The organism is Streptomyces sp. NPDC008121 (genome assembly GCF_042957155.1).
Lineage (GTDB): Bacteria > Actinomycetota > Actinomycetes > Streptomycetales > Streptomycetaceae > Streptomyces.
In genome coordinates this window covers 278,907-335,123 of the sequence record NZ_JBIBHT010000004.1, presented here as the reverse complement: position 1 = coordinate 335,123, position 56,217 = coordinate 278,907, and the positions used below count along the sequence as shown (strand labels likewise).

Sequence of the window (56,217 nt, the reverse complement as noted above, 5' to 3'; positions counted from 1 at the left end):
CATGATGAACGGGTCGAGGTACTGGTAGTTGATCCCGGCGAAGGCGCGGCGCACGGGAAATCCTTCGCCCTCGAAGCCCGAGGGCGCCGTGGTCACGGCGAGCACGGGGCGGGGGGTGGCGTCGGCCGGGGCGGCGACGCGCGGCAGGGTGAGCGGGTTCTCGACAGTCACGGCGGGCATGGCGGGACCTCCTTGTGCGACCAGTTTAGTTGAACAATGAACTTCCTGCCACCCGGAACGCGGAACGCCCGGGAGGAATTCCTCCCGGGCGCACCCGTAGCTCGCGGTCGTGTCAGCCGTACATCCGCCGCATGGCGAAGTCGACCATCTGCTCCACGGCCTTCGCGTCGAAGACCATCCGGTGGTCGCCCTCCATGTCGAGGACGAAGCCGTAGCCGGTCGGCAGCAGGTCGATCACCTCGGCGCCGGTGATCACGAAGTACTTCGACTCCTTGCCCGCATACCGCCTCAGCTCCTTGAGCGAGGTGAACATCGGGATGACCGGCTGCTGCGTGTTGTGCAGCGCCAGGAAGCCGGGGTTGTCGCCCCGGGGGCAGTAGACCTTCGAGGTCGCGAAGATCTGCTGGAAGTCCTCGGCGGCCAGGGATCCGGTCGTGAAGGCCCGTACGGCGTCGGCGAGGGAGGGCGGCGACGGCTCGGGGTACAGCGGAGCCTGCTGGCCGTACCCGCCCTGCATGCCGGCCTGCATCCCACCCTGCATTCCGCCCTGCATCGGCTGCTGCGGAGGCGGGGCGTACTGCTGCTGTCCGCCCGGATTCTGGTCGTAGCCGTACATGGGCCACGAGCCTACTGCGTCACAGATGTACCGAGAGGGGTTGCTCTTATTACCGACGGGTAGCATCATCGGAGTCAGCGTTTTGCTACTCGCTGGTACGTGTACGAGGAACCTGCCTCCCCGATCCTTACGGAGCCGTCGCCATGGGGCACTACAAGTCGAATCTCCGCGACATCGAGTTCAACCTCTTCGAGGTCCTCGGGCGCGACAAGGTGTACGGCACCGGTCCGTTCGAGGAGATGGACGTCGAGACCGCCAAGAGCGTGCTGGAGGAGCTGACCCGCCTCTCGGAGAACGAGCTGGCCGAGTCCTTCACCGACGCCGACCGCAACCCCCCGGTCTTCGACCCCGAGACCAACACCGCCCCGGTCCCGGCGAGCTTCAAGAAGTCGTACAAGGCCTTCATGGACTCCGAGTACTGGCGTCTGGGCCTCCCCGAGGAGATCGGCGGCACCACCGCCCCGCGCTCCCTGATCTGGGCCTACGCGGAGCTGGTCCTCGGCGCGAACCCGGCCGTGTGGATGTACTCCTCCGGCCCCGCCTTCGCCGGCATCCTCTTCAACGAGGGCAACGAGGCGCAGAAGAAGGTCGCGCAGATCGCCGTCGAGCGCCAGTGGGGCTCCACCATGGTCCTCACCGAGCCCGACGCGGGCTCGGACGTCGGCGCCGGCCGCACGAAGGCGGTCCAGCAGGAGGACGGCTCCTGGCACATCGAGGGCGTGAAGCGCTTCATCACCTCCGGTGAGCACGACATGGAGGAGAACATCCTCCACTACGTCCTCGCCCGCCCCGAGGGCGCCGGCCCCGGCACCAAGGGCCTCTCACTCTTCCTCGTGCCGAAGTTCCACTTCGACTGGGAGACCGGCGAGCTGGGCGAGCGCAACGGCGTCTACGCCACCAACGTCGAGCACAAGATGGGCCTCAAGGCCTCCAACACCTGCGAGATGACCTTCGGCGACCGTCACCCTGCCAAGGGCTGGCTGATCGGCGACAAGCACGACGGCATCCGCCAGATGTTCCTCATCATCGAGTTCGCCCGCATGATGGTCGGCACGAAGGCGATCTCCACCCTCTCGACGGGCTACCTCAACGCCCTCGAGTACGCCAAGGAGCGCGTCCAGGGCACCGACCTGGCGAACTTCATGGACAAGGCCGCGCCCAAGGTCACCATCACGCACCACCCCGACGTCCGCCGCTCGCTGATGACGCAGAAGGCGTACGCCGAGGGCATGCGCTCCCTCGTCCTCTACACCGCGGCCGTGCAGGACGCCATCCAGCTCAAGGAGGCGGCGGGCGAGGACGCGAAGGCCCTCAACGGCCTGAACGACCTGCTGCTCCCGATCGTCAAGGGCTACGGCTCCGAGAAGGGCTACGAGCAGCTCGCGCAGTCGCTCCAGACCTTCGGCGGCTCCGGCTTCCTGCAGGAGTACCCGATCGAGCAGTACATCCGGGACGCCAAGATCGACACCCTCTACGAGGGCACCACGGCCATCCAGGGCCAGGACTTCTTCTTCCGCAAGATCGTCCGCGACCAGGGCGCGTCCCTGAACACGCTGGCCGAGGAGATCAAGAAGTTCCTCGCGGTCGGCCCCGGCGGCGAGGACCTGGCGCCCGCCCGCGACGCCCTCGCCAAGGCCGCCGTGGACCTGGAGGGCATCGTCGGCGCGATGCTCACCGACCTCACCGCGACCGGCGAGGACGTGAAGAACATCTACAAGGTGGGGCTCAACACCACCCGCCTGCTGATGGCCTCCGGCGACGTCGTCGTCGGCTACCTCCTGCTGAAGGGCGCGGCCGTCGCCGCCGAGAAGCTGGCCTCCGGCGCCTCCGCCAAGGACCAGGCGTTCTACGCCGGCAAGATCGCGGCCGCGAAGTTCTTCGCCGCCAACGTCCTGCCCGGCGTCGGCACCGAGCGCGCCCTCGCCGAGGCCGTCGACGGCTCGCTGATGGACCTGGACGAGGCCGCGTTCTAGTAGCGCGCCACGTCCATCGCGGAACGGCTCGTCCCCGGGGAGGGGGGCGGGCCGTTCCGGCTTGGGGGGCGTGGGTGGCCCGAACCAGGGCCGCGGCGGTCCGCCTTTCGGGGCCCCGGCGCCGCATTCCGGGGCGTGCGTATGGTGAACCCATGACGAGCACCGCCCGCTTCGACCGCGGCCACACCGACGACCTGATGACCTTCCTGGCGGCTTCCCCGTCGCCCTACCACGCCGTGGCCAACGCCGCCTCACGCCTTGAGAAGGCCGGCTTCCGACAGGTCGAGGAGACCGCCGCCTGGGACGGGACGACCGGCGGGCAGTACGTCATCCGCGGCGGCGCGCTCATCGCCTGGTACGTACCGGAGGGCGCCACGCCCCACACCCCGTACCGCATCGTCGGCGCCCACACCGACTCCCCCAACCTGCGCGTGAAGCCCGAGCCCGACATGGGCGCGCAGGGCTGGCGCCAGGTCGCCGTCGAGGTCTACGGCGGGACGCTCCTCAACACCTGGCTCGACCGCGACCTCGGCCTCGCGGGCCGCCTCACCCTCCGGGACGGCAGCCACCACCTGGTCAACGTCGACCGCGCCGTGCTCCGCGTGCCGCAGCTCGCCATCCACCTCGACCGCCAGGCCAACGACGGCCTCAAGCTCGACCGCCAGCGCCACATGCAGCCCATCTGGGGCCTCGGCCAGGTCCACGAGGGCGACCTGATCCGCTTCGTCGCCGAAGAGGCGGGCGTCGACGCCGAGGACGTCAGCGGCTGGGACCTGATGGTCCACGCCATCGAAGCCCCCTCCTACCTCGGCCGCGACCGCGAACTCGTCGCCGGACCGCGCATGGACAACCTGATCTCCGTCCACGCCGGCGTCGCCGCGCTGGCCGCCGTCGCCGGCCGCGAGGACCTCGCGTACATCCCGGTGCTCGCCGCCTTCGACCACGAGGAGAACGGCTCCGAGGCCGACACCGGCGCCCAGGGCCCGCTCCTCGGCAACGTCCTGGAGCGTTCCGTCTACGCCCGCGGCGGCGCCTACGAGGACCGCGCCCGCGCCTTCGCCGGCTCCGTCTGCCTCTCCTCCGACGTCGGCCACGCGGTCCACCCCAACTACGCGGAGCGCCACGACCCGACGCACCACCCGCGCCCCAACGGCGGCCCGATCCTCAAGGTGAACGTCAACCAGCGGTACGCCACCGACGGCAGCGGCCGGGCGGTGTTCGCCGCGGCCTGCGAGAAGGCGGGCGTGCCGTGGCAGTCCTTCGTCTCCAACAACGACATGCCCTGCGGCACGACGATCGGCCCGATCACGGCGGCCCGCCACGGCATCCGCACGGTCGACATCGGCGTCGCCTGCCTGTCGATGCACAGCGCCCGCGAACTCTGCGGCGCGGACGACCCGTTCCTGCTCGCCAACGCGCTGGTGGCGTTCCTGGAGGGATAGCGGCCGACAACCGGGGTAACCGATCCCAACTACCTCAGGAGGAGGCGGGATTCATGGGCCTCGGTGGCTGCATCATCCTCATCGCCGTGGGAGCGATTCTCACGTTCGCGACGGACTGGGAGGTCCAAGGGGTCAACCTCGACCTCGTGGGACTGATCCTCATGGCGGTCGGCCTCATCGGCGTCGCGACCTTCACCAGCATCGCGCGGCGCCGGCGGGCGATCGTACCGCCGGTGGCGCCCACCGTCGTGGACGACGACCCCACTCGGCGCGGCTACTGACACCGGACCGACACGCTCTGTGCCGGTCCGCGTGAACCGGGAGACGCGGACCGACACCGCTGTGTGCCGGTCCGCGTGTACCGGGAGACGCGAAACATCCGGGAAAGGCCCCACGCGACACGATCCGGCTCATGGATCGTCACGAGGGCCCGCCCCGGGGAAAGTTCTTCACCGGCGCCGCGACCGCCGTGCTGCTCGGCACGGCGGTCGCGGCGTTCGGCATCGCCGAGTTCGACGAACGCCCGCCCTGGGGCACGGACATCGCCTACGAGGGCGGCTACCTCCAGGCCGTCCGCATCCGGAAGAACGACATGACCGGGGAGCGGACGCGCGCCCTGCTGGCCGGGGAGTGCGCGGCCATGGAGCGGCGGGGCATGGGCGGGGACCGTTCGGCCCACGACCCGGCCGCCTGGGTGGCCGGCTGCCTGGACGGCGCGGCGGACCGCCCGTCCAGGAACCAGGGCATCCTGCCCTGAGGCCACCGTTCGGAGCCCCGGGCGCCGGCGGCCACCCGCACCCGTCAGGCGTCCATACCGGCCAGGATCAGCGGGAGCCGGGCGGCGCCGTCCGCCGTGACCTTCACCGGAACACCCCAGTCCTGCTGGTGGACATGGCAGGCCGGGTACTCGTTCGCCGGGTCGTCGTCGCAGGACGCCGCCATCGCCGAGACGTGCAGCACGCCCTCGGTGACCTCCGGGTTGAGGTCCAGCTCGCGGAAGAGGTCCGTGCCCGTCCCCTCGCCGCCCAGCAGCAGCTCGGGCGGGGTCGAGGAGACCAGGAGCCGGGTGGAGGGACCGTACCGCTCGTCCAGCTTCTGCCCCGTCGGCGCCTGGAAGACGACGTCGAGGCGGAGCCGCCCGGGGGCGACGTCGGTCGCCTCGCGGCGGGTGCGGTGGGCCACCGACTCGACCCGTACGGCCTCCTCCGGCAGCCGCAGCCGCGTCAGCCGGTGCCGGGCGGACTCGACGACGACGATGTCGTCACCGACCAGGACGGCGTCGGCCGGCTCGCGCAGATCGGTGGCGAGGGTGGTGACCTCGCCGGTGGCCGGGTCGAAACGGCGCAGGGCGTGGTTGTACGTGTCGCTCACGGCGACCGAACCGTCGGGCAGGGCGGTGACCCCCAGCGGGTGCTGGAGCAGCGCCTGGCCGGCGGCGCCGTCGCGGTGGCCGAAGTCGAAGAGGCCGGTGCCGACGGCGGTGTGCACGACGTCCGCGGTGTCGACCCAGCGCAGGGCGCTGGTCTCGGAGTCGGCGACCCAGAGCCGGTCATCGGTGGCGGCGAGCCCGGAGGGCTGGGCGAACCAGGCCTCGGCGGCCGGGCCGTCGACGAGGCCCTCGTTGGTGGTGCCGGCGGCGACCCGCACGGTCCCGGTCTCCGGGTCGTACGTCCACAGCTGGTGGACACCGGCCATGGCGATCCACACCTTGCCCCGCCACCAGGCCACGTCCCACGGCGAGGACAGGTCGACCTCCAGGGCGGGTCCGGAGGTCGGGGAGCCCTGCCACCACTGCCGTCCGGTCCCGGCGATCAGTTCGATCGCGCCGGTGGCCGGGTCGAAGGTGCGCAGCGCGTGGTGGACGGTGTCGGCGACGACGACCTTGCCGTCGGGGAGCACGGCGAGACCCTGGGGCTCGCGGAACTCGCCCTCGCCGATGCGCCGTACGACGGTCTCGCCGTCCGGCTCCAGCTCGACGAGCTGGTGACGGGTGGAGTCGGAGACGAGCAGCCGGCCGGAGGGCAGCACGACCGCCTTCCCGGGGAACCGCAGATCCCCGGCGACCGGCTCCGGCGGCACGTACGGCCCGTCCCCGCGCCGCAGCGTCCCCTTGGCCTCGTGCTCGGCCTCCAGCTCCTCGACGAGGGTCCGCAGCGCGTTGGCGTGCCCCTCACCGGCGTGCTGGGCGACGACGTACCCCTCGGGGTCGACGACGACGAGCGTCGGCCAGGCCCGTACGGCGTACTGCTTCCAGGTCACCAGCTCGGGATCGTCGAGCACCGGGTGGTGCACCTCGTACCGCTCGACGGCGTCGACGACGGCCTGGTGCTCGGCCTCGTGCACGAACTTCGGCGAGTGGACCCCGACGATCACGAGGGTGTCGCGGTGCCGCTCCTCCAGCTCACGCAGCTCGTCCAGGACATGCAGACAATTGATGCAACAGAAGGTCCAAAAATCGACCAGAACGATCTTTCCGCGCAGATCGGCGAGGGTCAGCTCGGCTCCTCCGGTGTTCAGCCAGCCCCCCTTCCCGACCAGCTCGGGGGCGCGGACACGGGCACGGCGGGCAGCGGCAGGCGCGGGGGTGGGCGCCGGGGCGGCATCGTTCATGGTTCAAGCTTGCCATCCGGCCGCGCGGCCGGTCGGGCCCCCACCCGGGGCGGGCGTGAGGCGCCGTCCTCCGGGGAAGGGCTCAGGGCATGAAATACCTCGTACGGGACAAAATCTTCGCCATCGGCGACGACTACTGGATCGAGGACGAGAACGGCCGCCCCGCCTTCCTCGTCGACGGCAAGGCCCTGCGGCTGCGCGACACCCTGGAGCTGAAGGACCCGGACGGGCGGGTGCTCGTCACGCTGCGGCAGAAGATGTTCAGCCTGCGCGACGCGATGACGATCGAGCGGGACGACGAGCCGCTCGCCACCCTCCGCCGGAAGCGGCTCTCGCTGCTGCGCAACCACTACCGCGTCGCGCTCGTCGAGGGCACGGAGCTGGACGTCAGCGGTCGCATCCTGGACCGGGAGTTCATCGTCGAGTACGAGGGCGAACTCCTCGCCCACATCTCCCGCCGCTGGTTCCGCGTCCGGGAGACGTACGCGGTGAACGTCGTACGGGAGGACGTCGACGCGGCGCTGCTGATCGCCGTGGCGGTGTGCGTGATCCGCATGGCCGAGCGGGAGCGGGGCGACTGACGCGAGCGGGCGGACGGCCGGGGCCGTTCCGGCGGCCCGGCGACCCCGGCGCCCCCGCCCCCCAAAAAAGCCCCGTTCCCTCAAGCCCGGCAGCCCCGTTCCCTGAAGCCCCGGAAGCCTCGGCCCCAGCAGACCCGCCCCCGCGCCGGCTCAGGCCCGGCGCGGTGCCGCCACTCCCAGGACCCGGTCCTTGAGCGCCGGGAACTGCTCCCTCGTCGTCGTCACCTTCTCCGGGTCGAGGGTCACCCGCAGGGTCTCCTCGCCCGGTCCCGCCTCGGCGAGCACCTCGCCCCACGGGTCGACCACGATCGAGTGGCCGGCCTGTTCGACGCCCGCGTGGGTGCCGGCCGTGCCGCAGGCCAGCACGTAGGCCTGGTTCTCCACGGCCCGCGCCCGGGCCAGCAGCGTCCAGTGCGCGCGGCGGCGGGCGGGCCAGCCGGCCGGGACGACGAACGCCTGGGCGCCCGCGTCCACCAGCCCCCGGAACAGCTCGGGGAAGCGCAGGTCGTAGCAGGTGGCGACGCCGACGGTCAGTGCGGGCAGCGCGACCGTCACCGGCTCCTCGCCCGCCGCCATCATCACGGCCTCGCCCTTGTCGAAGCCGAAGCGGTGGATCTTGCGGTAGCGGGCGGCGAGGGCGCCTTCGGGGGTGAAGACGAGCGAGGTGTTGTACAGCGCGCCGCCGGCCGCCTCGACGACGGACCCGGCGTGCAGCCAGACCCCCGCGTCCCGCGCGGCCGCCGCCATCGCCTCGTAGGTCGGCCCGTACGCCGGGCCGTCCAGCGGCTCGGATTCGGCGGCGAAGGACTCGTACGCGAACGCCCCCATGGGCCACAGCTCCGGCAGGACGACGAGGTCGGCGGCGCCGCGTTCCTCCCGTACCAGGCCGGCCACGCGCGCGCGGCGGGCGTCCACCGGTTCGTCCGGGTCTACTGCGATCTGGATCAGCGAGGCGCGCACACTACCACCGTCCTGGCATTCGAGCCGTCAACACGGGCCTACGATCGTCACACGAAAGCACTGCCGGGGTGCCTTCGGGCAGCGTAACTTAGCGTCCGAGCCTCCCAAGCAGTCTTGTTTTCAGCCCGCGCACCGCAGAACCGCCGAGGGGTCCCGTGACCGTCCATCCCAGCCTTCAGACCTACGCCGACGCCTGGACCCACTCCATCGAAGCGATATCCGAGCTGGTGCAGCCGCTCGTGGAAGGCGAATGGAACCGCGCCACCCCGTGCCCGGGCTGGTCGGTGCGCGACATCGTGTCCCATGTGATCGGCATGGAGTGCGAGATGCTCGGCGACCCTCGCCCCATCCACTCCCTGCCCCGCGATCTCTACCACGTGCGCAGCGAGTTCGCCCGCTACATGGAGATGCAGGTCGACGTGCGGCGGCACCACACCGGCCCGGAGATGACCTCGGAGCTGGAGTACGTCCTGATCCGCCGCGCCCGGCAGCTGCGCAACGAGAACCGGCAGCCCGACCACCTGATCCGCGCCCCGCTCGGCGCCGAGCAGACCCTGGAACTGGCGTACCGCATGCGCGCCTTCGACGTCTGGGTCCACGAGCAGGACCTGCGGACCGCGCTGCGGCAGCCGGGGAACCTCGACTCCCCCGCCGCGCTGATCGTCCGCGACGTGCTCCTCGAAGCGCTGCCGAAGGTCGTCGCCAAGGACGCGGGCGCGCCGGCGAACTCGGCGGTCGTCGTCGACGTGCACGGGCCCGTCGAGTTCCTGCGGACCGTCAGGGTGGACGCCGAGGGGCGCGGTTCGGTCGACGGCGCGCCGTCGCTGGGGCCCGCGGTGACGCTGGCGACGGACTGGGAGACGTACGTACGGCTCGCCTGCGGGCGGGTCCGGCCGGCCGACGTCGCCGACCGCGTCAAGAGCGAGGGCGACCCGGAGCTGGCGCGGGCGATCCTCGACAACTTCGCGGTGACGCCGCGGTAGCAGGCCTTCCGGCGTCTTCGGTGCCGGCTCACACCGGCACGTGCACGGCCTCCACCCGGCTGGCGACCAGCCGCTCCCGTTCCCGCTTCGCGGTGCGCGCCTTCAGGCGCAGGATCTGCGCGAGGCCCAGCGCCTCGAGGACGAAGACGGAGGAGAAGGCGATCCGGTAGTTGTCGCCGGTGGCGTCGAGGAGGACGCCGACGGCGAGCAGGGTCGTCATCGACGCCACGAAACCACCCATGTTGACGATTCCCGAGGCGGTGCCCTGACGCTCCGGCGGGTTCGCCGGGCGGGCGAAGTCGAAGCCGATCATCGAGGCGGGTCCGCAGGCGCCGAGGACCGTGCAGAGGGTGATCAGCAGCCACATCGGCGCGTGGTCGCCGGGATAGGCGAGGGTCGTCCCCCAGAGCAGCGCGGTCGCCGCGACCGTGCCGAGGGCCAGCGGGGCGCGCGCCGCGTGGTGCCGGGCGATGATCTGGCCGTAGGCGAGCCCGACGGCCATGTTGGAGAGCACCACCAGGGTCAGCAGCTCGCCGGCGACCCCGCGGGAGAGCCCCTGGGCCTCGACCAGGAACGGCATGCCCCACAGCAGCAGGAACACCATGGCGGGGAACTGGGTGGTGAAGTGCACCCACATGCCGAGCCGGGTGCCGGGCTCGCGCCAGGACTCGGCGATCTGCCGGCGGACGAAAGCGGATCCGGCGTGCCGGACCGGGGCGGGCGCGTATCCCTCCGGGTGGTCCTTGAGGAAGAGCAGCAGCAGGACCAGCACCACGACGCCCGCGACGGAGCTGCCGACGAAGGTGGCCGTCCAGCCCATGCCGTGCAGCGCCCGCGCGATGACGATGGTCGAGACGAGGTTGCCGGCCATGCCGAACAGGGCGGCGACCTGGCCGATCAGCGGCCCGCGGCGGGCCGGGAACCAGCGGCTGCCGAGCCGCAGCACGCTGATGAAGGTCATCGCGTCGCCGCAGCCGAGCAGCGCGCGGGAGGCGAGCGCCATGCCGTACGAGGGGGAGAGCGCGAAGCCCAGCTGCCCGACCGTGAAGAGGACGACCCCGAGGGTCAGCACCTTCTTGGTGCCGAGCCGGTCGACCATCAGGCCGACGGGTATCTGCATTCCGGCGTAGACGAGGAGCTGGAGGATGGAGAAGGTGGAGAGGGCGGAGGCGTTGACGTCGAAGCGGTCGGCGGCGTCGAGGCCGGCGACGCCCAGGGACGTGCGGAAGATGACGGCGACGAAGTAGACGGCGACGCCGACGCCCCAGACGAGGGCGGCGCGGCGGCCGCCGGGCGGGTCGCCGGGGAGGGTGCCGGCGGGCCCGTGTCCGTCGCGGCTCACCGGGCGTCACCCCGGACCAGGACCTTGACCCAGCTCAGGTGCTCCCGGACGCAGGCGGCGGCGCCTTCGACGTCGCCCTCCCGTATCCGTTCCAGGATCTCGGCGTGCTCGGCGATGTTCTTGGCGACGCGGTCCGGGTGGGACTGCATCACGGCGACGCCCATCCGCAGCTGCCGGTCCCGCATCTGGTCGTAGAGGCGGGCGAGGATCTGGTTGCCGGCGTACTGCACGATCTCGGCGTGGAAGCAGCGGTCGGTGACGGCGACCTCGGCGAGGTCGCCGGACTCGGCGCGGCGCTTCTGCTCCTCCAGGAGCTCTTCGAGGCGGGTGATGAGCGTGGCGGAGGCGGGAACGGCCCGGCGCACGGCGAACTCCTCGACGAGCAGCCGGGTCTCGACCACGTCGGCGATCTCCTGCGCGGAGACGGCGAGGACGAGGGCGCCCTTCTTCGGATAGAGCTTGAGCAGCCCTTCCATCTCCAGCTTCAGCAGCGCCTCCCGCACGGGGGTCCGGGAGACCCCGACGGCCTGGGCGAGCTCGCCCTCGGTGAGCAGGGTCCCGCCCTCGTAACGGCGGTCGAGGACGGCCTGCTTGACGTGCGTGTAGACGCGGTCGGCTGCGGGCGGCGCGGAAGGCATGCGCACAGCATAGATACAACAGGGGTGCAACAGGCAGGTCCGTCCGCGATGCGGACGCATGGGCGGTGCGAGGCCGGGCACGCGAACGGGGTACCCGCAGAGAAGGAGATTTCCCGTGCTCATCGTCGGCATAGTGGCCGTGTGCGTCGTCCTCGCCGTACTGGCGTTCCTCCTGCCCCGGCTCTCCCACCACCCTCAGCGCGGCACCCAGCGCACCCTCGGCCTCGGCTCCCGCGCGGGCGGCAAGGCGCCCGGCGTCCTGGGCCGTCTGTTCAGCAAGCCCTTCAACAGCAGCCAGAAGGCGGTCGGCAAGAGCGGCTCCGCGGGCCGCAAGGCGCGGGGCAAGATGCCGTTCTGAGCCGCGGGGGCCCGATGCGGTTCCACCTCGCTCGCCCGCTCCGCCCGTCGGCCACTGGGTCGTTAGGCCCCTCTATGCTGCTGGGCGGGCGGGCGCGAAGCCGCCCGCCGGCGGGAGGGGCACGGGGGCATGGGCGACGGTCAACCGCCCGCACCGGACACGGGTGCGGGCGGAAGCGCGGACGGTACGACCACGAGCACGGGCGGCGCGATCGCGGGCACGAGCGTGAATGGCGGGCCCGCGAGCACGAACGGTGCGACCGCGGACACGAGCACAAGCGGTCCGAACACAAGCGGTGCAAGCACAAGCGGTGCAAGCACAAGCGATGAGCCCGCGAGCACGAACGGCGCGACCACGAACGGCCCGAGCCCTTCTCCCGACCCCGCACGCGTCTCCGCGGTCCGGCGCGCACTGCGCGCGGTGCGGACCCGGCACGCGCGGGCGAGTCTCACGGACCGGCTGGCCCTGTACGCCCTGGTGATCGGCGCGCTGACGTTCCTCGCGCCCCTCGCGCAGTCCTTGTACGGCAAGGTCTTCCCGGAGCAGACCCTCGTCCTGCTGACCGACGTGGAGAGGAACCCCTGCGAGGCGGGCTGGATCCTCACGCCGGGCAACGAGTTCATCAAGCCGAAGCTCTGGGCCTCCTCCGAGGGTCAGTTCGCCCGTTGGCAGAAGGAGGGCCGCATCGTCCACGCCGATGCCGTCGTGGCCGGGGTGACCGTCCGCGGCGCCATCGCCGAGGCGGTGGCGATCCGGGACATCTCCATCACCGTGACCGGTCGGGGGGCGCCCGTGCGCGGTGTGGCCACCCAGGGCGGTGGCTGCGGGGCCGAGGACGCTCCGGAGTATCTGGTGGTCGATCTCGACGGGCTCCCCCTGAACCAGCCGGTGCCGGTCTCCTACCTCCAGCGCAGCCCGCAGCAAAAGGCGGCGCGTGAGGCGGCGGCGCTTCTGGGTGACCCCGTCACGCTGCCACGTCAGGTCACCCGAGACAGCATTTACGCCTTCTTCCTGACCGGACGTACCGCTCGCCATGACACGAGCTGGGTCGCCACCATCACGTGGTGGGACGGCGAGAGGGAGCACACCCAGCGGATCGACGATGAGGGGCGCCCGCTGCGGGTGTCCGCGGTGGTCCGATGAGTGCGCCCGCGCGCGCGGGCATCCTGTCGTGGCTGCCGGCTCGGCGGGGCCGGTTCGTACGTGCGGGACTGTACGGGGTGCTGCTGGCCGCGGGTCTGAGCGCGCTGCCGGCGCAGATCGACTGGGCGGACCGGGCCGGGCGCATGGAGTGGGACGGAAACTGGGACGCGGGAGCCAGGTTCCGCTCGCTGACCGTCTCCCCGACGATGCTGCACGGAGGGCGGACAGGCTGGGAAGCCGTCCTGCATGAGGCGCTGTGGGCGCTCGTGTTCGCGGGCGCGCTGGTGTGGGGCGCCCGGTGGCTGACTGTGCGGGCCGCTCGGCCGCCCGCACGAGCGGTGTTGTTCTGCGCGGCCCTGACCGTGCTCGCCCCGTTCGCGAACATGGTGACGCTTTACGCTCTGGGTCTGCCGGATCTGCTGGCACAGCCGGCGCTGCGGCACGAGAGGCTGGTGGAACTGCTGTGGGACGCCCAGCGGGGATCGGCCCACGCCATGCTTCTGGGGGCGTCCGGCAGTGCGGCTGCCTATCTGGCCTGGAAGCCGGAGACGAACGGCCTGTCGGACATGGGTTCCGGTCATCCGGTGACGGTTCTGCTGCGGCTGCTGCGAGGGCCGCTCCCCACGGTTTGGCGGAGGATAGGGCTCAGCGCGGCGATGGCCTGCGGGGCTGTTGTGCTGCTCTTCCTGCTGTCGTCCGAGACCGCGCGGCGACTGCTCTCGGTGTCCACCGGCCTGCTGTGCCCTCCCGGCGCGGGAAGATCGTGCGCGGACGGCCTTGCCGGGTCGGCGCTCCCGAGGCTTCCGGACAACAGCCTTCCGAGGGTGTCGCCGGTCCTCTTCTCGTACATCCGGCTCTACGCCGTGCAGTGCTTCCTTCTCACGTTCGCCTCGTCCGTCTTCTTCCTGCGCTCGTTCGAGAGCGTCCGCAACGGTCCGGCGGCGACTCTGTTGACCGGTTGGATCGCCTACGTGGTGGGGGCCTTCGCCTACGCCGCCACGGCGGAGGTCGGGCTGCGGGCGGGCGAGGGGCTGCCCGTGACGCTTGGCGACGTCCACGAGCTGCTCCTGCCACCGGGGTCCTTGCCCCATACCCTGCTCGCCGCTCCCTTGGTAGGGGGTGCGCTGGCGCTGTGCTCGACGGTGGCCGGTCGGATCAGGAGGCGCCGCGTCGCGCCGGTGTGAGGAGAAGAGCGCCCCTTACCGCTCAGCCACCACGCCGGCAGGAGGACATTCCGACGGAGGCGGAAGAGCCGAGGACGCGGGAACGCCCGGCCGGTGCCAGTGGCACCGGTCGGGCGTTTCACGTGAAACAGCGGAACTCAGACGTACGGGCGTATCACGCCCAGGTGATCAGCCGCTTCGGCTGCTCCAGGATCGCGGCGACGTCCGCGAGGAACTTGGAGCCCAGCTCGCCGTCGACCAGGCGGTGGTCGAAGGAGAGCGCCAGCGTGGTGACCTGACGCGGCTTCACCTTGCCCTTGTGGACCCAGGGCTGAAGCTTGATCGCTCCGACCGCGAGGATCGCGGACTCGCCCGGGTTCAGGATGGGCGTGCCGGTGTCGACGCCGAAGACGCCGACGTTGGTGATGGTGAAGGTGCCGCCCTGCATCGCCCCGGGAGTCGTCTTCCCGTCGCGGGCGGTGGCGACCAGCTCGCTCAGGGAGCGGGACAGCTCCGGCAGGGTCTGGGCGTGCGCGTCCTTGATGTTCGGCACGATCAGACCGCGCGGGGTGGCCGCGGCGATGCCCAGGTTGACGTAGTGCTTGAGCACGATCTCCTGGTTCGCCTCGTCCCAGGCCGCGTTGATCTCCGGGTTGCGCTTGGCGGCGACCAGGACGGCCTTGGCGATGAGGAGGAGCGGGTTGACCCGCAGGCCCGCCATGTCCTTGTCGGACTTGAGCTCCTCGACCAGCTTCATCGTGCGCGTGATGTCGAAGGTCACGAACTCGGTGACGTGCGGCGCGGTGAAGGCCGAGCCGACCATCGCGGCCGCCGTGGCCTTGCGCACCCCCTTGATGGGGATACGGGTCTCCCGCCCGTCCGTCGACACGGCCGGCGCGGACGCGGCCGGGGCGGCGGAGGCGGCGGGTGCCGGGGTGGCCGCGGGCGCGGCCACCGGTGCCGGGGCCTCGGCGGGTGCAGGGGCGGCCGCCGCGTGGACGTCCTCGCGGGTGATGATCCCGTCCGGCCCGGTGGGCGTGACGGTCGCCAGGTCCACCCCGAGGTCCTTGGCCAGCTTGCGCACCGGCGGCTTGGCCAGCGGGCGGCCGGCCACCGGGCCGTGCCCGTTGAGCTGTTCCGGCACGGAGACGGGTGCGGCGGAGACCGGCGCGGCCGTCGTCTGAACGGCGGCCTGGGCCGCGGACGCCGGGGCGGCCTTGCGGGCCCGGCGCTTGGTGGAGGTCGCGGCGACGCCATAGCCGACGAGGACCGGCTGGCGCCCCTCCGGCTCGGCGGCCTCCTCCACGGCGGCCGGGACCGCCGCGGCAGGCGTCTCGACCGGCGCCTGGGCCGGCGCTTCGGCCTCCGGGGCCGCGCCGCCGACGTTCACCGAGATGATCACCTCGCCGACGTCGACCGTCGTCCCCTCGGGGAAGCGCAGCTCGTGCACCACGCCGTCGAAGGGGGACGGCAGTTCGACCGCCGCCTTCGCCGTCTCGACCTCGCAGACGACCTGCCCGTCGGTGACCGTGTCACCCGGCTGGACGTACCACTTGAGGATCTCGGCCTCGGTGAGGCCCTCGCCCACGTCGGGCATCTTGAATTCGCGGATCGTCACGGTGCTCTCCTCAGTACGCCAGCGAGCGGTCGACGGCGTCGAGCACGCGGTCCAGGCCCGGCAGGTACTCCTCCTCCAGGCGCGCCGCCGGATACGGCGCGTGGTAGCCGCCGACCCGCAGGACGGGGGCTTCCAGGTGGTAGAAGCAGCGCTCGGTGATCCGGGCGGCGATCTCCGCGCCGGATCCGAAGAAGACCGGCGCCTCGTGGACGACGACCAGGCGGCGGGTCTTCTCGACCGAGGCCTGGACGGTGTCGAAGTCGATCGGGGAGATCGAGCGCAGGTCCACGACCTCGATCGACCTTCCCTCTTCGGAGGCGGCCGCGGCCGCCTCCAGACAGGTCTTCACCATCGGGCCGTAGGCGACGAGGGTGAGGTCCGTGCCCTCGCGGGCGACCCGGGCCTTGTGCAGCTCGCCGGGGATGGCGTCGGTGTCGACCTCGCCCTTGTCCCAGTAGCGGCGCTTGGGCTCGAAGAAGATGACCGGGTCGTCGCTCTGGATCGCCTGCTGGAGCATCCAGTAGGCGTCGGAGGGCGTCGCGGGGGTGACGACCTTGAGGCCCGCGACGTGCGCGAAGAGCGACTCGGGGGACTCGGAGTGGTGCTCGACGGCACCGATGCCACCGCCGTACGGGATGCGGATGACGACCGGTACCTTCACCGCGCCGAGCGAACGGGCCCGCATCTTCGCGAGCTGCGTGACGATCTGGTCGTACGCCGGGAAGACGAAGCCGTCGAACTGGATCTCCACGACCGGCCGGTAGCCGCGCAGGGCGAGGCCGATCGCGGTGCCCACGATGCCGGACTCGGCGAGCGGGGTGTCGACGACCCGGTCCTCGCCGAAGTCCTTCTGCAGGCCGTCGGTGACCCGGAAGACACCGCCGAGCTTGCCGACGTCCAGGCCCATGACGACGACCTTGGGGTCGTTCTCCAGGGCCGTGCGCAGGGACTCGTTGAGCGCCTTCGCGAGGGGAAGCTTCTGAACAGCCATGATTACTCGGCCTCTCCGTTCGCGAAGGACGCCTGGTAGGCGGCGAACTGCGCGCGCTCCTCGTCGACGAGCGCGTGCCCGTCCGCGTAGACGTTGTCGAACATCGCCATGTGCTCGGGGACGGGCATGGCGCGGACGACCTCGCGGACGCGCTTGCCGAGCGTCTCGCTCTCCTTCTCCAGCTCCTCGAAGAAGGCCGCGTCGGCGTGGCCCTCGTTCTCCAGGTAGGCCTTGAGGCGCAGGATCGGGTCCTTGGCCTCCCACGCCTCGCGCTCCGTGTCGCGGCGGTAGCGGGTCGGGTCGTCGGAGGTGGTGTGGGCGGCCATGCGGTAGGTGAACGCCTCGATCAGCGTCGGACCCTCGCCGCGGCGGGCGCGCTCCAGGGCCGAGCGGGTGACGGCGAGGCAGGCCAGGACGTCGTTGCCGTCGACGCGGACGCCGGGGAAGCCGAAGCCGCGGGCGCGCTGGTACAGCGGGACGCGGGTCTGCTTCTCGATGGGCTCGGAGATGGCCCACTGGTTGTTCTGGCAGAAGAACACGACCGGGGCGTTGTAGACCGCGGAGAACACGAACGACTCGTTGACGTCGCCCTGGCTGGAGGCGCCGTCACCGAAGTACGCGATCACGGCGGAGTCCGCGCCGTCCTTGGCGATGCCCATGGCGTAGCCGGTGGCGTGCAGGGTCTGCGAGCCGAGGACGATCGTGTACAGGTGGAAATTGTTGGTGTTGGGATCCCAGCCGCCGTGGTTCACACCGCGGAACATGCCCAGCAGATTGGTCGGGTCGACACCGCGGCACCAGGCGACACCGTGCTCACGGTAGGTCGGGAAGACGTAGTCGTCGTCGCGCAGCGCCCGGCCGGAGCCGATCTGCGCGGCCTCCTGGCCGAGCAGCGACGCCCACAGGCCCAGCTCGCCCTGGCGCTGCAGGGCCGTGGCCTCGGCGTCGAAACGACGGGTGAGGACCATGTCGCGGTAGAGGCCGCGCAGCTCGTCGGCGCTGAGGTCGATGTCGTAGTCGGGGTGCTGGACGCGTTCCCCTTCGGGCGTCAGCAGCTGAACGAGCTCGGGCTCGGCGCCCTGCCCCTTCTTGACGCTCGCGCTGGCAGTGCGCTTGGTGCCGCTGCTGCGTCGCGTCGTCTTGCGCGCGGCAGTGCTGTCCACGGTCACGTGCGTGCTCCTCCGTCGGTCCGGCCACCGGGTTCGCCGGGTGGGCCTGGGGTCCCCCCTACCGGAGGTAAGGGGAGGCTCCGCCTTTTCCGACCCGCGCACGGGGTGGGTGCGACGCAGCCGGGGACAGGCGTGACAGGTGCCCCGGCGAGCGCCCTGTCATAGGCACGTTACCCAGTGCGCCGCATTCCTGCGAAACCCCGTTTGACCTGCGATTTTGCTTGGATTTCCAAGTAAATCGAGAATGACGGGAACAGAGCTGGTCAGCGCGGTGCAACGGCCGTGCGGCCGCCGGAACACGGGCACGGTATCCCGGCACCCCCGGGCACGGGAAGAGCCAATATGTGAGACTGGCCCCGTGCGCGAAGATGGAAAAATCCGGGTATTTCTGTTGGACGACCACGAAGTCGTCCGGCGCGGCGTCCACGAGCTGCTCTCCGTGGAGGACGACATCGAGGTGGTCGGAGAGGCCGGTACGGCCGCGGACGCGCTGGTCAGGATCCCCGCGACCCGTCCCGACGTGGCCGTGCTCGACGTGCGACTGCCGGACGGCAGCGGCGTCGAGGTGTGCCGCGAGGTCCGCTCGGGAGACGACGCCATCAAGTGCCTGATGCTCACCTCGTACGCCGACGACGAAGCGCTCTTCGACGCGATCATGGCCGGGGCCTCGGGGTATGTCCTCAAGGCCATCCGGGGGAACGAGCTCCTTTCGGCGGTACGGGACGTGGCGGCCGGCAAGTCCCTCCTCGACCCGGTGGCGACCGCGCGCGTCCTGGAGCGGCTGCGCGACGGGAACAACCCGAAGGGTGACGACCGGCTCGCCCATCTGACGGAACAGGAACGCCGGATCCTGGACCTGATCGGGGAGGGCCTGACCAACCGGGCCATCGGCGAGCGGCTGCACCTCGCCGAGAAGACCATCAAGAACTACGTCTCCAGCCTGCTGTCCAAGCTGGGCATGGAACGCCGCTCCCAGGCCGCCGCGTACGTGGCCCGGATGCAGGCCGAACGCCACTGACCGACCGGGCCCGACCCGCGAGGGCCCGCCCGCCAGGGCCCGCCCGCCAGGGCCCGACCCGCGAGGGCCCCGCTCCGTGCGTGACCGGACGAGATCCGGTGCGCACGCCCGGCGCACGCCCCGAGCCGCTCCGCGCCCCCGGTTCGGGACTTACGTCCCGGGCCCGGCGGGGCCGTGGCCCCTTTCCGCACCCCGCCCGGTGACGGAGAGTGGAGGCCATGTCCACCGAGGAGATCCGCGCCATCGAGCTGCTGCACCGCGTGTCGTACGGGCGGGTGGCGACGAGCATGCGGGCCATGCCCTTCGTCGCCCCGGCCCGGCACATCGTGGCCGACGGCCGGGTGCTGCTCCGGATGCACCGCGGGCTCGGCTACCACCGGGCCTGCAACGGCAGCGTCGTCGCCTACGGCGCGGACAACCTCACCGGCGCGGACGACCTCACCTCCGGCTCCGACCGCCTCTGGTCCGTGCAGTTCACCGGCACCGCCCGGATCTTCGAGCCCACCGACGACCAGGCGGCCGCCTTCGGCCCCGCCCCCCGCTCCGTGGACGGAACGCCCTTCGAAGCGGTCTACATGAGCCTCGAGCCCCACTTCGTCACCGTGCACACCCTCGACCACGCACCCCGGTCCGCCGCCCCCGCGCGCCCCGAGCACTCCGAGCGCCCCGGCGGCCGCCCTCGCGCGCCCCGCCCCGAGCCCACCGGCCTCCACGACGGCCCGCGACGGATCCACCACGTAGCGTGATCTACCATCTGGTGAGTGCCGCGCTCATCTGAAACGCTCGCTCCGCCTCTCGGCGCCCTGATGCGCCGCTACCGCCACGCCGGCGAGCCGCTCTCCTGCGTACCCGTCACCCAGGGCCTCCTCAACCGCGGCTACCGCCTCGCCACCACGCGGGGCGCCTACTTCCTCAAGCAGCACCTGGACGCCCCGACCGCCGACCGGGACACCATCAGCCGCCAGCACCGGGCCACCGAACGCCTGCACGCCCTCGGCCTGCCCGTCGCCCCGCCGCTCGCCGACTCCGCGGGCCGCACCGTCGCCGTGATCGGCGGCCGCTGCTACGCCCTCCACCCCTGGGTCGACGGCCGCCACCGCGACGGCGCCCAGCTCTGCGCCGCCGGATCCCGACGCCTGGGCACCCTCCTCGGCCACGTCCACACCTGCCTGGAGCAGGTGATGGGGTCACCGCCGCCCGGCGGACAGCCCGCGGCGGGAGCGGCGTACGCGAGCGCCCGCCCCGAGGACACCGGCCGGATCATCGACGACCTGCTCCGCCTCGCCCGCGCCCGGCGCCCCCGCGACGGCTTCGACGAACTCGCCGAACACCGCCTCCTGGAACGACGGTTACTGCTCGCCGAACACGCCCACCGCCGCCCCCCGCCCGCCGCCGCGGCCGGCTGGGTGCACGGCGACTTCCACCCCCTGAACCTGCTCTACCGGGGCGCGGAGCCGGCCGCGATCGTCGACTGGGACCGCCTCGGCGTCCAGCCGAGGGCCGAGGAGGCGGTCAGGGCCGCCGCCATCTTCTTCGTACGGCCGGCGGGCGAACTGGCCCTGCGGAAGGTACGGGCGTACGCGCGGGCCTACCGGCGCGCGGCGGGCGCGGACGGGGCCGAACTGGCGGCCGCCGTGCACCGCGTGTGGTGGGAGCGGCTGAACGACTTCTGGATACTGCGCTGGCGCTATCAGCTCCACGACCGAAGGGCCGACCCGCAGTTCCCCGCGGCGTCGGCCCTGGTGGTGTGGTGGACCCGCGAATACGAGGCGGTACGCGACGCGTTCACGGAATGAGGCCCGGCGGGGACGGATCCGCCGCCGGCGCCGTGACGGCCGGTCAGGGGGTGGTGCCGCCGCCGGTGGGCTCACCGCTGGTGCCGACCGAGCTGCCCGTCGAGGTCCCCTGGTTGGTGGTGCCCGACGTCGTCCCCTGGTTGGTGGTGCCCGACGTCGTGCCCTGGTTGGTGGTGCCCGAGGTCGTGCCCTCGGTCGTGTTGCCCTCCGTGGTGCCCTCCGTGGTGCCCTCGGTGGTGTTGCCCTCGGTCGTGCCCCCGTCGTCCGTGCCGCCGTCCGTCGACGGGGTCGACGGATCGCCCGACGGCGTGCTCGGCGTCGTCGGCCGGTACGACGGCCGGTACGACGGCGTCCAGGTGTTCTGGTTGCCGCCCGTGGAGGTGTCCGGCTCCTGCGTCTCCGGAGTCGTCTCCTCCGACGGGGTCGGCGACTCGGATGTCGTGGAGGGCGAGGTGCTGACCGACGGCTTGTTCGTCGTACCGCCGCCGTTCCCGCCCGCCTTGTCCACGGCGTAGGCGACACCGGCGACGATCGCGATCAGCGCCAGCGCGACGAACAGCAGCATCTTGCCGCGGCCGCCCGAACGGCCGTTGCCGTACGCCCCGCCGCGGCCGGTGTCGTACCCGCCGACTCCGCCGTCGTCGGGGTTCATCGGCGGCAGGATCGGACCCTGCGAGGTCTCGTGGTGCATCGGGTGCCCGAGCGCGGTCGTCGCGGTGACCCCGCCGACCGGCGTGTGGCCGCCCTCGTGCACCTCCACCGGGCCGGTGTTCCAGGTGCCCGTGTGGCCGCCCTGCTGCTGGAGCATCTGCAGGCCGTACTGGATCAGGCCACGCATCTCCTCGGCGCTCTGGAACCGGTCGTCCGGATCCTTCGCCAGCGAGCGCATGACGAGACCGTCCAGCTCCGGCGGCGACGCCTGCGCCACGTCGGACGGCGGGACCGGCATGTCCTGGACGTGCTGGTACACCACCGACAGGGGCGTCTCACCCGTGAAGGGCGGGCGCAGCGCCAGCAGTTCGTAGAGCAGACAGCCCGTGGCGTACAGGTCGGAACGGTGGTCGACGGCCTTGCCGAGGGCCTGCTCGGGGGAGAGGTACTGCGGCGTGCCCATGACCATGCCGGTCTGCGTCATCGTCGACTGCGCGCCGTGCAGGGCGCGCGCGATGCCGAAGTCCATGACCTTGACCGCGCCGCCGTGCGTGATGATGACGTTCGCGGGCTTGATGTCCCGGTGCACGATGCCGTGCTGGTGGGAGTAGGCGAGCGCCTCCAGGACGCCCGAGACGATGATGAGGGCCTGCTCGGGGCCCGGGGCCTCGGCGCTGATCAGCAGATCGCGGATGGTGCGGCCCTCGACCAGCTCCATCACGATGTAGGGGACGGACTGGGCGCCGACGACGTCCTCGCCGGAGTCGTAGACCGCCACGATGGCGTGGTGGTTGAGGCCGGCGACCGACTGCGCCTCACGGGTGAACCGGGCCTTGGAGACCGGGTCCTCCGCGAGGTCGGCGCGCAGCAGCTTCACGGCCACGGTCCGGCCCAGGCGCACGTCCTCGGCGGCGAACACCTCGGCCATGCCACCGCGCCCGAGACGGTGGGTCAGGCGGTAGCGCCCGTCACCGACCACGCCGCCGATTCCCCAGGACTCCGCCCCGGCATCCGGCACACCGCCGCCACCTGCTTCGGATTCGGGTGCCATCAGTCCTCGCCGTCATATGTCTGCCGTGCCTTGCCGTCACGTCTATCCCGTCACGCTACAGGCTTCGTCCGACAGCACGGTCCGAGATGGACCGGCCATCCAACCCCTTCCGCGTACACCTGTGCAAATTCCAGGCGGTTCCTGTAACGCTTCCGAGACGCTTCTTGTGCTGAGGGTCACGGAACGGGCACCCGGCTTGACGTGTCGTTGCCCTGGGGCAGACTTGGCCAGGAAAATCCGGTGGAGCGCCGCCACGCGCGCGTAGGGGGAAGCACGAATGAGCCACGACGGCGCACAGGGCCGCTATGCGGGCGGTTCGGTCGCGAACGGCCGCTATCAGCTGCGCGACCTGCTCGGCGAGGGTGGCATGGCGTCGGTCTACCTGGCCTACGACAGCGCGCTCGACCGACAGGTCGCCATCAAGACCCTGCACACGGAGCTCGGCCGGGAACAGTCGTTCCGCGAGCGCTTCCGGCGTGAGGCACAGGCCGTCGCGAAGCTGTCGCACACCAACATCGTCTCCGTCTTCGACACCGGCGAGGACACCCTCGACGGCGCCGTCATGCCGTACATCGTCATGGAGTACGTCGAGGGCCAGCCGCTCGGCTCCGCCCTCGCCTCCGACGTGCGGCAGTACGGCGCGATGCCGGCCGACAAGGCGCTGAAGGTGACCGCCGACGTGCTGGCCGCGCTGGAGACCAGCCACGAAATGGGCCTGGTCCACCGTGACATCAAGCCCGGCAACGTGATGATGACCAAGCGCGGTGTCGTCAAGGTCATGGACTTCGGCATCGCCCGCGCCATGCAGTCCGGCGTCACCTCCATGACCCAGACCGGCATGGTCGTCGGCACCCCGCAGTACCTCTCCCCCGAACAGGCCCTCGGCCGCGCCGTGGACGCGCGCTCCGACCTGTACTCGGTCGGCATCATGCTCTTCCAGCTGCTCACCGGCCGTCTTCCCTTCGACGCCGACTCGCCGCTCGCCATCGCGTACGCGCACGTCCAGGAGGAGCCGGTCGCCCCCTCCTCCATCAACCGTTCGGTGACGCCGGCGATGGACGCGCTCGTCGCCCGCGCGCTGAAGAAGAACCCGAACGAGCGCTTCCCCAGCGCCGCCGCCATGCAGGACGAATGCCTGCGGGTGCTGTCGGCCGGCCAGACCGGCGCACCGGCGATCGTCGCGGGCGGACCGGTCAGCAGCGGCGCGGGCGTCGGCTCGGCCGTCTTCCCGCCCGTCGGCCAGACCCCGCCGCCGTCCACGCACGGGGTGCAGCACCCCTACCAGGCCCCGACCCCGCAGCCCGGACCGTACGGCGCTCCCACACCGGCCCCCTCGTACGGCTACCCCCAGCAGGCCCCGGCGTACCAGACGCCCGCCCCCGGCCCGTACACCATGTCGCCGCAGCACTCGACGGCCGCTTCGCCGTCCCCGATGGGCGGCTCCGGCGGCTCGGGCGGGTCCGGGGGCTCCGGCCGGAACATGCCGTTGCTCGTCGGCGCCATCGTCGTGGCGCTGATCGCGATCGGCGGGGTCATCACGGCGGTCTCCCTCAACAAGGACGACCCGAACACCGACGCGAAGAACGACCCCACCCAGTCGGTGGCGCCCGGACACAAGGGCCCGGACCTGACGAAGACGATCGACCCGAAGAAGTGCACGGATCCGGCCGAGTCGAGCGACGACCCGGCGAAGTTCGAGATCCCGAACCTCACCTACAAGAACATCCAGTCCGTGAAGGCGTGCATCCAGGCCGCCGGCTGGAAGATCACCAAGCAGGTGCCCGTCGACGAGGCCACCTACGGCGAGGGCACCGTCCTCGAGCAGTACCCGCCGGCGGGCGTGGACGAGACGAAGGAAGGCGCCGACTTCACCCTGTCGGTCTCGACCGGCAACCCGCCGCAGTAAGCGCGGAGCGACCCGGTTCGGGGCAGCCGACCCCGGCCGGGGCGCGAAGGCCGCCACGAGGCGCCGCGCCGGACCGGGTGCGCGAGAGCCGGCCTGGTCTCGTGCGGGGCCGCCCGGGCCGGGCAGGCGACCCGGAGGGGCCGCTCCCTCGCCCGCCGTTCCCCCGCCCGCCGCACCCGCCCGTCATCCGGTGACATCACCCGGGATGCCGGATGTGTCCCGTCATGTGACGCTGAGTTGAATCCTCGGCGGCTCGGTACGGGAGGGGGTCACACGGTGACTCCAGTACTCCGCGGGGCACGGAGACGGGCTCTCGGCCCGGTCTTCGTGTGCTCGCTGATGGTGGGTGGCGTGCCTCTCTCCTCCGCGGCCCAGACCGCGACCGCCTGGGCGGCGGGCGGGTCGATGAGCCGACCGGCGGGCGGGGCCGAGGGACCGCCGGCGAGCCGGGCGCCAGGTTGGGTCGCGGGTTCGACAGCGAGCCCAGCGGCGGGTGAGGTCGTGAGCCGGGCGCCGGGCGGGACCATGGGTTCGACGGCGAGCCGGGCAGCAGGCGAGGTCGTGAGCCGGGCGCCGGGCGGGAGCATGGGTCCGACAGCGAGCCCAGCGGCGGGTGAGGCGGCGACTTCCTCCGCGGGGCGGCAGGCGTCCCCCGGTGCGAGGGCGGTGCCCCTGACCCCCTCCACCGTCTCGAAGCCCTCTCGGGCCACCCCCGCACCCCCCTCCTCGTCCTCCCGCCCCTCCACCCCCTCCGCTCCGACCGCCTCCTCGGCCGCCGGCCCGGGACAGGGGCACGGCGGCAAGGGACCGGGTGCCCCCGGAAGAGGCCCCGGCAAGGGGCACACCAGACCCGCCGGCACGGCCGCCCCCTCCCGCCCCGCCGCGGGAGCCGCCACCTCGCCCGGCGCTTCCGGAGCCCCCGCCCCGCCCGCCGCGACGCCCGGACCCTCCGAACCCCAGGCCCCCAGCCGGTCCGCCTCGCTCGCCGGCCGCCCGGCCGGACAAGGGCGCGAACGGCCCGGCCGCCCCGCCGCCTCCCCCGTACCGGTGCCGCTGACCCCCGGCGAGTCCGCCGACCCCTCCCGTACCAAAACCGCAACAGCCGACGGGGTCCCGCCGCTCACGGAGGACGAGGCGCAGGACCGCGAAGGGGTACCTCCGACGGACGGGGCGCCCCCGTCCGGCGCCGAGGAGAGCCTGCCCGCGGCGGCCCGGCGGCTGGGCGCGGAGACCACCTCCACCACCGTTGACCGGCAGATTCCCGTCCTCACCATGGGCGCCGGCCTCGCCCTGATGGGGCTCGGGATCGGCTTCCTCGGCATCCGGATGCGGCGCCGCTGACCCTCCGGGTCCCCCTTGAGACGGACGCCGTGAATCCGCCCGAGGTCGCTTGTCGGCGAGGGCATACTCGGTATACATACTGAGTATGTCGATCCGCCACGGGCTTCTCGCCCTCCTCGAACAGGGCCCTCGGTACGGCTCACAGCTCCGCACGGAGTTCGAGTCCCGCACCGGCTCCACTTGGCCGCTCAACGTGGGCCAGGTGTACACGACCCTCAACCGTCTCGAACGCGACGGCATGGTCACCCAGGACGGCGAGGACGAGGCCGGCCACGCGCTCTACCGGATCACCGACGGCGGACGAGCCGAACTCAGGACCTGGTTCGAGAAGCCCGTCGACCGGACCAGCCCGGCCCGTGACGAGCTGGCCATCAAGCTCGCGATGGCCGTCGGGGCGCCCGGGGTCGACATCCGCGCCGTCATCCAGTCCCAGCGCCACCACACCGTGAAGGCGATGCAGGACTACACCCGGCTCAAGGCCCAGGCCCTGCACGCGCTCGAGAGCGGGGAGAGCCGGGAGCGGGACGACGTGGCCTGGCTGCTCGTCCTGGAACAGCTGATCTTCCAGACGGAGGCCGAGGCCCGCTGGCTCGACCATTGCGAGGCCCGGCTGATCCGCCTCTCCGCGACGGCCGTCGCCGCCCGGGAGCCCGAGCCGCGACCCGCCTCGGGCGCACCCGTCGAGGACGTGCGCCCGACACCGCTGCGCTGACCCGCCACCACCCGCGGCCCCGATCCCGCACAGGTCCGGGTCCGGTGCCCCACCGCACCCACTCACCTCGGACCGTCTCTCCATTCGTTCTCACCTCGGACCGCCTCTCCATCCGCTCCGTACGCGCCCGTCCGTCACCGGGCGTCCACCCGCGTACGACCAAGGGGGACCCCTTCATGACCACCCAGAAGTCACACCAGCCACAGCAGCCACGGCAGTCACAACAGCCCGTGCTTCAGCTGCGGAACCTCACCCGCGTCCACGGATCGGGCGCCACGGAGGTGCACGCCCTGCGCGGCATCGACCTCGCCGTCTACCCCGGTGAACTGGTCGCCGTCATGGGCCCGTCCGGCTCCGGCAAGTCCACGCTGCTCACCATCGCGGGCGGCCTCGACGCCCCCACCTCCGGCCAGGTGATCGTCGAGGACACCGACATCACCACCGCCGACCGCAAGGCCCTCGCCGCCCTGCGCCGGCGCAGCATCGGTTACGTCTTCCAGGACTACAACCTCATCCCGGCCCTGACCGCCGCCGAGAACGTGGCCCTGCCCCGCGAACTGGACGGCGTCGCCGCCCGCAAGGCCCGTACCGAGGCCGTCGCCGCCCTGGAGGAGATGGAGCTCGGCCATCTCGCCGACCGCTTCCCCGACGAGATGTCCGGCGGTCAGCAGCAGCGTGTCGCGATAGCCCGCGCCCTCGTCGGCGACCGTCGTCTCGTCCTCGCCGACGAGCCCACCGGAGCCCTGGACTCCGAGACCGGCGAGTCCGTCCTCGCCCTGCTCCGCTCCCGGTGCGACGCCGGGGCCGCGGGCGTCCTGGTCACCCACGAGCCGCGGTTCGCCGCCTGGGCCGACCGGGTCGTCTTCCTGCGCGACGGCGCCGTCGTCGACCAGACCGTGCGCAGCGACGCCGACTCCCTCCTCTCCGGCCAGGCGGCCGAGCGGTGAACACCTGGCTCCATTCCTGGCGCGCCGCCATCCGCATCGCCCGCCGCGACGCCTGGCGCTTCAAAGGCCGCAGCTTCCTCGTCCTCGCGATGATCGCCCTGCCCATCCTGGGCGTGAGCGCCGCCGATCTGACCCTGCGCAGCTCCGAACTCTCCACCGAGGAGCAGTTGGAGCGCGGCATCGGCGCGGCCGACGCCCGTTTCGCCGACACGCAGTACGGCGGCGTCCCGATCTTCCAGTCCCCGGACGGGGAGATGCACAACCCGGCCAAGGACTACGGCGACGCGGTCTGGCCGAGCGGCTCGACCGACGTCACCAAGACGATCCCGGCCGGCTCCACCGTCCTGACCGACACCTCCGGCAGCGCCAAGCTCACGACGGTGCACGGACTACTCCAGACCGAGGTCCGTGAGCTGAAGGCCGCCGACCCGATCGCCCGGGGCATCATGAGCCTCCAGGAAGGCCGCTTCCCGGAGAAGCCGGACGAGGTCGCCGCCACCACGCAGTTCCTGGAAGCCAGCGGTCTGACCCTCGGCTCCACCCTCTCGGCCCGCGGCTACGACCGCCCGTACCGGATCGTCGGTTCTTACGAACTGCCCGACGCCCTGAAGGCCAACGAGGTCAACGCCCTTCCGGGCGCCTTCCTCGCCCCGTACGCCAAGGCCGTCGAGAGCGCCGGTCTGTCGAAGCCGCAGTCCTCCACCACGTACCTGGTGAAGCACTCCGGTGGTTTCACGTGGAACACCGTGCAGCAGATCAACACCAAGGGTGTGGCGGTCGTCTCGCGCCTGGTCCTGCTGGACCCGCCGGCCGACTCCGAGGTTCCGCTCTTCCAGAAGGGCGGCTGGGGCGACTACCAGGTCAGTGGCAGCGCCCAGGCCGCCGAGCTCGCCGCCCTCGGCACCGTCGTCGGGCTGGCGATGCTGGAGATCTGTCTGCTGGCCGGTCCCGCGTTCGCCGTCGGCGCGCGCCGCTCGCGCCGCCAGCTGGGCCTCGTCGGAGCCAACGGCGGCGACCGGAGCCACATCCGCGCCATCGTGCTGGCCGGCGGCCTGGTCATCGGCGTCGCCGCGGCCGTCGTGGGCACGATCCTCGCCCTGATCCTGACCTTCTCCCTGCAGCCTCTCCTCGAGCAGTACATGGGGAAGCGGTTCGGCGCCTTCGACATCCGCCCGCTGGAGCTCCTCGGCATCGCCCTGCTGGCCGTCCTGACCGGCCTGCTCGCCGCGATCGTGCCGGCCGTCACCGCCTCCCGGCAGACCGTCCTCGCCTCGCTCACCGGCCGCCGCGGTGTCCGCCGCAGCAGCCGTGTGCTGCCCCTGGTCGGTCTCGGCGCCGTGCTCCTCGGCGGGGCCATCGCGCTGTACGGCTCGGTGGTCACGGACCAGTTCGCCATCGTCGCGGGCGGCAGCGCCATCGCCGAGCTGGGCGTGGTCGCCCTGACCCCCGCCCTGGTGGGTCTCTTCGGGCGGACCGGCCGCTGGCTGCCGCTGTCGCCGCGGCTCGCCCTGCGGGACGCCGTGCGCAACCGGGGCCGTACGGCGCCCGCAGTCGCCGCCGTGCTCGCCGCCGTCGCCGGCACCGTCGCCGTCTCCACGTACGCGGCGAGCGACGAGGCCGAGGCCCGCGCCGAGTACCAGGCCCGGCTCCCGTACGGCGCCGTCTCCGCGCTCGTCACCGAGGAGGGCGGCCGGGACGTCCCGGCGGTCCGTGACGCCGTCCAGCGGCTGTTCCCCGTCGACACCCGCGCCGACGTCGCACGCGTCCACGTCGGCAAGCCGACCTGTGAGCCCTACGGCGGCGAGCCGGGGTGCGGCCGCTTCGACATCGTCATCCCGAAGGCCAACGAGTGCCCGCTGTGGGGGCCGAGCGTCGACGGCAAGGACCCGGCGGACAAGTTCACCCGGGCCGAGCGCGAGAAGCTGGCCAAGGACTGGCGCTGCCTGGAGGGCGGCAACGGCGGGATCGTCGGCGCCGAAGGCGGCCTGGTCGTCGGCGACGCCAAGCTCCTGAAGGTGCTCGGCATCAAGGACGCGGCCGCCGAGAAGGCGCTCGCCGACGGCAAGATCGTCACCTTCTCCCGGGCGCAGGTCGAGCGGGACAGCACGATCTCGGTCAAGACGGTCACCGACACGGAGGCGGCCGACCGGGCCGAGCAGGAGGGCAAGCCGCTCCCCGGTGTGGTCAAGACCCTCCCCGCCCACCTGGTGACCGGGGACCACAAGGCGTACGGCCTGCAGGGGCTCATCACCCCGGCCGCGGCCAAGGCGGCGGGGTTCTCCACCGTGCCGCTCGGCTCGTTCTTCTCCACCGACCAGCTGCCCGGCACCGAGGCCCGGCAGAAGCTGGACGGCGAACTCGCCAAGATCGGCAGCGATGTCGACCTCCGCGTGGAGGAGGGCTTCGTCGGCGACACCAGCATCGTGCTCCTGTCGCTGACCGTCTTCGCGGGCCTGGTCACCATCGGCGCGGCCGGTATCGCCACCGGTCTCGCGCAGGCCGACGCCGAGGCCGACCTCAAGACCCTCGCCGCGGTCGGCGCACCGCCCCGCGTCCGCCGTACCCTCAGCGGCTTCCAGTGCGGTGTGGTCGCGGCGATGGGGGTGATCCTCGGCTCGGCGGCCGGCGTCCTGCCGGCGATCGGCCTGCGGCTGACCGAGCAGCGCCAGCAGCAGCGGTTCTTCGAGCAGGCCCTCGCGGAGGGCTGGGGCGGCTCGCTCACGCCTCCCCAGGTCACGATCGTCGTGCCCTGGGCGACGCTGCTCGCCCTGCTGGTCCTGGTACCCCTCGGCGCCGCGGTCCTGGCGGCTCTGGTGACCCGCTCCCGCGGCGCCCTGGCCCGCCGGGCCGCGACATGACCGGCGGGGGCCTGACCGGTCCGGCGTGAGCCGATCGGTCGCGGCCGGTCCCGAGCGGTCCCGTTCGTAGCTGTTCGTCGCCGTTCGTTGCCGTGCTGTGCCCCTGTACGAGGGTGGATCACCGTCGTACAGGGGCACACCGTGTGGTGAGGCATGTGTGCGAGACAATGGCGGCATGGAGATGCCGAGGAATGAACGGTCGCAGGAGAGCCCCCAGGTCCTCATCGTGGGACAGGACGGGATGGCGCTCGGCGGCACTCAGGGTGACGACGAATCCCGCGAGGTCCCGGTGACGGAAATGGTCGAACAGCCTGCGAAGGTCATGCGGATCGGCAGCATGATCAAGCAGCTCCTGGAGGAAGTACGGGCGGCACCTCTCGACGAGGCCAGCCGCGTCAGGCTCAAGGACATCCACGCCAGCTCGGTCAAGGAGCTGGAGGACGGGCTGGCGCCCGAGCTGGTCGAGGAACTGGAGCGCCTGTCCCTGCCGTTCACGGACGAGGCCATCCCCTCCGAGGCGGAGCTGCGCATCGCGCAGGCCCAGCTCGTGGGGTGGCTAGAGGGACTTTTCCACGGTATCCAGACGGCGCTGTTCGCCCAGCAGATGGCGGCCCGCGCCCAGTTGGAGCAGATGCGCCGGGCGCTGCCGCCGGGCGCCTCGCACGACGATGACGACGACCAGGGCCCCGGCCACGCGATCCGCTCGGGCCCGTACCTGTAGGTCTGGAGGCCCGTAGGCCTGCGGGGCGGGCAAGCACAAGGGAGAGGGGCCCGGCGCACGATGCGTGCGCCGGGCCCCTCTCGCTGTCCTATGGGCCGTCAGGGCCGGTCGGCGACCAGCAGGATCTTGCCGACGTGCGTCCCGGAGTCCAGCGCACGGTGGGCCTCGGCGGCGTCCCGCAAGGGCAGCGTGCGGTCCACGACCGGACGGACCGTGCCGGCTCCGATCAGCGGCCAGACGTGCTCCCGGACCGCGGCGACGATGGCCGCCTTCTCCTGCAGCGGGCGGGCCCTCAGCGTCGTCGCCGTGATCGCGCCGCGCTTGGCGAGCAGCGCCCCGAGGTTCAGCTCGGCCTTCACGCCGCCCTGCATGCCGATGACGGCGAGACGCCCGTTGACCGCGAGCGCCTTCACATTGCGGTCCAGGTACTTCGCCCCGACGATGTCGAGGATGACGTCCGCCCCGGCCCCGTCGGTCGCCTTGCGCAGCTCCTCGACGAAGTCCTGTTCGCGGTAGTCGATCAAAATGTCCGCGCCCAGTTCGGCACAGCGCGCCAGCTTCTCCGGCCCACCCGCGGTCACCGCGACCCGCGCGCCCACCGCCTTGGCCAGCTGGATCGCCATCGTGCCGATGCCGCTGGCGCCGCCGTGCACCAGCAGCGTCTCGCCCGGCCGCAGGTGGGCGATCATGAAGACGTTCGACCAGACCGTGCTGGTGACCTCAGGCAGTGCCGCGGCCGTGACCAGGTCCACCCCGTCCGGAACCGGCAGCAGCTGGCCGGCGGGGACGGCGACCTTCTCCGCGTAACCGCCGCCGACGAGCAGGGCGCACACCTCGTCGCCGACCGACCAGCCGGACACCCCGGGGCCGAGGGCGGCGATCCGTCCGGAACACTCCAGACCGGGGTACGGCGAGGTGCCGGGCGGCGGATCGTAGAAGCCCTGCCGCTGGAGCAGGTCCGCGCGGTTGACGGCGCCGGCCACCACCTCGACGAGGACTTCGCCCTCGGCGGGCACGGGATCGGGCACCTCGGCCCAGACCAGGGCCTCGGGACCGCCGGGTTCCGGAATCGTGATCGCATGCATGGCGGCGAGGCTACTCCGGCGGACTCGTCAGCGGAGTGACGGACGCCGCCCGCACGATCGTGATCACACGGTCCGTCAACTGCAGCGGACTGGCGGCCGGATCGTCGTAGCTGAGCAGCCGGTGCCCGCGCAGCACGCTGACGACCAGGTCGCCGGTCTCGCGCACGTTCTTGCCGACCTCGGCCTTTATCACCGGCCGTTCGATCAGATCGAGGCCCGAACCCTGCTGGATCAGGTCCTCCATCACCGCGCCCGCGCTGGGACTCAGCACGGAGAGGCCCAGCAGGCGTCCCGCCGCACTGGCGCTGGTGATCACGGCGTCCGCGCCCGACTGGCGCAGCAGCGGCGCGTTCTCCTCCTCCCGTACCGCGGCGACGATCTTCGCGCCCCGGTTGAGCTGCCGGGCCGTGAGGGTGACCAGGACCGCGGTGTCGTCGCGCTGGGTGGCGATGACGATCTGACGGGCCTTCTGGACCTCGGCGCGCACCAGCACATCGCTGCGGGTCGCGTCGCCGACCACGCCGACGAACCCGTCGGCGTTCGCCGTCTCGATCACCTTGCCGGACGGATCGACGATGACGATCTGGTCCTTGCGCAGCCCGGTGGCGCAGAGCGTCTGGATGGCCGATCGTCCCTTCGTTCCAAAGCCAACGACGACGGTGTGGTCACGCAAGGTGGACCTCCAGCGGTTCAGCCGCCACTCCTCCCGGGTCCGTTCGGTGAGGACCTCGAGAGTGGTGCCGACCAGGATGATCAGGAAAAGCACGCGCAGCGGCGTGATCAGCAGGATGTTGACCAGCCGCGCCGAGTCGCTGTACGGGACGATGTCGCCGTAGCCGGTGGTCGAGAGGGTCACGGTCGCGTAGTAGACGGCGTCGAGGAAGTCGACGGAGTCGTCGGCGTTGTCGTGGTAACCCGCCCGGTCGATGTAGACGATCAGGACCGTCACGATCAGCACCGACAGCGCCATCAGCAGCCGCTTGCCCACCTGCCGCAGCGGACGCTCGACGACCTGCCGGGGCATCCGGATACGGGACGGCGCCATCTTCTCGTCGACATGGCGCGCCATGATGTCCCGACTGGGAAGTTTCACGTGAAACACGCTCCTTGGGACGCTCCCGCGACGGGCGTCTCCGGCCAGGGAAGGTCGAGGATCTCCAGGACGTCGCCGGGCTTCGCGCCCCCGGGCGGGACGACGGCCATGCCGTCCGCGACCGCGATGCCACGGAGCATCGCCGGGCCGTTGTAGTGCAGGGGCACGGCCTGCTCCCCGCGGTGGACGACCGGGACGAGCCGGGTGTCGTGCGGGTGGCCGTGCACCTCCTCGCGTACCGGCGCGCGGTACGGGCCGGGCGCCGGGGCGCCTCCCAGCGCGCGCAGCAGCGGTTCGACGAGGGTGAGGAGCCCGGAGACGGCGGCGAGCGGGTTCCCGGGCAGTCCGACGAGGTACCGGACGGGACGGGCGGCCCCATCGGGCCGGCGGGCGGTGCCGGGCCGGTCGGAGCGGGCCGGGTCGTCCTGCCGGCTCGGGAGGGTCATGCCGGGGCTGGTGGGTTTGTCGGCGAGGGGCTCGTCGGCGGCGGGCTCGTCGAGTCCGGCGAGGAGCATGGGATGGCCGGGGCGGACCTTCACGCCGTCCACGAGGAGCGCGGCGCCCGCCTTGGCGAGGACGGGGTGGACGTGGTCGACGGGGCCCGCGGCCGTGCCCCCGGTGGTGATCACCAGATCGGCCTCGGAGCCGGCGACGGCGGCGTACAGCGCGTCGGCGTCGTCACCGATCCGGCGGGTGGCGAGGACCTCGGCGCCGAGCGCGCTCAGCCAGGGGCCGACCATCGGGCCGAGGGCGTCACGGATCAGGCCGTCCTGGGGGAGTCCGGCGGTGAGCAGCTCGTCCCCGAGGACCAGGATCTCCACCCGGGGCCGGGGCACGGTGCGCAGCTCGTCGTATCCGGCGGCGGCGGCGAGACCGAGCACGGCGGGGGTGACCGGCGTGCCGGCGGGCAGCAAGCGGTCGCCCGAGCGGCACTCCTGGCCGCGCGGGCGGATGTCCTGGCCCTGGACCACCCGGTGCCGGGCGTGCAGATGGCCGCCGGAGTCGGTGCGGGAGTGTTCGCTGCGGACGATCGCCGTCGTCTCGGCCGGGATCCGGGCGCCGGTGGCGATCCGTACCGCCGTACCGTCGGCCAGCGCGGCGGCGGGGGCGTCTCCGGCGAGGACCGACTCCGCCTCGCGGACCTCCCAGGGGCCGGGCCCGGCGACCGCCCAGCCGTCCATGGCGGAGGTGTCGAAGGGCGGCAGGTCGGTGAGTGCACGCAGCGGCTCGGCGAGGACGTGGCCGAGCGCCTGTCCAAGCGGCACGGCGCGGGGCGGGCGCCCTGCCCCGACGGCCGTTCCGGCCCGGGCGGCGACGGCCCGTGCCTCGGGCCAGCCGGTCGCGCGGTGCGGTGACTCGGGGCGCGGCTCGGCGGGCCGGGGCCGCGCGACGAGGGCGAGCGCCTCGTCGACGCCGTCGCTGTCCGGGGCGGGGGCCGCGGCCTCGTGCGGGGTCATCCGGCGGTGCCCTGCTCCGCTTCCGCGGCCCACCGGGCGGCGAGCGCCGCGGCCTTGCGGGAGGCCTCGGCGACCGCCTCGGGTGCGCCCTCGCCACGGGCGGCGGCCTGAGCCGCCGCGTAGCCGACCAGGAAGGTGGTCAGCGGCGCGGCGGGGCGGGCGACCCCGTGGGCGGCGTCACGGGCCAGGTCGAGCAGGACGCCGGTGTCGACGTCGATCTCGATGCCCAACTCGTCCTTGACTGCGGTGATCCATTCGTCCAGCACGTTCCCATGCTCCCTGATACGGGCCCGGGCCGTGGCGATGTCCTCCCAGGTGTCGCAGTCGAAGGAGGCCAGGGGCTCCGCGGTGACCCGGGTGATGCGAAGCCTTCCCGTGAGCAGACGCAAGGGGAGGCCGGTGAGGCTGCCGCGTTCGGCGGCGATGAGAGACAACTCACGCCGGAGCGGGCCGGTGCGGTACGCGGCGACCAGCGGCTGGTCCCGCCCCTCACCGTCGACGAGCAACGCGGCGTCGAAGGGCGGGACGTCGGTGGGGGACGGCGCGCCGGGGGTGCCCGGGTTCCCGGGGCCGGGGTGGCCGGGGCCGGAGCTCGCGGGCCTGGTCGGGTGGTCGGGGGTGCCCGGGTGGTCGGGGCTGCCCGGGTCGTCGGGGCTGCCCGGCTCGTCGGGGCTGCCCGGCTCGTCGGGGGTGCCCGGGTCGTCGGGGGTGCCCGGGTCGTCGGGCAGGGCGTCCAGGAGGCGGAGGCCGGTCTTCTCGTCGAGGAAGGGGAGGTCGGCGGAGAGGACGAGCACCCTCTCCGCGGTCACCCGGCGCAGCCCGGCCTCGAGCGCGGCCAGCGGCCCCCCGCCGGGCGGTTCCTCCCGCGCCCACTCCACGTCGCGCACGGTCTCCCGCCGGTCACCGACGACGATCGTGCGCGCGGCGCCCCGGCACCCCGCAAGCACCCGGTCAAGCAGCGCCCGTCCGCCGACCCTCACCTGCGGCTTGTCCACACCACCCAGCCGCCTGGCGGCCCCTCCGGCCGGCACGATGGCGTCATACGCGGTCGTCATCCCAGCAGTATGGTCCGCGGCCGCCGGGATGCGCCCGAAAGATCGGCTCCATCTCACGGACGGAGACATCACCCGGGCGCCCGAGGGCCCGTACGCGCACCCCCCGAGACGAGAGCTCCGCCGCGCGCCGCCGCCCACGGGGCGGGCCGGCAGGGCGGCCCGCCCCGTGGGCGGCGGGGTCAGACGGTGCGGAGCAGCACCGCGGGCTGCTCCACGCAGTCCGCGACGTAGCGGAGGAAGCCGCCCGCCGTGCCGCCGTCGCAGACCCGGTGGTCGAACGTGAACGACAGCTGGACGACCTTCCGTACGGCGAGTTCACCCTGGTGGACCCAGGGCTTGGGGATGATCCGGCCCACGCCGAGCATCGCCGCCTCGGGGTGGTTGATGATCGGCGTGGAACCGTCGACCCCGAACACCCCGTAGTTGTTCAGCGTGAACGTCCCGCCGGTCAGGTCCGCCGGCGTCAGCGTCCCCTGCCGGGCCGCCTCCGTCAGCCTCGCGAACTCCGCCGTCAGGGACTCCGCCGTGCGGGCACCCGCGTCCCGGACGACCGGGACGACCAGTCCGCGTTCGGTCTGGGCCGCGAACCCGAGATGCACGGACGGCAGCCGGACGATCTCCCGGGCCGCTGTGTCCACCGTGGAGTTGAGCTCCGGGAAACGGGCGAGCGCGTGCGTGCAGATCCGGGCGAGCAGGGCGAGCAGGGAGATCTTCGGACCGCCCGCCTCGTTCATCGCGGCCCGGGCGGCCAGCAGCTCGGTCGCGTCGGCGTCGACCCAGCAGGTCGCGTCCGGGATCTCGGTCCGGCTGCGGCTGAGCTTGTCGGCCACGGCACCCCGTACCCCGCGCAGCGGGATCCGCTCCGCCGTCGCCGCGGCGGCGGACAGGGCGGTCGGCGCGGCCACCGGGGCCTGCGCCTTCACCGGTGCCGGGGCCGCCGCGGTGGCCAGGGCCTGCTCCACGTCAGCGCGCAGGATGAGCCCTTCCGGGCCCGAACCGCGCACCTCCCGCAGGTCGAGGCCCTTCTCCCGGGCCAGCTTGCGCACGAGCGGCGAGATGACGGGCAGGGGCCCTTCCTGCTGCCCGGGCACTCCCGCCGCGGGGGCGACGGTGACGACGGCAGCCGGTGCGACCGGTGCCGCGGCCGCCGGGCTCGCCACCGCAGGACTCGTCTGGCGGACCCTGCGCCGCCGGGCCGCCGGGCCGGCCGTGCCGTACCCGACGAGCACATTGCCGGAGTACTCCGAGGACTCGGCGTCGGCGGCCGCGCCGCCGGAACCGTTCGCCCCCGCCGACCCGTTCGCACCGGAAGCCCCGGCGCCCGTACCCGTACCGGCTCCGGCGTCCGCGCCGGCCGGCCCGCCGGCCGTTCCCGTCTCCGTGCCGCCGACCGCGACGGTCAGCAGCGGCGCCCCGACGGGCAGTTCGGTGCCTTCTTCGCCGAACCGGGCCGTCACCACGCCCCCGTAGGGACAGGGCACCTCCACCATCGCCTTCGCGGTCTCGACCTCGACAACCGGCTGGTCGATGGCGACGACGTCGCCGACGTTCACCAGCCAGCGCACGATCTCCGCCTCGGTCAGCCCTTCCCCGAGGTCCGGCAGCTTGAATTCGAGCACCTGGGCCATCAGCTCCCCGCCTCCCACTGCAGCCGCGCCACCGCGTCCAGGACCCGGTCCACGCCCGGCAGGTGGTGCCGCTCCAGCATCGGCGGCGGATACGGGATGTCGAAGCCGGCGACGCGCAGCACCGGTGCCTCCAGGTGGTGGAAGCAGCGCTCGGTCACCCGCGCCGCGATCTCCCCGCCGGGACCGCCGAACCCGGTCGACTCGTGCACGACGACCGCCCGGCCGGTGCGCCGCACCGACGCGCAGACCGTCTCGTCGTCGAAGGGCACCAGCGAACGCAGGTCGACCACCTCCAGGTCCCAGCCCTCCGCCCGCGCGGCCTCCGCCGCCTCCAGGCAGACCGGCACGGAAGGCCCGTACGTGATCAGCGTGGCGCTGCGGCCGCTGCGCCGCACCACCGCCTTGCCGATCGGCTCCACCGCCTTCGGCGCCTCGGGCGACCAGTCGGACTTCGACCAGTAGAGCCGCTTCGGCTCCAGGAAGACCACCGGGTCGTCGGAGGCGATGGCCGCCCGCAGCATGCCGTACGCGTCCTCGACCGTGGCCGGCGTGACGACATGGAGCCCCGGAGTCGCCATGTAGTACGCCTCGGAGGAGTCGCTGTGGTGCTCCACGCCGCCGATCCCGCCGCCGTACGGCACCCGGACCACCAGCGGCATCGGCAGCGCCCCGCGCGTGCGGTTCCGCATCCGGGAGACGTGGCTGATCAGCTGCTCGAACGCCGGGTAGGCGAAGGCGTCGAACTGCATCTCGACGACCGGCCGCAGCCCGTACATCGCCATGCCGACGGCCGTGCCGAGGATGCCCGCCTCGGCCAGCGGGGTGTCCGTGCAGCGGTCCTCGCCGAACTCCTTGGCGAGCCCGTCGGTGACTCGGAAGACACCGCCGAGGGCGCCGACGTCCTCTCCGAGGATGTGCACCGTCGGGTCCTCGGCCATCGCGTCGCGCATGGCCCGCTGGAGGGCCTGCGCCATGGTGGCGGGCTTGGCCGCGGCCCTGCCCGCCGTCTTCTGCGCGGTGGTCATCACGCCTCGCTCTCGGCGTCGAGTTCGGCGCGCAGCTGGGCCGCCTGCTCGCGCAGTTGCGTCGTCTGCTCGGCGTAGACGTGCGCGAACAGGTCCATCGGGTCCAGCACCGGGTCGGCGTTCATCCGCTCGCGCAGGGTGGCGGCCATCGTCTCGGCGGCCTCGGCCGCCGCCCGCTTGCCGTCCTCGTCGAGCAGTCCGCGCTCCGTCAGCTCCTGCTCCAGGATCCGGATCGGGTCGTGCGCCCGCCAGGCCTCGACCTCGGCGTCGCCGCGGTAGCGGGTGGCGTCGTCGGCGTTGGTGTGGGCGTCGATGCGGTACGTCACGGCCTCGACCAGCGTCGGTCCGCCACCCCGCCGGGCCCGGGCCACGGCCTCGGTCAGCACCTGGTGGACGGCGACGGCGTCGTTGCCGTCGACCAGCCGGCCGGGCATGCCGTAGCCCACGGCCTTGTGCGCGAGGGACGGCGCGGCGGTCTGCTTGGCGAGCGGCACGGAGATCGCGAAGCCGTTGTTCTGCACCAGGAAGACCACGGGGGCCTGCCAGACGGCCGCGAAGTTCAGCGCCTCGTGGAAGTCGCCCTCGCTGGTGCCGCCGTCGCCGACCATGGCGAGCGCGACGACGTCGTCGCCCTTGAGGCGGGCCGCGTGCGCCAGGCCGACCGCGTGCGGCAGCTGGGTGGCGAGCGGGGTGGACAGCGGGGCGATCCGGTACTCCCGCGGGTCGTACCCGGTGTGCCAGTCGCCACGCAGCAGCGTCAGCGCCTGCACCGGGTCGAGGCCGCGGGCGACGGCCGCCAGGGTGTCGCGGTACGACGGGAAGAGCCAGTCGCGGTCCTCGAGCGCCAGGGCGGCGGCCACCTCGCAGGCCTCCTGGCCGGTGGTCGAGGGGTAGACGGCGAGCCGGCCCTGCTTGGTGAGGGCGGTGGCCTGGGCGTTGTACCGCCGTCCGCGCACCAGCTCCGCGTACAGCCGGCGCAGCAGCTCGGGGTCGGCGCCGGCCATGGCGTCCGTGCCGATGACCCGGAACGGCTCGGCGTCGGGCAGCAGGGGGGCGGGGTCGGTGCGCGGCTTCCACGCCGGAGGCGGGGTCGGCCGGTAGACAGGGGCGGCAGCGGGTGGCGCTTGGACCGTCGAACTGCGCTGTTGCAACGAGTCCACCTCCTCGTGGGAGCGGGCATAAGACCCGAAGGCGGGTGGCGCGAATGTGGCGCGCCTCACCTACCGATTGTTCGGTCGTGGAGGCATTTTGGCTACAGGCACCCTCAGCCTGTGGACAATCGGTTCTCCACAGCCTGGGATAGAGACATGTCGTCCATGGGAGAGAGGCGGGGGGACATGGCGGATGAACAAATGGCCTATGAAGGAGAGCGGGGCCCGGCGGCGCGGCCGCTGGACTCGATCGACCGGTCCATCCTTCGCATCCTCCAGACGGACGGCCGCGCGTCGATACGCTCCGTGGCCGAGCGGGTCCATGTCTCCCGCGCCAACGCCTACGCCCGGATCAACCGGCTGATCGACGACGGGGTGATCCGGGGCTTCAGCGCCCGGCTGAACCACGAGCGGGCGGGCCACGGCGCCTCCGCCTACATCACGCTCAAGATCGTCCAGAACTCCTGGCGCACGGTCCGCGAACAGCTCCAGGCGCTGCCGGGGGCGGCCCACATCGCACTGGTCAGCGGAGACTTCGACGTGCTGCTGCTCGTGCACACGCCGGACAACAGGACCCTGCGCGAGCTGGTCCTCACCAAGATCCAGTCCATTCCCGAGGTGCTGTCGACGCGCACGCTTCTGGTCTTCGAGGAGACGGACCTGGACCCCGACCACACGGGGTGAACGGGATGCGCCGACCGGGCGAGGGCGGACGGGTGCGCCGGCCGGGCGGGTTTGCCCGGCGTCCCGCCCGGTTCGCCCAATGCACTGCCCGGTTCGCCCGGTGTCCCGCCCGGCAGCCTCCGCATACCCGGCTGGGGGCCGGGCGGGCCCGTCCCCGCCGCGCCCGTCCCCCAGCGCCTCAGCGCGCCGTCCGCAGCCCGTCGAAGGCGAGGTGCACGACGGTGTCCACCAGCTGGTCGCGGTCGGCCTCGCCGCCCGGATGCGGCCGGTACCACTCCACCAGCGAGTTGATCATGCCGAAGAGCAGCCGGGTGGCGAGCCGGATGTCCACATCGGCCCGCAGGTCCCCGTCGGCGGCGGCCGCCTTGAGCAGGTCGGCCACTCTCTGGTCGAACTCGCGCCGCCGTTCCAGGGCCCACCGCTCGGTCCGGGTGTTGCCGCGGACCCGCAGCAGCAGCGTGACGTAGGGCAGCTCCGCCATCAGCACCTCGACGGTGCGGCGGGTGACGTACTCGACCCGCTCGATGGCCCGGCCGCGGTTCGCCCCCGGCTCGTCGAGGATGGCGAAGAGCCCGTCGAGCGCCCGGCTGACCGCCCGTCGCAGCAGCTCCTCCTTGCCGGCGACGTGGTGGTAGATCGAGGACTTGGAGATCCCGGCGGCCTTGGACAGGTGCTCCATGGAGGTGCCGTCGTAACCGCGCTCGTTGAAGATCCGGACGGCGACGGAGAGCAGCGTCTCCGGGGTGTACGTGTCGCGCTTCGCGGTGGTCACTCCGCTCCCTCCCCGTCCGCCGCGGCGTTCTCGGCGGCGACCCGGCGCCGGAGCGCCTGGGAAGGGGCGTAGCGGCCGGTCGGGTACTCCTCGTGGAGGTTGGACAGGGTCTCCAGGACCCAGTCCGCGCCCAGCTCCGCGCCCCAGGCGAGCGGCCCGCGCGGGTAGTTCACGCCCAGTCGCATCGCCGTGTCGATGTCGTCGGCGTCCGCCACCGCGCGCGTGGCGGCGTCCAGGGCGAAGTCGGCGAGCATGGCGACCGTACGGGCGACGATCATGCCCGGCACGTCCCGGATGACGCTGACCTTCTTGCCGAGGGCCTGGAAGAGGCCGACCGCATCCCGGAGGGACGGCTCGTCCACGGTCGAGGCGGGCGCGAGGACGATCCGCTCGCAGGTGGCGTAGTCGAGCGCGAGGTCGAAGTGGATGACGGGCATCGCGGCGTCGTCGGCGGCCGTGCCGTCGGCGAGGAAGAGCCGGGTCCCGCTCGGCAGCTCGATCCAGCCCGGATAGCCCTCGACCGCGTCCTGCCGGAAGTCGACGGCGACGGCCGCCGTCTCCCGCAGCAGCCGGACCAGCGGCTCGGCCTGGTACAGCTCGCCCTGCACGACCACCGAGGCGGGCGGGCCGGCGGGCGGCGCGGTGTGCGGCACCGGGGCGGCCGCGCCCTCCCCGTACGGGAACCAGCCCTGGCCGGACTTGCGCCCGAGCCGCGCCGACTCGACCAGTCGGCGCTGGGCGAGCGACGGGGTGAACTTGGGGTCCTGGTAGAAGGACTCCCAGACGGAGCGGGTGACGGCCTCGTTGACGTCCTGGCCGATGAGGTCGGTCAGCTCGAACGGCCCCATCCGGAACCCGCCGCACTCGCGCAGCGCGGCGTCGATGGTGGCCGGATCGGCCACGCCCTCCTCGTACACCCGCAGCGCCTCCGCGTAGAAGGGCCGGGCTATGCGGTTGACGATGAAGCCGGGGGTGTCGGCGCAGCGCACCGGCGTCTTGCCCCAGCTCCGCATCGTCGCGTACGCGCGCGTGGCGGCGGACGGTTCGGTGGCGAAGCCGCTGACGACCTCGACCAGGGGCAGCAGCGGCGCCGGGTTGAAGAAGTGCAGCCCGACGAACCGGCCGGGCAGGCGCAGCCCGCCCGCGATGGCGGTGACGGAGAGGGAGGAGGTGTTGGTGGCCAGCAGGGTGTCGTCGCCGACGATCTTCTCGAGGTCGGCGAAGAGCTGCTGCTTGACCGGGAGCAGCTCGACGACTGCCTCGACGACGAGCGCGGCGTCGGCCAGCTCGGCCGGATCGGCGGCGGCGTGCAGCCGGGCCACCGCGCCGTCGCGTTCCGCCCGGTCCATCCGGCCCTTCTCGACCAGCCGGTCCAGCCGGGCCGCGAGGGCGGTCACGGCCGCCTCCGCGCGGCCGGGGGCGCTGTCGTAGAGCCGTACGGGATGGCCTGCGACCAGGGCCACCTGGGCGATCCCCTGGCCCATGGTGCCCGTGCCGACGACGGCGACGGCGCGGCTCCGGTCGATGGCGTCGGTGCCGGCGTCCGGCACCGCCTCGCTCACATTGGCGGTCATACGACTGATCCTCCCCGATGGGTTGTCCACAGCTTCGGCAGACCCCCTTGTCCCGACCGATCGTTCGGTTACTCTAACTCTGTCCGCCTGACCCTGCCCAGCTCGACGAGGAGTTGCGCCCATGGCCGCCGCTCAGCTGACCACCGACCACCTGGCCGCGAGGCACCGGTCCACACTCGACCAGGCGCTCGACACCATCCGCACCCGTGCCTACTGGTCGCCGCACCCCGAGCACCCCAAGGCGTACGGCGAGAACGGTTCGCTGGACGCCGCCGCCGGCCTCGACGCGCACAAGGCCGTGCTCGGCCGGCGCTTCGAGCTGGACCAGCCCGGCACGGACGGCTGGACCGGCGGCGAGGTCTCGCCCTACGGCCCGGCGCTCGACATCGAGTACCCGCACGCCGACATCGACGTCCTGCTGCCCGCCATGCGCGCCGGCATGGCCGCCTGGCGCGATGCCGGGGCCGAGGTCCGCGCCCTGGTCTGCGTGGAGATCCTCGCCCGGATCTCCGCCCGCACCCACGAGTTCGCGCACGCGGTGATGCACACCAGCGGCCAGGCCTTCATGATGGCGTTCCAGGCCGGCGGCCCGCACGCCCAGGACCGCGGCCTGGAGGCCGTGGCGTACGCCTATGCCGAGCAGACCCGCACCCCCGGCAGCGCCGACTGGGCCAAGCCGCAGGGCAAGCGCGACCCGCTGGAGCTGTCCAAGCAGTTCACCCCGGTCGCCCGGGGCATCGCCCTGATGATCGGCTGCAACACCTTCCCGACGTGGAACGGCTACCCCGGCCTGTTCGCCTCGCTCGCCACCGGAAACCCGGTCCTGGTCAAGCCCCACCCGCGCGCCGTCCTCCCGCTGGCGCTCACGGTCCGCGTCGCCCGCGAGGTCCTCGCCGAGGCCGGCTTCGACCCGAACCTGGTCGCGCTGGCCGTGGAGCGGCCGGGCGAGGGCATCGCCAAGACCCTGGCCGTCCGCCCCGAGATCCGGATCATCGACTACACCGGCTCCACCGCCTTCGGCGACTGGCTGGAGACCCACGCCCGCCAGGCGCAGGTCTACACCGAGAAGGCCGGCGTCAACACCGTCGTCGTCGACTCCACCGACGACTACAAGGGGATGCTGTCCAACCTGGCGTTCTCCCTCTCGCTCTACAGCGGCCAGATGTGCACCACCCCGCAGAACCTGCTGATCCCCCGCGACGGCATCACGACCGACGCCGGCCCCAAGTCGTACGACGAGGTCGTCGCCGACCTCTCGGCGGCGGTCGGCGGGCTCCTCGGCGACGACGCCCGGGCGAACGCCCTGCTCGGCGCCCTGGTCAACCCCGATGTGAAGGCGCGCCTGGAGGCCGCTGCCGGCCTCGGCGAGGTGGCGCTCGCCTCCCGCGAGGTGGCCCACCCGGACTTCCCGGACGCCGTGGTGCGCACGCCCGTGATCGTGAAGCTGGACGGCTCCAAGCCGGACGCGGAGGCGGCGTACTTCTCCGAGTGCTTCGGCCCCGTCTCGTTCGCCGTCTCGGTGGACTCGACCGCCGACGCGCTGGAGCTGCTGCGGCGCACGGTGCGTGAGAAGGGTGCGATGACGGTCGGCGCGTACACGACCGACGCGTCGACCGAGCGGGCGGTCGAGGAGGTCTGCCTGGAGGAGTCCGCCCAGCTGTCGCTGAACCTGACGGGCGGGGTCTACGTCAACCAGACGGCCGCGTTCTCCGACTTCCACGGCTCCGGCGGGAACCCGGCGGCGAACGCCGCGCTGTGCGACGGGGCGTTCGTCTCCAACCGCTTCCGCGTGGTGGAGGTCCGCCGCCAGGCCTGACCCCCAGCGCCCCGCACCGGCCCTCGTTTCCCTCGTCGGCCCTCTGGCTGCGGAAGTCCTCGCGGGCTTCCGCGGCCCGGCCCGGCAGGGCCGCCGGGCGGGGTCAGGCGAGGGGCGCGGTCGCGTCGATCTCGGCGTAGCGCTGCACCCACGCGTGCATGGCGATGGCGGCCGCCGCTCCGGCGTTGATGGAGCGGGTCGAGCCGAACTGGGCGATCGAGCACACCATCCGCGCGTGCTCGCGGGCCTCCTCCGTGAGGCCCGGCCCCTCCTGTCCGAAGAGCAGCACGCAGCGGCGGGGCAGCACGGTCCGCTCCAGCGGCACGGCGCCCGGCAGGTTGTCGATCCCGATGATCGGCAGGTCCTCGGCCGCGGCCCACGCGGTCAGCGACTCGGTGTCCGGATGGTGGCGCACATGCTGGTAGCGGTCGGTGACCATCGCGCCCCGCCGGTTCCAGCGCCGCCGGCCCACGATGTGGATCTCCTTGGCCAGGAAGGCGTTCGCGGTCCGCACCACCGAACCGATGTTGAAGTCGTGGCCCCAGTTCTCGACGGCCACGTGGAAGTCGTGCCGCCGGGTGTCCAGGTCGGCGACGATCGCCTGCCGCGTCCAGTACCGGTAGCGGTCCGCGACATTGCGCCGGTCGCCGTCGGCCAGCAGCTCAGGGTCGTAGCGCTCGCCCTCCGGCCACGGCAGCGGATGCGGCCCGACGCCGACCTCGTGCGCGAAGCCGTCGTCGTACTGCGCCGGGTCGGCCGCCCCGGCGTCCTGCGCCTGCGTCGGGGTCGGCTCGGAAGGCCCGCCGGCCCCGGGAATCTCGGTGGTGCTCACCCGACGAGGGTACGGGGGACGGCTTCCTCGTCCGTACGGCGCTGCTTCGGCACCGCCCGGCCGGGCAGCCGCGACAGCAGCCGGTCGCGCCCGCGCCCCACGACCGCGCCGAGTCCCACGAGGAAGGCCGTCGGCAGGAACACGGCGTCCGCGGAGATCATCGCCAGCGAGAAGACGGGAAGCCCGAGGAGGACGGCGATGCCCGCGTGCTCCAGCATCATCGCGACCAGCAGGACGTTCTTGACCTTGCGGTTGAACAGGGCGAAGGGGAAGGCGACCTGCACGAACACGGTGCCGTAGGTCAGCGCCATCACCATCGCCCCGCTGGATCCCAGCAGGTCGGAGAGGGCGGGCCAGGGCGCGAAGTAGTCCAGCTGCAGCGGGTAGTACAGCGCCGTGCCGTCCTGCCAGCGCGATCCCTGGATCTTGTACCAGCCGGCCGTGGCGTAGATCAGGCACACCTCGGCCATGATCACGACGAGGGTGGCGTTGTGGGCGAGGTTGGCCAGCACGTCGAGCAGGGTGCGCGGCTCACCGGGGGCGTAGCGGCACACCAGCCACCACAGTGCCTGCGCCAGCCACAGCGCCCACAGCAGCACCAGCAGCCACCATTCACCCGTCACGCCGGAGAAGGCGGTGGCGACGAGCAGGAACGCGCCGAGGACGGTCCACAGCAGCGGTCCGACGGCGTCGCCGCGCGGCGAGGGTGCGCGGCCGGTCTCGTACGCCTCCCTCCTCTCGCGCTCCTGCCGGGCGGCCCGGCGCGCGTCCAGGGACCAGACCTGGGAGCAGCGGGTGAGGACGAGGTAGATCGCGGCGAGGTGGACGACGTTGTCGCCACCGTCGCCGACGAAGATGGAGCGATTCTGCAGGGACAGCACTCCGGCCATGAAGACCACGGACACGGCACGGGTGCGCCAGCCCAGCAGCAGGAGCAGGGCGGAGAGGACGGCGAGTCCGTAGACGATCTCGAACCAGAGACGGCCGTCGGACCACATCAGCGCCGTGAAGGCGCCGTTCTCGGCGATCAGCTGCCGGCCCATCTCCCAGGACCAGGGGCCGTCCGGGCCGTACAGCTCGTGGCGGTGGGGCAGCTCGCGCAGCAGGAAGAGCAGCCAGGTGAGGGAGAAGCCGATGCGGACGATGGCGCTCTGGTAGGGGCCGAGGGGCGAGGCGGTGACGCGCTGTACGGCCCGGGCGAGCCGCCGGTCGAGGGGCTCGCGGGCGTCGCGTCCGTGGGCGCCCAGGGGCGTCGAGCGGTTCACCGGCGGGCCTCCGTCCGGTCGTCCCGTGCCGCGCCGGGGACGTCGGCGGCGCTCACCTTCCACCAGGGGGCCTCGCGGTACACCGGATCGGTGTTCGTCTTCTCGCCGCTCCAGAAGGGGGCGGGGACGGCGCGGGTCGAGGAGCGGAGCTGTACCGCCTCCACGGTGCCGCCGAGATCACGCCCGTCGAGCCGGAGCATCACGATCCTGCGCATGTAGCTCTCGGAGAGCCGGCCGCGCAGGCCGTTGGGCCGGTGGTCGGCGCTGTGCGAGTTGAGGTAGAAGTCCCAGGCCCGCCGCAGCTCGTTCTGGTCGGCATGACTGGGCAGCAGGCTGCCGCGGATCCGCTCCGCGTCCTGCGCGGTCAGGTCGATCCAGGCGGTGGTGCGGCGGGGGCCGTTTTCGGCCGCGACCTCGGCCCGCACCTGCACGGCGATGTTCTGCTGGAGCGGATTGGGGGCGAAGAGCTTCCAGTTCTGCTCGAACTCGGGGTACACCCAGCCGTCGACCGCCTTCCCGTGCTGCTTGGTCAGCGTGTTCGAGGGCGCGACGTGCAGGAACACCATGGCGACGTGGACGCAGGCGAAGACCCCGACGACGGCCAGGGCGACGGCGGCGACGACCTGGTACGGCGTGGACAGCGACGCTATCCCGGCACCCGGCAGGGGGTCGGGCGCGGGGGCCGGGTCCCCCTCACGCACATCCTCTTCGTCGTACGCGTCCATCCCGCCCCGATCCCGATCGGCCCCACCACGTTATCCACAGGGTTGACACCATACGGGCCGCCGACCCACCATTGAAGTCACACAACCGAACGATCGGTCGGTAGGGGATCTGATGACCGCAGGGACGGCAGCGACAGCAGTGACCGCGGGCGCACAGCGCACGCGGCCCGGGCAGGACACGGCCGAGGAAGCCACCCAGGCCGCCTATGAGGCGGTGTTCGACGCCGCCGTCGCCGCCGACGAGCGCATCGAGCCACGCGACTGGATGCCCGAGGCCTACCGCGCCTCCCTCGTCCGCCAGATCGCGCAGCACGCCCACTCCGAGATCATCGGCATGCAGCCCGAGGCCAACTGGATCACCCGCGCGCCCTCACTGCGGCGCAAGGCGATCCTTATGGCCAAGGTCCAGGACGAGGCCGGCCACGGCCTCTACCTCTACAGCGCCGCCGAGACGCTCGGCACCGGACGCGACGAGCTGCTCGACAAGCTCCACTCCGGCCGCCAGAAGTACTCCTCGATCTTCAACTACCCCACGCTGACCTGGGCCGACGTCGGCGCCATCGGCTGGCTGGTCGACGGCGCGGCCATCACCAACCAGGTCCCCCTCTGCCGCTGCTCCTACGGCCCGTACGCCCGCGCGATGGTCCGGATCTGCAAGGAGGAGTCCTTCCACCAGCGCCAGGGGTACGAAGCGCTCCTCGCCCTCTCCCAGGGCACCGAGGCCCAGCACGCCATGGCCCAGGACGCCGTCGACCGCTGGTGGTGGCCCTCCCTCATGATGTTCGGCCCGCCCGACGACGAATCGGCCCACTCCGCGCAGTCCATGGCCTGGAAGATCAAGCGCCACTCCAACGACGAGCTGCGCCAGCGCTTCGTCGACATCGCCGTCCCCCAGGCCGAGGCCCTCGGACTCACCCTCCCCGACCCCGACCTGCGGTGGAACGAGGAGCGCGGGCACTACGACTTCGGCCCGATCGACTGGGACGAGTTCCGGGAAGTCCTCAAGGGCAACGGCCCCTGCAACGAACAGCGGCTCACCCGCCGCCGCCAGGCCCACGAGGACGGCGCCTGGGTCAGGCAGGCCGCGGCGGCCTACGCCGAAAAGCACGACCGGCGCGCCGCCGCACCCGGCGAGCACGACCACGACGACCAGCACCAGCACACCGAGCAGGACGCGCGCGGCACCCGCGCGGACCGGCAGGACGGGGAGGCACGGGCATGACCACCGACGGATGGCCCCTGTGGGAGGTGTTCGTGCGCTCGCGCCGCGGACTGTCCCACACCCACGCGGGAAGCCTGCACGCGCCCGACGCCGAAATGGCCCTGCGCAACGCCCGCGACCTCTACACCCGTCGCAACGAAGGCGTGTCGATCTGGGTGATCCCCTCCACCGCGATCACCGCCTCCTCCCCCGACGAGAAGGACCCCTTCTTCGAGCCGTCGGCCGACAAGCCCTACCGCCACCCGACGTTCTACGACATCCCCGAGGGGGTGAAGCACCTGTGAGCGACACCGCCCTCACCCCAGCGGCCGCCCTCGCCCTCGGCGACGACGCCCTCGTCCTCGCCCAGCGGCTCGGCGAATGGGCGGGCAACGCCCCCGTCCTCGAAGAGGACGTCGCCCTCGCCAACATCGCGCTCGACCTCCTCGGCCAGGCCCGCGTCCTGCTCTCCCTCGTCGGCGACGAGGACGAACTCGCCTACCTCCGCGAAGAGCGGGACTTCCGCAACGTCCAGCTCGTCGAACAGCCCAACGGCGACTTCGCCCACACCATCGCCCGCCAGCTCTACTTCTCCACCTACCAGCGGCTCCTCTACGCCCGGCTGGCCACCGGCGACAGCCCCCTGGCCGGCCTCGCGGCCAAGGCCGTCAAGGAAGTCGCCTACCACCAGGACCACGCCGAACACTGGACCCTCCGCCTCGGCGACGGCACCCCCGAGAGCCACGACCGGATGCAGCGCGCCTGCGACGCCCTGTGGCGCTACACCGGCGAACTCTTCCAGCCCGTCGAAGGCCTCGACGTCGACCACCAGGCCATGGAGGCCGCCTGGCTCGACTCCCTGACCACCCTCTTCGCACGGGCCACCCTCACCCTCCCGACAGGCCCCCGCCTCGGCGCATGGGCCGCAGGCGCCGGACGGCAAGGACTCCACACCGAACCCTTCGGACGGATGCTCGCCGAGATGCAGCACCTGCACCGCAGCCACCCGGGGGCGACATGGTGACCATGACGGCCCTGGAGGCGGAGCTGGCCCGGATCGCCGGCGCCGTCCCTGACCCGGAGCTGCCCGTCCTCACCCTCGAGGAGCTCGGCGTCCTGCGCGGCGTCCGCATGCTCGGCCCCGACCGGGTCGAGGTCGAACTGACCCCGACCTACACCGGCTGCCCCGCCATCGAGACCATGTCCCAGGACATCGAGCACGCCCTCCACGCCCACGGCGTCCCCGACGTCTCCGTCGTCACCGTCCTCGCCCCCGCCTGGTCGACCGACGACATCAGCGACGAAGGCCGCCGCAAGCTCGCCGAGTTCGGCATCGCACCGCCGCGCCCCCAGGGCCCGGCCGGAGGACCGGTCCCCCTCACCCTCGCAATCCGCTGCCCGCACTGCGGCTCCACCGACACCGAGCTGCTCAGCCGCTTCTCCTCCACCGCGTGCAAGGCGCTGCGCCGCTGCACCGCCTGCCGCGAACCGTTCGACCACTTCAAGGAGTTGTAGATGCTGTCCTCAACCGCCGGACGGGCCGAGTTCCATCCGCTCCGGGTGAGCGACGTCGAGCAGCTCACGGACGACTCGGTGGCCGTCACCTTCACGGTCCCGCCCGAGCTGCGCGAGACCTACCGCCACACGCCCGGCCAGCACCTCGCCCTGCGCCGCACCGGGCGGAACGGCGAGGAGATCCGCCGCACCTACTCCATCTGCACCCCCGCCGCACCCGCCGGCGAAGACCCCACGCTGCGCGTCGGCATCCGCATGGTCGACGGCGGCGAGTTCTCCACGTACGCCCTCAAGGAACTGGCCGTCGGCGACACCGTCGAGGTCATGGAACCCATGGGCCGCTTCGTCCTCGCCCCCCGCCCCGGCCACTTCGCGGCCGTCGTCGGCGGCAGCGGCATCACCCCGGTCCTCTCCATGGCGGCGACCCTCCTCACCCAGGAGCCCGACGCCCGGTTCTGCCTCATCCGCAGCGACCGCACCGCCTCCTCCACGATGTTCCTCGACGAGGTCGCCGACCTCAAGGACCGCTTCCCCGACCGGTTCCACCTCGTCACCGTCCTCTCCCGCGAGGAACAGCAGTCCGGCCTGCCCTCCGGACGGCTCGACCAGGAACGGCTCGCCGGGCTGCTGCCCGCTCTCCTGCCGGTCGACGAGATCGACGGCTGGTTCCTGTGCGGCCCCTTCGGCCTCGTCCAAGGAGCCGAAGGAGCCCTCCGCGGCCTCGGCGTCGCACGCACACGCATCCACCAGGAGATCTTCCACGTCGACGACGGCTCCGCCCCCGCACCCGCTCCGTCCACCGGCGCCCCCGTCCACGCCACCCTGACGGCCACCCTGCACGGCCGCTCCGGCAACTGGCCCGTCCAGGCAGGCGAGAGCCTGCTCGACACCGTGCTCAGGGCCCGCGCCGACGCCCCGTACGCCTGCAAGGGCGGCGTGTGCGGCACCTGCCGCGCCTTCCTCGTCGGCGGCGAGGTCCGCATGGACCGCAACTTCGCCCTCGAACCCGAGGAGACCGAAGCCGGATACGTCCTGGCCTGCCAGTCCCACCCCGCCACCGCGGACGTGGAGCTCGACTTCGACCGCTGACGCCCGCCCACCGCCCGCCTGCCCCTTCCCATTGCCTAGAACCTGTTCTATCTTGACGGCCCGTCAGGAGACGGGCGACGGCCCGTCAAGACCGGACACCGGGCAGGCAACGGAAGGGAAAGGCAGTGGACTTCACCTTCACCGAGGAACAACAGGCCGCCGCCGAGGCGGCCCGGGCGGCCTTCTCCGACATCGCACCCGACAGCGTCCCCAGCCCCGCCCTCACCCCCGGCGCCGTGGCCGACGACCTCGACCGGCCGCTCTGGGCCCGCCTCGCTGCCGCCGACCTCCTCAGCCTCGTCCTCACCCCGGCCCACGGCGGCGCCGGCCTGGACGCCATCGCCCTCTGCCTCGTCCTGCGCGAATCCGCCCGCGTCCTCGCCCGCGTCCCCCTGCTCGAAACCAGCGCCGTCGCCCTGACCATCGAGCGCTACGCCGACCAGCGCCTCGCCGCCGACCTGCTGCCCCGTGTCGGCCGCGGCGCACTCGTCCTCACCGCCGCCTCCCACGGCCGCAGCGGCCACGAACCCGCCGAGCAGGCCGTCACCGCCCACCGCGAGGACACCCACTGGATCCTCGACGGTCTCCAGAGCGCCGTCCCCTGGGCCCACGGCGCCGACCGCATCGCCGTCCCCGCCCACACCCCCGAGGGACGGACGGTCCTCGCCCTGCTGCCCCGCACCCACCCGGGGCTCACCCTCGCCGACCAGTACTCCACCAGCGGCGAACTCCTCGCCCAGCTCCACCTCGACGCCGTCCGCCTCGACCCCATCGACGTCATCGACGCCGACGGCGCCTGGGAATCACTCCGCGCCGTCCTCACCACCGGAACCTGCGCCCTCGCCCTGGGACTCGGCGAAGCCGTCCTCACCATGACGAGCCGCTACACCGGCAAACGCGAACAGTTCGACCACCCCGTGGCCACCTTCCAGGCCGTCGCCGTCCAGACCGCCGACCGCTACATCGACCTGCGCGCCATGGAAGTCACCCTCTGGCAGGCCGCCTGGCGCATCAGCACCTCGGCCGGCGGCCCGCTCCCGGCGGAAGCCGACATCGCCGTCGCGAAGATCTGGGCCTCCGAAGGCGTACGCCGCGTGGTGCAGACCGCCCAGCACCTCCACGGCGGCTTCGGCGCCGACACCGACTACCCCCTGCACCGCTACCACGCCTGGGCCAAGCAGCTGGAACTGTCCCTCGGCCCGGCCGCGGCTCACGAGGAGGCCCTGGGCGACCTCCTGGCCGCCCACCCCTTGACCTGAGGGGCACCCACCCGGATCAGAGGACGAAGGCCGGGCTGCCGTTCTCCGTCACCATCGGACGCCCGGCACCATCCCAGGCGAGCATGCCGCCGTCGACGTTCACCGCGTCGATGCCCTGCTGCACCAGATACTGCGTGACCTGCGCCGACCGGCCACCCACCCGGCACATCACATAGGCGCGGCGCCCCTCGGACACCGCCTCCGTCACCTCACCGAAGCGCGCCACGAAGTCACTCATCGGCACGTGCAGGGCGTCCTCGACATGCCCGGCCGCCCACTCGTCGTCCTCACGGACGTCCAGCACCAGGGCATCGGCGGGCACGGAGGCCACGTCCACCGAGGGCAGCGGGGCGAAATTCATGGGACGTGCCTTCTCTCGTATCGACCGCTCGAACCAACCCGAACCAACGGGAAAACTACTGCACCAGCCCGGCCAGCTCCGCCTCACGCTCGGAGACCTGCCCGAGCAACTGCTCGGCGATCTCCTCCAGGAGCCGGTCCGGATCGTCGGACGCCATCCGCAGCATCGACCCGATGGCGCTCTCCTCCAGCTCCCGCGCCACCACGCTCAACAGCTCCTTGCGCTGCGACAGCCACTCGAGCCGCGCGTACAGCTCCTCGCTCTCGCTCAGCCGCTCCTCGGCCGGCGCCGGCCCGGCCGCCCACTCCGCGGACAGCTCGCGCAGCATCGACTCGTCGCCGCGGGCGTACGCCGCGTTCACACGCGTGATGAACTCCTCGCGCCGCTTGCGCTCGCCGTCCTCCCGGGCCAGATCGGGGTGCGCCTGCCGCGCCAGCTCGCGGTACAGCTTGCGGGCCTCCTCGCTCGGCCGGACCCGCTTCGGCGGCCGCACGGGCTGCTCGGTCAGCATGGCGGCGGCCTCGGGGGAGATGCCGTCGGAGTCGAGCCAGTCGTGGAACAGCTCGTCGACACCCGGCATCGGCATGACGGCCGCCCGCGCCTCCCGCGCCCGCCGCAGGTCCTCCGCGTCCCCGGTCCTGGCGGCCCGCGCCTCGGCGATCTGCGCGTCCAGCTCGTCGAGCCGCGCGTACATCGGGCCGAGCTTCTGGTGATGCAGCCGGGAGAAGTTCTCCACCTCGACCCGGAACGTCTCGACCGCGATCTCGAACTCGATCAGCGCCTGCTCGGCCCCCCGCACAGCCTTCTCCAGCCGCGCCTCGGGCCGCTCCCCGGCGCCTTCGCCCGGGGCGGTCTGGTCGGCGCTCGGAGCGGCTTGCTCGCCAGTCATGTCGGCCGGGTCCGTGCCCGGAGCGGCCCCTGGGCCGGCGCCCTGGTCGGCGGGGTGGTCGGCGTGGTCGGTGGCGCCGGTGTGGTCGGCGGTGGGGGCGGCCTGCTGCCCCGCGCCGACGTCAGCCTGGTCGGCGCCCTGGGCCTCGCTCGCGGTGGGGTCCTGGCCCTGGCCCTGGTCCATGCCTGGGTTCGCGTCTCGGTCCACGTCCACGTCCTCGCTCCGGCTCGTCACCCCACCAGCCTACGGTCCTTCGGGGGCCCCTCCCCCCCTCCCTCCCCCCGCCCCACCCCTCCCCCTGCCCCGCGTGGCCCTGTCCGCCGCTCGTGGCAGCGGGCAGGGCTGTCAGACGCCCTGTTCGGCCGCGATGCGGCCGTCGCGGACCGCCGCCACCAGGTCGGCGTGGTCGGCCGTGGTGCGGTCGGCGTACGCCACGGCGAAGGCGGCTATCGCCTCGTCGAGCTCCTCGTTCTTGCCGCAGTAGCCGGCTATCAGCCGTGGGTCCGCGCTGTGCGCGTGGGCGCGGGCCAGGAGGGCGCCGGTCATGCGGCCGTAGTCGTCGAGCTGGTCGGTGGTGAGGGCGGCCGGGTCGACGCTGCCCTTGCGGTTGCGGAACTGGCGCACCTGGAAGGGGCGCCCCTGCACGGTGGTCCAGCCGAGCAGGTTGTCGCTGACGACCTGCATGCGTTTCTGTCCGAGCACCACGCGCCGCCCTTCGTGCCCCGGTTCCTGGGCGGTGAAGCCGACGTCCGGGAGGTGGGGGAGCAGGGCGGAGGGCCGTGCCTCCTTCACCTGGAGGACGAGCGGTTCTCCCCGGTGGTCGAGGAGGAGCACGACGTAGGAGCGGGTGCCGACGCTGCCGGTGCCGACGACGCGGAACGCGACGTCGTGGACGGCGTGGCGGGCGAGGAGCGGCCGGCGGTCTTCCGAGATGGTGTCGAGGTAGGGGCCGAGGGAGGCGGCGACGGCGGCCGCCTCCGCGTCGGAGACCCTGCGGAGCACGGGTGGTGCGTCGACGAAGCGGCGGCCGCCGCCTTCCGCGTCGGTGACGGCCTCGGTGGACCGGGCGGCGAATCGGGCGCTGGTGTTGTTGCGGGCTTTCTCCGACACCCGTTCGAGGGTGCCGATCAGGTCGCGGGCGTCGGTGTGGGAGACGAGTTCCTCGTCGGCGATGGCGTTCCAGGCGTCGAGGGCGGGGAGCCGGGCCAGGAGCCGCATGGTGCGGCGGTAGGCGCCGGCGGTGTCGAAGGCGGCGGCGCGGCAGATGTCCTCGTCGGCGCCCACCTCCCGTCCGGCGAGGACGAGGGAGGTGGCCAGCCGCTTGAGGTCCCATTCCCAGGGGCCGACGACGGTTTCGTCGAAGTCGTTGAGGTCGATGACGAGGCCGCCGCGGGCGTCGCCGTAGAGACCGAAGTTGGCCGCGTGGGCGTCGCCGCAGATCTGGGCGGCGATGCCGGTGACGGGGGAGCCGACGAGGTCGTGGGCCATGAGTCCCGCGGAGCCGCGGAGGAAGGCGAAGGGGCCGGCGGTCATGCGGCCGACGCGTATCGGCGCGAGTTCCGGGACTCGGTCGCGGCTCGACTCCTCCACGGCGCGGACGGCGTCGGGTCGTCCCGAGGGGAGGGACAGCTCCTTGTGTGCGGAGCGCGGGACCTGTCGGCGGAGTTCCTTGCCGTTTTTCTTGGGGGAGTCCGTCGTGCCGGTGGCGGTGCGCCGCGCGAAGCCGGGGACGTGGGGGATGCGTCCGTCTCCGGGATCCCGGTGTTCTGGTACGGCTGTCCGGATCTCGCTCATGGAACGTCCTCCCCCGACCTCGCACTCGTTCGGTGCGATGTGTCCGACATCAACTGGGGACGACGGTACCGCCGGGCTGTTCGGGCCGTCTGCCCCTGTGGACAACCGTCGCGGTGTGGACGGCCGCGCCCCTCGGACGGGGGATGTCTAGACGCCTACGGCTTCTTCCATCTCGGCCTCGGTTTCGGCTTCCGCTTCCTTCTCCGTGTGGGGGGCCGGGTGTGGGCGGCGCTTGGCTTCGGTGCGGGAGGCGAGGGTGGTGAGGGCGATTCCGGCGAGGAGCCACAGCGTGAGGGTCAGGAGGTGTCCGCCGAGGGCGTTGCCGTCGAAGTAGACGTGGCTGCGGGCGCCTTCGACGAAGCCCGCGCCGTTCCAGAAGGAGTGCAGGGAGGCGAAGAAGCCGGGCTGGAGTTCGGGCCGGTAGATGCCGCCGGAGCTGGTGAAGTTGAGCATCACGAACAGCACCATCACGCCGAGGGTGGTCCAGCGGCGCAGGAAGGTGTGGAGTCCGACGCCGATCAGCAGGATGCCTGCCGAGTACAGCCAGGACATGGCCCACAGGCCGCCGAGGCCGTGGTCGACGAGGTGGAACACCGGTCCGGCGAAGAGGGTGCCGATGAGGCTGACGGCGAGGGACATGCCGGCGGCGAGGAGGGCCCGGATCCGCATGGGCAGGACCGCGCCGGCGCCGCCGATCACGGCGACGGAGGCGTAGGAGCCGATGCTGAGGGCGACCAGCAGGAAGAAGATGCCCTGGCCGGTGGGGTCGCCGGTGGAGACGGGGGCGACGTCGGTGACGGTGAGCGGGGAGCCCTGCTGGGCGGCGACCTTGGTGAAGACCTTCTCGACCGCCATGGCGCTGGTGTCGGAGGAGGCGGAGGCGACGAGGAGTTCGGGGCGCGGGCCGGGGATGTAGGCGCCGAAGCTGGTCTGGTCGCGGAGGGCGGAGACGGCGGTGTCGCGGTCGGCGAGGGTGCTGATGTCGAGGGCGCCGTCGGCCTTGTCGTGGAGGGTCTGGGCGAGGACCTGGGTGGTGGGGCCGGAGCCGACGATGTCGACGTGCAGGTCGTGGGGTTGGGGGGCGTGGAAGGCGCCGAGGTAGGCGATTCCCATGCCGATGCACATGAGGAGCGGGGTGAGCAGGTGCCCGAGGGTGTGCCGCAGCGCACCCGGGGGCGT

At 72.5% G+C, this 56,217-nt stretch carries 51 protein-coding genes and 1 pseudogene (2 of these 52 running past the window's edge); 26 read left to right on the top strand and 26 right to left on the bottom strand.

Going from position 1 to position 56,217, the window contains the following annotated elements:
• Positions 1-180, bottom strand: the beginning of a protein-coding gene (locus tag ACFZBD_RS15865; protein ID WP_391140079.1) for a pirin family protein. It extends 783 nt beyond the left edge of the window; the window shows 180 of its 963 coding nt (coding positions 1-180); its start codon is at positions 178-180; its stop codon lies beyond the left edge, outside the window.
• 112 nt (positions 181-292) lie between these two features.
• Positions 293-796 (bottom strand): SseB family protein, encoded by a 504-nt coding sequence (locus ACFZBD_RS15860; protein ID WP_391140078.1) that lies wholly within the window; start codon positions 794-796, stop codon positions 293-295.
• A gap of 143 nt (positions 797-939) precedes the next feature.
• Between ACFZBD_RS15860 and ACFZBD_RS15855 the strand changes: the two genes are divergently transcribed.
• The 4 genes from ACFZBD_RS15855 to ACFZBD_RS15840 all read left to right on the top strand — a co-directional run bounded on the left by ACFZBD_RS15855 (position 940) and on the right by ACFZBD_RS15840 (position 4,968).
• Positions 940-2,769: an acyl-CoA dehydrogenase C-terminal domain-containing protein gene (locus ACFZBD_RS15855; RefSeq protein ID WP_391140077.1), complete on the top strand. Its 1,830-nt coding sequence runs from the start codon at positions 940-942 to the stop codon at positions 2,767-2,769.
• A gap of 152 nt (positions 2,770-2,921) precedes the next feature.
• Positions 2,922-4,211 (top strand): M18 family aminopeptidase, encoded by a 1,290-nt coding sequence (locus tag ACFZBD_RS15850; RefSeq protein ID WP_391140076.1) that lies wholly within the window; start codon positions 2,922-2,924, stop codon positions 4,209-4,211.
• A gap of 53 nt (positions 4,212-4,264) precedes the next feature.
• A complete protein-coding gene (locus ACFZBD_RS15845; RefSeq protein ID WP_391140075.1) occupies positions 4,265-4,492 on the top strand; it encodes a DUF6458 family protein in 228 nt (75 codons plus the stop codon).
• A 131-nt stretch (positions 4,493-4,623) separates the two neighbouring features.
• Complete coding sequence (locus ACFZBD_RS15840) at positions 4,624-4,968, top strand: hypothetical protein (RefSeq protein ID WP_391140074.1); 345 nt, start codon at positions 4,624-4,626, stop codon at positions 4,966-4,968.
• Positions 4,969-5,012: 44 nt separating this feature from the next.
• Here ACFZBD_RS15840 and ACFZBD_RS15835 read toward each other — a convergent pair whose 3' ends face one another.
• Entirely contained in the window at positions 5,013-6,821 is a 1,809-nt protein-coding gene (locus ACFZBD_RS15835) for a thioredoxin-like domain-containing protein (protein ID WP_391140073.1), read from the bottom strand.
• Between the two features lie 89 nt (positions 6,822-6,910).
• On the opposite strand from ACFZBD_RS15835, the gene ACFZBD_RS15830 reads away from it, so the two are divergent.
• Positions 6,911-7,402 (top strand): LURP-one-related family protein, encoded by a 492-nt coding sequence (locus ACFZBD_RS15830; protein ID WP_391140072.1) that lies wholly within the window; start codon positions 6,911-6,913, stop codon positions 7,400-7,402.
• A gap of 150 nt (positions 7,403-7,552) precedes the next feature.
• Here the strand turns inward: ACFZBD_RS15830 and ACFZBD_RS15825 are convergent, their stop codons facing one another.
• The gene (locus ACFZBD_RS15825; protein WP_391140071.1) at positions 7,553-8,362 is read right to left on the bottom strand and encodes a nitrilase-related carbon-nitrogen hydrolase; all 810 of its coding nucleotides are present in this window, start codon (positions 8,360-8,362) and stop codon (positions 7,553-7,555) included.
• 155 nt (positions 8,363-8,517) lie between these two features.
• On the opposite strand from ACFZBD_RS15825, the gene ACFZBD_RS15820 reads away from it, so the two are divergent.
• Positions 8,518-9,345 (top strand): maleylpyruvate isomerase family mycothiol-dependent enzyme, encoded by an 828-nt coding sequence (locus ACFZBD_RS15820; protein ID WP_391140070.1) that lies wholly within the window; start codon positions 8,518-8,520, stop codon positions 9,343-9,345.
• 28 nt (positions 9,346-9,373) lie between these two features.
• Here ACFZBD_RS15820 and ACFZBD_RS15815 read toward each other — a convergent pair whose 3' ends face one another.
• A complete protein-coding gene (locus ACFZBD_RS15815) occupies positions 9,374-10,687 on the bottom strand; it encodes an MFS transporter (RefSeq protein ID WP_391140069.1) in 1,314 nt (437 codons plus the stop codon).
• Positions 10,684-11,325: an FCD domain-containing protein gene (locus ACFZBD_RS15810; RefSeq protein ID WP_391140068.1), complete on the bottom strand. Its 642-nt coding sequence runs from the start codon at positions 11,323-11,325 to the stop codon at positions 10,684-10,686. Before ACFZBD_RS15810 ends, ACFZBD_RS15815 begins: the two co-directional genes overlap by 4 nt.
• Positions 11,326-11,440: 115 nt before the next feature.
• On the opposite strand from ACFZBD_RS15810, the gene ACFZBD_RS15805 reads away from it, so the two are divergent.
• The 3 genes from ACFZBD_RS15805 to ACFZBD_RS15795 all read left to right on the top strand — a co-directional run bounded on the left by ACFZBD_RS15805 (position 11,441) and on the right by ACFZBD_RS15795 (position 14,010).
• Entirely contained in the window at positions 11,441-11,683 is a 243-nt protein-coding gene (locus ACFZBD_RS15805; RefSeq protein WP_391140067.1) for a DUF6411 family protein, read from the top strand.
• 420 nt (positions 11,684-12,103) lie between these two features.
• Positions 12,104-12,826, top strand: a complete 723-nt coding sequence (locus tag ACFZBD_RS15800) for a hypothetical protein (protein WP_391140066.1) — start codon at positions 12,104-12,106, stop codon at positions 12,824-12,826.
• A complete protein-coding gene (locus tag ACFZBD_RS15795; RefSeq protein ID WP_391140065.1) occupies positions 12,823-14,010 on the top strand; it encodes a hypothetical protein in 1,188 nt (395 codons plus the stop codon). The genes ACFZBD_RS15800 and ACFZBD_RS15795 overlap by 4 nt, the downstream gene beginning before the upstream one ends.
• 154 nt (positions 14,011-14,164) lie before the next feature.
• Here ACFZBD_RS15795 and ACFZBD_RS15790 read toward each other — a convergent pair whose 3' ends face one another.
• The 3 genes from ACFZBD_RS15790 to pdhA (ACFZBD_RS15780) are packed head-to-tail and all read right to left on the bottom strand — an operon-like array spanning position 14,165 to position 17,767.
• The gene (locus ACFZBD_RS15790; protein ID WP_391140455.1) at positions 14,165-15,586 is read right to left on the bottom strand and encodes a 2-oxo acid dehydrogenase subunit E2; all 1,422 of its coding nucleotides are present in this window, start codon (positions 15,584-15,586) and stop codon (positions 14,165-14,167) included.
• Positions 15,587-15,617: 31 nt separating this feature from the next.
• Positions 15,618-16,598 carry a transketolase C-terminal domain-containing protein gene (locus tag ACFZBD_RS15785; RefSeq protein ID WP_391140064.1) on the bottom strand — a complete coding sequence of 327 codons (981 nt, stop codon included), beginning with the start codon at positions 16,596-16,598 and terminating at the stop codon, positions 15,618-15,620.
• 2 nt (positions 16,599-16,600) lie between these two features.
• Entirely contained in the window at positions 16,601-17,767 is a 1,167-nt protein-coding gene (gene pdhA, locus ACFZBD_RS15780; RefSeq protein ID WP_391140063.1) for a pyruvate dehydrogenase (acetyl-transferring) E1 component subunit alpha, read from the bottom strand.
• A gap of 358 nt (positions 17,768-18,125) precedes the next feature.
• On the opposite strand from pdhA (ACFZBD_RS15780), the gene ACFZBD_RS15775 reads away from it, so the two are divergent.
• From ACFZBD_RS15775 to ACFZBD_RS15765, 3 genes and pseudogenes are all read left to right on the top strand, one after another.
• Positions 18,126-18,785 (top strand): response regulator, encoded by a 660-nt coding sequence (locus ACFZBD_RS15775; protein ID WP_391140062.1) that lies wholly within the window; start codon positions 18,126-18,128, stop codon positions 18,783-18,785.
• Positions 18,786-19,003: 218 nt separating this feature from the next.
• Positions 19,004-19,402: pseudogene (locus ACFZBD_RS15770) on the top strand (pyridoxamine 5'-phosphate oxidase family protein); the annotation flags it as partial.
• A 144-nt stretch (positions 19,403-19,546) separates the two neighbouring features.
• Complete coding sequence (locus ACFZBD_RS15765; protein WP_391140061.1) at positions 19,547-20,581, top strand: phosphotransferase; 1,035 nt, start codon at positions 19,547-19,549, stop codon at positions 20,579-20,581.
• Positions 20,582-20,624: 43 nt separating this feature from the next.
• On the opposite strand, the gene ACFZBD_RS15760 is transcribed toward ACFZBD_RS15765, so the two are convergent.
• Positions 20,625-22,283 carry a protein kinase gene (locus ACFZBD_RS15760; protein WP_391140060.1) on the bottom strand — a complete coding sequence of 553 codons (1,659 nt, stop codon included), beginning with the start codon at positions 22,281-22,283 and terminating at the stop codon, positions 20,625-20,627.
• 277 nt (positions 22,284-22,560) lie between these two features.
• On the opposite strand from ACFZBD_RS15760, the gene ACFZBD_RS15755 reads away from it, so the two are divergent.
• From ACFZBD_RS15755 to ACFZBD_RS15730, 6 genes are all read left to right on the top strand, one after another.
• Positions 22,561-24,189, top strand: a complete 1,629-nt coding sequence (locus ACFZBD_RS15755) for a protein kinase (protein ID WP_391140059.1) — start codon at positions 22,561-22,563, stop codon at positions 24,187-24,189.
• 666 nt (positions 24,190-24,855) lie between these two features.
• On the top strand, positions 24,856-25,530 hold the full coding sequence (locus ACFZBD_RS15750; protein WP_391140058.1) for a hypothetical protein: 675 nt from the start codon (positions 24,856-24,858) through the stop codon (positions 25,528-25,530).
• 85 nt (positions 25,531-25,615) lie between these two features.
• Positions 25,616-26,242, top strand: a complete 627-nt coding sequence (locus ACFZBD_RS15745; protein ID WP_391140057.1) for a helix-turn-helix transcriptional regulator — start codon at positions 25,616-25,618, stop codon at positions 26,240-26,242.
• A 176-nt stretch (positions 26,243-26,418) separates the two neighbouring features.
• Entirely contained in the window at positions 26,419-27,189 is a 771-nt protein-coding gene (locus ACFZBD_RS15740) for an ATP-binding cassette domain-containing protein (RefSeq protein WP_391140056.1), read from the top strand.
• Entirely contained in the window at positions 27,186-30,047 is a 2,862-nt protein-coding gene (locus ACFZBD_RS15735) for an FtsX-like permease family protein (RefSeq protein WP_391140055.1), read from the top strand. The genes ACFZBD_RS15740 and ACFZBD_RS15735 overlap by 4 nt, the downstream gene beginning before the upstream one ends.
• A 175-nt stretch (positions 30,048-30,222) precedes the next feature.
• Positions 30,223-30,768 carry a proteasome activator gene (locus tag ACFZBD_RS15730; protein ID WP_391140054.1) on the top strand — a complete coding sequence of 182 codons (546 nt, stop codon included), beginning with the start codon at positions 30,223-30,225 and terminating at the stop codon, positions 30,766-30,768.
• 98 nt (positions 30,769-30,866) lie between these two features.
• On the opposite strand, the gene ACFZBD_RS15725 is transcribed toward ACFZBD_RS15730, so the two are convergent.
• The 7 genes from ACFZBD_RS15725 to pdhA (ACFZBD_RS15695) form a co-directional block, all read right to left on the bottom strand.
• On the bottom strand, positions 30,867-31,853 hold the full coding sequence (locus tag ACFZBD_RS15725) for a zinc-binding dehydrogenase (RefSeq protein WP_391140053.1): 987 nt from the start codon (positions 31,851-31,853) through the stop codon (positions 30,867-30,869).
• 10 nt (positions 31,854-31,863) lie between these two features.
• Positions 31,864-32,946: an NAD-binding protein gene (locus ACFZBD_RS15720; protein ID WP_391140052.1), complete on the bottom strand. Its 1,083-nt coding sequence runs from the start codon at positions 32,944-32,946 to the stop codon at positions 31,864-31,866.
• Positions 32,943-34,403 carry a molybdopterin-binding protein gene (locus ACFZBD_RS15715; protein ID WP_391140051.1) on the bottom strand — a complete coding sequence of 487 codons (1,461 nt, stop codon included), beginning with the start codon at positions 34,401-34,403 and terminating at the stop codon, positions 32,943-32,945. The genes ACFZBD_RS15720 and ACFZBD_RS15715 overlap by 4 nt, the downstream gene beginning before the upstream one ends.
• Positions 34,400-35,458 carry a DUF6457 domain-containing protein gene (locus tag ACFZBD_RS15710; RefSeq protein ID WP_391140050.1) on the bottom strand — a complete coding sequence of 353 codons (1,059 nt, stop codon included), beginning with the start codon at positions 35,456-35,458 and terminating at the stop codon, positions 34,400-34,402. Before ACFZBD_RS15710 ends, ACFZBD_RS15715 begins: the two co-directional genes overlap by 4 nt.
• Positions 35,459-35,637: 179 nt before the next feature.
• Complete coding sequence (locus ACFZBD_RS15705) at positions 35,638-37,086, bottom strand: 2-oxo acid dehydrogenase subunit E2 (RefSeq protein ID WP_391140049.1); 1,449 nt, start codon at positions 37,084-37,086, stop codon at positions 35,638-35,640.
• The gene (locus tag ACFZBD_RS15700; RefSeq protein ID WP_391140048.1) at positions 37,086-38,111 is read right to left on the bottom strand and encodes a transketolase C-terminal domain-containing protein; all 1,026 of its coding nucleotides are present in this window, start codon (positions 38,109-38,111) and stop codon (positions 37,086-37,088) included. The genes ACFZBD_RS15705 and ACFZBD_RS15700 overlap by 1 nt, the downstream gene beginning before the upstream one ends.
• A complete protein-coding gene (pdhA, locus tag ACFZBD_RS15695) occupies positions 38,111-39,271 on the bottom strand; it encodes a pyruvate dehydrogenase (acetyl-transferring) E1 component subunit alpha (protein WP_391140454.1) in 1,161 nt (386 codons plus the stop codon). Before pdhA (ACFZBD_RS15695) ends, ACFZBD_RS15700 begins: the two co-directional genes overlap by 1 nt.
• A 177-nt stretch (positions 39,272-39,448) precedes the next feature.
• On the opposite strand from pdhA (ACFZBD_RS15695), the gene ACFZBD_RS15690 reads away from it, so the two are divergent.
• Positions 39,449-39,946, top strand: coding sequence for a winged helix-turn-helix transcriptional regulator (locus ACFZBD_RS15690; protein ID WP_391140047.1), 498 nt, complete (start codon positions 39,449-39,451; stop codon positions 39,944-39,946).
• A 178-nt stretch (positions 39,947-40,124) separates the two neighbouring features.
• Here ACFZBD_RS15690 and ACFZBD_RS15685 read toward each other — a convergent pair whose 3' ends face one another.
• Together ACFZBD_RS15685 and ACFZBD_RS15680 are read right to left on the bottom strand one after the other, a co-directional pair.
• Positions 40,125-40,718 (bottom strand): TetR family transcriptional regulator, encoded by a 594-nt coding sequence (locus ACFZBD_RS15685; protein WP_391140046.1) that lies wholly within the window; start codon positions 40,716-40,718, stop codon positions 40,125-40,127.
• A complete protein-coding gene (locus tag ACFZBD_RS15680; protein ID WP_391140045.1) occupies positions 40,715-42,292 on the bottom strand; it encodes a 3-hydroxyacyl-CoA dehydrogenase in 1,578 nt (525 codons plus the stop codon). The genes ACFZBD_RS15685 and ACFZBD_RS15680 overlap by 4 nt, the downstream gene beginning before the upstream one ends.
• A 121-nt stretch (positions 42,293-42,413) precedes the next feature.
• Here ACFZBD_RS15680 and paaN point away from each other — a divergent pair, with 121 nt between their 5' ends.
• Positions 42,414-44,108, top strand: a complete 1,695-nt coding sequence (gene paaN, locus ACFZBD_RS15675) for a phenylacetic acid degradation protein PaaN (protein WP_391140044.1) — start codon at positions 42,414-42,416, stop codon at positions 44,106-44,108.
• Positions 44,109-44,211: 103 nt separating this feature from the next.
• Here paaN and ACFZBD_RS15670 read toward each other — a convergent pair whose 3' ends face one another.
• Genes ACFZBD_RS15670 through ACFZBD_RS15660 form a run of 3 tightly spaced genes read right to left on the bottom strand, consistent with a single transcriptional unit; the run spans position 44,212 to position 46,930 of the window.
• Complete coding sequence (locus ACFZBD_RS15670) at positions 44,212-44,925, bottom strand: TrmH family RNA methyltransferase (RefSeq protein ID WP_391140453.1); 714 nt, start codon at positions 44,923-44,925, stop codon at positions 44,212-44,214.
• A gap of 11 nt (positions 44,926-44,936) precedes the next feature.
• Entirely contained in the window at positions 44,937-46,205 is a 1,269-nt protein-coding gene (locus ACFZBD_RS15665) for an HTTM domain-containing protein (RefSeq protein WP_391140043.1), read from the bottom strand.
• A complete protein-coding gene (locus ACFZBD_RS15660; RefSeq protein WP_391140042.1) occupies positions 46,202-46,930 on the bottom strand; it encodes a DUF5819 family protein in 729 nt (242 codons plus the stop codon). The genes ACFZBD_RS15665 and ACFZBD_RS15660 overlap by 4 nt, the downstream gene beginning before the upstream one ends.
• 112 nt (positions 46,931-47,042) lie before the next feature.
• On the opposite strand from ACFZBD_RS15660, the gene paaA reads away from it, so the two are divergent.
• The 6 genes from paaA (at position 47,043) to ACFZBD_RS15630 (ending at position 51,994) form a co-directional block, all read left to right on the top strand.
• Entirely contained in the window at positions 47,043-48,152 is a 1,110-nt protein-coding gene (paaA, locus tag ACFZBD_RS15655) for a 1,2-phenylacetyl-CoA epoxidase subunit PaaA (RefSeq protein ID WP_391140041.1), read from the top strand.
• The gene (gene paaB / locus ACFZBD_RS15650) at positions 48,149-48,436 is read left to right on the top strand and encodes a 1,2-phenylacetyl-CoA epoxidase subunit PaaB (RefSeq protein WP_365713201.1); all 288 of its coding nucleotides are present in this window, start codon (positions 48,149-48,151) and stop codon (positions 48,434-48,436) included. Before paaA ends, paaB begins: the two co-directional genes overlap by 4 nt.
• The gene (gene paaC, locus ACFZBD_RS15645; RefSeq protein WP_391140040.1) at positions 48,433-49,155 is read left to right on the top strand and encodes a 1,2-phenylacetyl-CoA epoxidase subunit PaaC; all 723 of its coding nucleotides are present in this window, start codon (positions 48,433-48,435) and stop codon (positions 49,153-49,155) included. The genes paaB and paaC overlap by 4 nt, the downstream gene beginning before the upstream one ends.
• Complete coding sequence (paaD, locus tag ACFZBD_RS15640) at positions 49,149-49,646, top strand: 1,2-phenylacetyl-CoA epoxidase subunit PaaD (protein ID WP_391140039.1); 498 nt, start codon at positions 49,149-49,151, stop codon at positions 49,644-49,646. The genes paaC and paaD overlap by 7 nt, the downstream gene beginning before the upstream one ends.
• Positions 49,647-50,735 (top strand): 2Fe-2S iron-sulfur cluster-binding protein, encoded by a 1,089-nt coding sequence (locus tag ACFZBD_RS15635; RefSeq protein ID WP_391140038.1) that lies wholly within the window; start codon positions 49,647-49,649, stop codon positions 50,733-50,735.
• A 125-nt stretch (positions 50,736-50,860) separates the two neighbouring features.
• Positions 50,861-51,994 carry an acyl-CoA dehydrogenase family protein gene (locus ACFZBD_RS15630; RefSeq protein ID WP_391140037.1) on the top strand — a complete coding sequence of 378 codons (1,134 nt, stop codon included), beginning with the start codon at positions 50,861-50,863 and terminating at the stop codon, positions 51,992-51,994.
• A gap of 16 nt (positions 51,995-52,010) precedes the next feature.
• On the opposite strand, the gene ACFZBD_RS15625 is transcribed toward ACFZBD_RS15630, so the two are convergent.
• The 4 genes from ACFZBD_RS15625 to ACFZBD_RS15610 form a co-directional block, all read right to left on the bottom strand.
• Positions 52,011-52,355, bottom strand: coding sequence for a rhodanese-like domain-containing protein (locus ACFZBD_RS15625; protein ID WP_391140036.1), 345 nt, complete (start codon positions 52,353-52,355; stop codon positions 52,011-52,013).
• Positions 52,356-52,410: 55 nt separating this feature from the next.
• The gene (locus ACFZBD_RS15620) at positions 52,411-53,478 is read right to left on the bottom strand and encodes a hypothetical protein (protein WP_391140035.1); all 1,068 of its coding nucleotides are present in this window, start codon (positions 53,476-53,478) and stop codon (positions 52,411-52,413) included.
• A gap of 111 nt (positions 53,479-53,589) precedes the next feature.
• Positions 53,590-55,038, bottom strand: coding sequence for a DUF2252 family protein (locus tag ACFZBD_RS15615; RefSeq protein WP_391140034.1), 1,449 nt, complete (start codon positions 55,036-55,038; stop codon positions 53,590-53,592).
• A 147-nt stretch (positions 55,039-55,185) separates the two neighbouring features.
• Positions 55,186-56,217: the 3' portion of a hypothetical protein gene (locus ACFZBD_RS15610; RefSeq protein WP_391140033.1), read on the bottom strand. Its footprint extends 30 nt past the window's final position; the window shows 1,032 of its 1,062 coding nt (coding positions 31-1,062); the start codon falls outside the window, past its right edge — the gene reads right to left on this strand; the stop codon is at positions 55,186-55,188.

Coding starts and splice junctions, on each gene's coding strand:
- ACFZBD_RS15860 (WP_391140078.1), bottom strand. CDS start 796: ATGTACGGCTACGACCAGAATCCGGGCGGACAGCAGCAGTACGCCCCG.
- ACFZBD_RS15855 (WP_391140077.1), top strand. CDS start 940: ATGGGGCACTACAAGTCGAATCTCCGCGACATCGAGTTCAACCTCTTC.
- ACFZBD_RS15850 (WP_391140076.1), top strand. CDS start 2,922: ATGACGAGCACCGCCCGCTTCGACCGCGGCCACACCGACGACCTGATG.
- ACFZBD_RS15845 (WP_391140075.1), top strand. CDS start 4,265: ATGGGCCTCGGTGGCTGCATCATCCTCATCGCCGTGGGAGCGATTCTC.
- ACFZBD_RS15840 (WP_391140074.1), top strand. CDS start 4,624: ATGGATCGTCACGAGGGCCCGCCCCGGGGAAAGTTCTTCACCGGCGCC.
- ACFZBD_RS15835 (WP_391140073.1), bottom strand. CDS start 6,821: ATGAACGATGCCGCCCCGGCGCCCACCCCCGCGCCTGCCGCTGCCCGC.
- ACFZBD_RS15830 (WP_391140072.1), top strand. CDS start 6,911: ATGAAATACCTCGTACGGGACAAAATCTTCGCCATCGGCGACGACTAC.
- ACFZBD_RS15810 (WP_391140068.1), bottom strand. CDS start 11,325: ATGCCTTCCGCGCCGCCCGCAGCCGACCGCGTCTACACGCACGTCAAG.
- ACFZBD_RS15795 (WP_391140065.1), top strand. CDS start 12,823: ATGAGTGCGCCCGCGCGCGCGGGCATCCTGTCGTGGCTGCCGGCTCGG.
- ACFZBD_RS15790 (WP_391140455.1), bottom strand. CDS start 15,586: ATGCCCGACGTGGGCGAGGGCCTCACCGAGGCCGAGATCCTCAAGTGG.
- ACFZBD_RS15785 (WP_391140064.1), bottom strand. CDS start 16,598: ATGGCTGTTCAGAAGCTTCCCCTCGCGAAGGCGCTCAACGAGTCCCTG.
- ACFZBD_RS15760 (WP_391140060.1), bottom strand. CDS start 22,283: ATGGCACCCGAATCCGAAGCAGGTGGCGGCGGTGTGCCGGATGCCGGG.
- ACFZBD_RS15755 (WP_391140059.1), top strand. CDS start 22,561: ATGAGCCACGACGGCGCACAGGGCCGCTATGCGGGCGGTTCGGTCGCG.
- ACFZBD_RS15745 (WP_391140057.1), top strand. CDS start 25,616: ATGTCGATCCGCCACGGGCTTCTCGCCCTCCTCGAACAGGGCCCTCGG.
- ACFZBD_RS15740 (WP_391140056.1), top strand. CDS start 26,419: ATGACCACCCAGAAGTCACACCAGCCACAGCAGCCACGGCAGTCACAA.
- ACFZBD_RS15730 (WP_391140054.1), top strand. CDS start 30,223: ATGGAGATGCCGAGGAATGAACGGTCGCAGGAGAGCCCCCAGGTCCTC.
- ACFZBD_RS15725 (WP_391140053.1), bottom strand. CDS start 31,853: ATGCATGCGATCACGATTCCGGAACCCGGCGGTCCCGAGGCCCTGGTC.
- ACFZBD_RS15715 (WP_391140051.1), bottom strand. CDS start 34,403: ATGACCCCGCACGAGGCCGCGGCCCCCGCCCCGGACAGCGACGGCGTC.
- ACFZBD_RS15710 (WP_391140050.1), bottom strand. CDS start 35,458: ATGACGACCGCGTATGACGCCATCGTGCCGGCCGGAGGGGCCGCCAGG.
- ACFZBD_RS15705 (WP_391140049.1), bottom strand. CDS start 37,086: ATGGCCCAGGTGCTCGAATTCAAGCTGCCGGACCTCGGGGAAGGGCTG.
- ACFZBD_RS15700 (WP_391140048.1), bottom strand. CDS start 38,111: ATGACCACCGCGCAGAAGACGGCGGGCAGGGCCGCGGCCAAGCCCGCC.
- ACFZBD_RS15690 (WP_391140047.1), top strand. CDS start 39,449: ATGGCGGATGAACAAATGGCCTATGAAGGAGAGCGGGGCCCGGCGGCG.
- ACFZBD_RS15680 (WP_391140045.1), bottom strand. CDS start 42,292: ATGACCGCCAATGTGAGCGAGGCGGTGCCGGACGCCGGCACCGACGCC.
- paaN (WP_391140044.1), top strand. CDS start 42,414: ATGGCCGCCGCTCAGCTGACCACCGACCACCTGGCCGCGAGGCACCGG.
- ACFZBD_RS15660 (WP_391140042.1), bottom strand. CDS start 46,930: ATGGACGCGTACGACGAAGAGGATGTGCGTGAGGGGGACCCGGCCCCC.
- paaA (WP_391140041.1), top strand. CDS start 47,043: ATGACCGCAGGGACGGCAGCGACAGCAGTGACCGCGGGCGCACAGCGC.
- paaB (WP_365713201.1), top strand. CDS start 48,149: ATGACCACCGACGGATGGCCCCTGTGGGAGGTGTTCGTGCGCTCGCGC.
- paaD (WP_391140039.1), top strand. CDS start 49,149: ATGGTGACCATGACGGCCCTGGAGGCGGAGCTGGCCCGGATCGCCGGC.
- ACFZBD_RS15635 (WP_391140038.1), top strand. CDS start 49,647: ATGCTGTCCTCAACCGCCGGACGGGCCGAGTTCCATCCGCTCCGGGTG.
- ACFZBD_RS15625 (WP_391140036.1), bottom strand. CDS start 52,355: ATGAATTTCGCCCCGCTGCCCTCGGTGGACGTGGCCTCCGTGCCCGCC.
- ACFZBD_RS15615 (WP_391140034.1), bottom strand. CDS start 55,038: ATGAGCGAGATCCGGACAGCCGTACCAGAACACCGGGATCCCGGAGAC.